This window comes from Anaerofustis butyriciformans, assembly GCF_036289385.1.
Classification (GTDB): Bacteria; Bacillota; Clostridia; order Eubacteriales; family Anaerofustaceae; genus Anaerofustis; species Anaerofustis butyriciformans.
The window spans coordinates 57672-115342 of sequence record NZ_JAYFFH010000001.1; the positions used below are offsets into that span (position 1 = coordinate 57672).

Annotated in this window: 55 protein-coding genes (2 of these 55 cut by a window edge); 35 read left to right on the forward strand and 20 right to left on the reverse strand. The window is 29.7% G+C overall.

The window, feature by feature from the left end:
- Nucleotides 1–165, reverse strand: the start of a protein-coding gene (locus V2W16_RS00330) for an ABC transporter ATP-binding protein (RefSeq protein ID WP_329379682.1). It extends 1611 nt beyond the left edge of the window; only the first 165 of its 1776 coding nucleotides appear in the window; the start codon lies at nt 163–165; the stop codon falls past the left edge of the window.
- 169 nt (nt 166–334) lie between these two features.
- The gene (locus V2W16_RS00335; RefSeq protein WP_138268480.1) at nt 335–970 is read right to left on the reverse strand and encodes a TetR/AcrR family transcriptional regulator; all 636 of its coding nucleotides are present in this window, start codon (nt 968–970) and stop codon (nt 335–337) included.
- A 1677-nt stretch (nt 971–2647) separates the two neighbouring features.
- Here V2W16_RS00335 and mraZ point away from each other — a divergent pair.
- From mraZ to ftsZ, 12 genes are all read left to right on the forward strand, one after another.
- Nucleotides 2648–3085: a division/cell wall cluster transcriptional repressor MraZ gene (gene mraZ, locus V2W16_RS00340; protein WP_329379688.1), complete on the forward strand. Its 438-nt coding sequence runs from the start codon at nt 2648–2650 to the stop codon at nt 3083–3085.
- 1 nt (nt 3086) lies between these two features.
- On the forward strand, nt 3087–4013 hold the full coding sequence (gene rsmH, locus V2W16_RS00345) for a 16S rRNA (cytosine(1402)-N(4))-methyltransferase RsmH (protein ID WP_329379692.1): 927 nt from the start codon (nt 3087–3089) through the stop codon (nt 4011–4013).
- A gap of 44 nt (nt 4014–4057) precedes the next feature.
- A complete protein-coding gene (locus V2W16_RS00350; protein WP_329379695.1) occupies nt 4058–4483 on the forward strand; it encodes a hypothetical protein in 426 nt (141 codons plus the stop codon).
- Nucleotides 4484–4498: 15 nt separating this feature from the next.
- Complete coding sequence (locus tag V2W16_RS00355) at nt 4499–6700, forward strand: penicillin-binding transpeptidase domain-containing protein (protein ID WP_329379698.1); 2202 nt, start codon at nt 4499–4501, stop codon at nt 6698–6700.
- Nucleotides 6701–6784: 84 nt separating this feature from the next.
- Nucleotides 6785–8158 carry a UDP-N-acetylmuramoyl-tripeptide--D-alanyl-D-alanine ligase gene (locus V2W16_RS00360; RefSeq protein WP_329379701.1) on the forward strand — a complete coding sequence of 458 codons (1374 nt, stop codon included), beginning with the start codon at nt 6785–6787 and terminating at the stop codon, nt 8156–8158.
- Nucleotides 8158–9162 carry a phospho-N-acetylmuramoyl-pentapeptide-transferase gene (gene mraY / locus V2W16_RS00365; protein WP_138268474.1) on the forward strand — a complete coding sequence of 335 codons (1005 nt, stop codon included), beginning with the start codon at nt 8158–8160 and terminating at the stop codon, nt 9160–9162. Before V2W16_RS00360 ends, mraY begins: the two co-directional genes overlap by 1 nt.
- A 10-nt stretch (nt 9163–9172) precedes the next feature.
- Nucleotides 9173–10549 (forward strand): UDP-N-acetylmuramoyl-L-alanine--D-glutamate ligase, encoded by a 1377-nt coding sequence (gene murD / locus V2W16_RS00370; RefSeq protein WP_329379706.1) that lies wholly within the window; start codon nt 9173–9175, stop codon nt 10547–10549.
- 4 nt (nt 10550–10553) lie between these two features.
- A complete protein-coding gene (ftsW, locus tag V2W16_RS00375; RefSeq protein ID WP_329379709.1) occupies nt 10554–11654 on the forward strand; it encodes a putative lipid II flippase FtsW in 1101 nt (366 codons plus the stop codon).
- Between the two features lie 149 nt (nt 11655–11803).
- Nucleotides 11804–12922: an undecaprenyldiphospho-muramoylpentapeptide beta-N-acetylglucosaminyltransferase gene (gene murG / locus V2W16_RS00380; RefSeq protein ID WP_329379712.1), complete on the forward strand. Its 1119-nt coding sequence runs from the start codon at nt 11804–11806 to the stop codon at nt 12920–12922.
- Nucleotides 12923–13005: 83 nt separating this feature from the next.
- Complete coding sequence (murA, locus tag V2W16_RS00385; RefSeq protein ID WP_329379715.1) at nt 13006–14262, forward strand: UDP-N-acetylglucosamine 1-carboxyvinyltransferase; 1257 nt, start codon at nt 13006–13008, stop codon at nt 14260–14262.
- A gap of 2 nt (nt 14263–14264) precedes the next feature.
- Entirely contained in the window at nt 14265–15044 is a 780-nt protein-coding gene (locus V2W16_RS00390) for a cell division protein FtsQ/DivIB (protein WP_329379718.1), read from the forward strand.
- Between the two features lie 107 nt (nt 15045–15151).
- The gene (gene ftsZ / locus V2W16_RS00395; protein ID WP_329379722.1) at nt 15152–16267 is read left to right on the forward strand and encodes a cell division protein FtsZ; all 1116 of its coding nucleotides are present in this window, start codon (nt 15152–15154) and stop codon (nt 16265–16267) included.
- A gap of 106 nt (nt 16268–16373) precedes the next feature.
- Here ftsZ and V2W16_RS00400 read toward each other — a convergent pair whose 3' ends face one another.
- Both V2W16_RS00400 and V2W16_RS00405 read right to left on the reverse strand, forming a co-directional pair.
- On the reverse strand, nt 16374–16595 hold the full coding sequence (locus tag V2W16_RS00400; RefSeq protein WP_329379725.1) for a PspC domain-containing protein: 222 nt from the start codon (nt 16593–16595) through the stop codon (nt 16374–16376).
- A 14-nt stretch (nt 16596–16609) separates the two neighbouring features.
- Nucleotides 16610–16834, reverse strand: coding sequence for a PspC domain-containing protein (locus tag V2W16_RS00405; protein WP_329379727.1), 225 nt, complete (start codon nt 16832–16834; stop codon nt 16610–16612).
- Between the two features lie 194 nt (nt 16835–17028).
- Between V2W16_RS00405 and V2W16_RS00410 the strand changes: the two genes are divergently transcribed.
- On the forward strand, nt 17029–17790 hold the full coding sequence (locus tag V2W16_RS00410) for a phosphatase (protein WP_329379730.1): 762 nt from the start codon (nt 17029–17031) through the stop codon (nt 17788–17790).
- A 24-nt stretch (nt 17791–17814) separates the two neighbouring features.
- Here V2W16_RS00410 and V2W16_RS00415 read toward each other — a convergent pair whose 3' ends face one another.
- Entirely contained in the window at nt 17815–18228 is a 414-nt protein-coding gene (locus tag V2W16_RS00415) for a hypothetical protein (protein WP_329379733.1), read from the reverse strand.
- Nucleotides 18229–18514: 286 nt separating this feature from the next.
- Here V2W16_RS00415 and leuS point away from each other — a divergent pair, with 286 nt between their 5' ends.
- Nucleotides 18515–20920: a leucine--tRNA ligase gene (leuS, locus tag V2W16_RS00420; protein ID WP_329379736.1), complete on the forward strand. Its 2406-nt coding sequence runs from the start codon at nt 18515–18517 to the stop codon at nt 20918–20920.
- Between the two features lie 189 nt (nt 20921–21109).
- Here the strand turns inward: leuS and V2W16_RS11155 are convergent, their stop codons facing one another.
- Nucleotides 21110–21466 (reverse strand): DUF2752 domain-containing protein, encoded by a 357-nt coding sequence (locus tag V2W16_RS11155; protein WP_425353929.1) that lies wholly within the window; start codon nt 21464–21466, stop codon nt 21110–21112.
- 181 nt (nt 21467–21647) lie between these two features.
- Between V2W16_RS11155 and V2W16_RS00425 the strand changes: the two genes are divergently transcribed.
- Nucleotides 21648–22076, forward strand: a complete 429-nt coding sequence (locus V2W16_RS00425; RefSeq protein ID WP_329379739.1) for a TM2 domain-containing protein — start codon at nt 21648–21650, stop codon at nt 22074–22076.
- A gap of 16 nt (nt 22077–22092) precedes the next feature.
- Here the strand turns inward: V2W16_RS00425 and V2W16_RS00430 are convergent, their stop codons facing one another.
- On the reverse strand, nt 22093–22965 hold the full coding sequence (locus V2W16_RS00430; protein ID WP_329379742.1) for an Rgg family transcriptional regulator: 873 nt from the start codon (nt 22963–22965) through the stop codon (nt 22093–22095).
- Nucleotides 22966–23084: 119 nt separating this feature from the next.
- On the opposite strand from V2W16_RS00430, the gene V2W16_RS00435 reads away from it, so the two are divergent.
- Nucleotides 23085–23246, forward strand: a complete 162-nt coding sequence (locus V2W16_RS00435; protein ID WP_329379745.1) for a hypothetical protein — start codon at nt 23085–23087, stop codon at nt 23244–23246.
- Nucleotides 23247–23342: 96 nt separating this feature from the next.
- Here V2W16_RS00435 and V2W16_RS00440 read toward each other — a convergent pair whose 3' ends face one another.
- Both V2W16_RS00440 and pdaA read right to left on the reverse strand, forming a co-directional pair.
- Nucleotides 23343–23507 (reverse strand): DUF1540 domain-containing protein, encoded by a 165-nt coding sequence (locus V2W16_RS00440; protein WP_138268460.1) that lies wholly within the window; start codon nt 23505–23507, stop codon nt 23343–23345.
- A 78-nt stretch (nt 23508–23585) separates the two neighbouring features.
- Entirely contained in the window at nt 23586–24380 is a 795-nt protein-coding gene (pdaA, locus tag V2W16_RS00445) for a delta-lactam-biosynthetic de-N-acetylase (protein WP_329379750.1), read from the reverse strand.
- Between the two features lie 441 nt (nt 24381–24821).
- Here pdaA and typA point away from each other — a divergent pair, with 441 nt between their 5' ends.
- The 4 genes from typA to V2W16_RS00465 all read left to right on the forward strand — a co-directional run bounded on the left by typA (nt 24822) and on the right by V2W16_RS00465 (nt 29359).
- Nucleotides 24822–26660 carry a translational GTPase TypA gene (gene typA, locus V2W16_RS00450; RefSeq protein WP_329379753.1) on the forward strand — a complete coding sequence of 613 codons (1839 nt, stop codon included), beginning with the start codon at nt 24822–24824 and terminating at the stop codon, nt 26658–26660.
- A 119-nt stretch (nt 26661–26779) separates the two neighbouring features.
- Nucleotides 26780–27295: a YgjV family protein gene (locus tag V2W16_RS00455; protein ID WP_329379756.1), complete on the forward strand. Its 516-nt coding sequence runs from the start codon at nt 26780–26782 to the stop codon at nt 27293–27295.
- A 33-nt stretch (nt 27296–27328) separates the two neighbouring features.
- Nucleotides 27329–27856, forward strand: a complete 528-nt coding sequence (locus V2W16_RS00460; protein ID WP_329379759.1) for a YgjV family protein — start codon at nt 27329–27331, stop codon at nt 27854–27856.
- A gap of 75 nt (nt 27857–27931) precedes the next feature.
- Nucleotides 27932–29359 carry a M50 family metallopeptidase gene (locus V2W16_RS00465; RefSeq protein ID WP_329379762.1) on the forward strand — a complete coding sequence of 476 codons (1428 nt, stop codon included), beginning with the start codon at nt 27932–27934 and terminating at the stop codon, nt 29357–29359.
- Nucleotides 29360–29387: 28 nt separating this feature from the next.
- Here V2W16_RS00465 and V2W16_RS00470 read toward each other — a convergent pair whose 3' ends face one another.
- Complete coding sequence (locus tag V2W16_RS00470) at nt 29388–29945, reverse strand: DUF2179 domain-containing protein (protein WP_138269295.1); 558 nt, start codon at nt 29943–29945, stop codon at nt 29388–29390.
- Nucleotides 29946–30073: 128 nt separating this feature from the next.
- On the opposite strand from V2W16_RS00470, the gene V2W16_RS00475 reads away from it, so the two are divergent.
- Together V2W16_RS00475 and V2W16_RS00480 are read left to right on the forward strand one after the other, a co-directional pair.
- Nucleotides 30074–30760 (forward strand): 5'-methylthioadenosine/adenosylhomocysteine nucleosidase, encoded by a 687-nt coding sequence (locus V2W16_RS00475; RefSeq protein ID WP_329379765.1) that lies wholly within the window; start codon nt 30074–30076, stop codon nt 30758–30760.
- 15 nt (nt 30761–30775) lie between these two features.
- Entirely contained in the window at nt 30776–31573 is a 798-nt protein-coding gene (locus tag V2W16_RS00480; protein ID WP_329379768.1) for a RecX family transcriptional regulator, read from the forward strand.
- 25 nt (nt 31574–31598) lie between these two features.
- On the opposite strand, the gene rbr is transcribed toward V2W16_RS00480, so the two are convergent.
- A complete protein-coding gene (gene rbr, locus V2W16_RS00485) occupies nt 31599–32183 on the reverse strand; it encodes a rubrerythrin (protein WP_329379770.1) in 585 nt (194 codons plus the stop codon).
- 198 nt (nt 32184–32381) lie between these two features.
- Here rbr and V2W16_RS00490 point away from each other — a divergent pair, with 198 nt between their 5' ends.
- From V2W16_RS00490 to V2W16_RS00515, 6 genes are all read left to right on the forward strand, one after another.
- Nucleotides 32382–32996 carry a hypothetical protein gene (locus V2W16_RS00490; RefSeq protein WP_329379772.1) on the forward strand — a complete coding sequence of 205 codons (615 nt, stop codon included), beginning with the start codon at nt 32382–32384 and terminating at the stop codon, nt 32994–32996.
- Nucleotides 32989–33636 (forward strand): TVP38/TMEM64 family protein, encoded by a 648-nt coding sequence (locus tag V2W16_RS00495; RefSeq protein WP_329379775.1) that lies wholly within the window; start codon nt 32989–32991, stop codon nt 33634–33636. Before V2W16_RS00490 ends, V2W16_RS00495 begins: the two co-directional genes overlap by 8 nt.
- Before the next feature lie 46 nt (nt 33637–33682).
- A complete protein-coding gene (locus tag V2W16_RS00500; protein ID WP_138269301.1) occupies nt 33683–34390 on the forward strand; it encodes a response regulator transcription factor in 708 nt (235 codons plus the stop codon).
- Nucleotides 34391–34406: 16 nt separating this feature from the next.
- Entirely contained in the window at nt 34407–36503 is a 2097-nt protein-coding gene (locus V2W16_RS00505; RefSeq protein WP_329379781.1) for a sensor histidine kinase, read from the forward strand.
- A gap of 146 nt (nt 36504–36649) precedes the next feature.
- Nucleotides 36650–37204: a chromate transporter gene (locus V2W16_RS00510; RefSeq protein WP_329379785.1), complete on the forward strand. Its 555-nt coding sequence runs from the start codon at nt 36650–36652 to the stop codon at nt 37202–37204.
- Between the two features lies 1 nt (nt 37205).
- Nucleotides 37206–37766 carry a chromate transporter gene (locus tag V2W16_RS00515; RefSeq protein WP_329379788.1) on the forward strand — a complete coding sequence of 187 codons (561 nt, stop codon included), beginning with the start codon at nt 37206–37208 and terminating at the stop codon, nt 37764–37766.
- A 67-nt stretch (nt 37767–37833) separates the two neighbouring features.
- Here the strand turns inward: V2W16_RS00515 and V2W16_RS00520 are convergent, their stop codons facing one another.
- Nucleotides 37834–37986: a hypothetical protein gene (locus V2W16_RS00520; protein WP_329379793.1), complete on the reverse strand. Its 153-nt coding sequence runs from the start codon at nt 37984–37986 to the stop codon at nt 37834–37836.
- Nucleotides 37987–38138: 152 nt separating this feature from the next.
- On the opposite strand from V2W16_RS00520, the gene rapZ reads away from it, so the two are divergent.
- Together rapZ and V2W16_RS00530 are read left to right on the forward strand one after the other, a co-directional pair.
- Nucleotides 38139–39008 (forward strand): RNase adapter RapZ, encoded by an 870-nt coding sequence (gene rapZ / locus V2W16_RS00525; protein WP_329379796.1) that lies wholly within the window; start codon nt 38139–38141, stop codon nt 39006–39008.
- A gap of 21 nt (nt 39009–39029) precedes the next feature.
- A complete protein-coding gene (locus V2W16_RS00530; protein WP_329379799.1) occupies nt 39030–40001 on the forward strand; it encodes a gluconeogenesis factor YvcK family protein in 972 nt (323 codons plus the stop codon).
- A 26-nt stretch (nt 40002–40027) separates the two neighbouring features.
- Here the strand turns inward: V2W16_RS00530 and V2W16_RS00535 are convergent, their stop codons facing one another.
- The 5 genes from V2W16_RS00535 to lon form a co-directional block, all read right to left on the reverse strand.
- Nucleotides 40028–40678, reverse strand: a complete 651-nt coding sequence (locus tag V2W16_RS00535) for a potassium channel family protein (protein WP_329379802.1) — start codon at nt 40676–40678, stop codon at nt 40028–40030.
- 37 nt (nt 40679–40715) lie between these two features.
- The gene (locus V2W16_RS00540; RefSeq protein ID WP_329379805.1) at nt 40716–42062 is read right to left on the reverse strand and encodes a TrkH family potassium uptake protein; all 1347 of its coding nucleotides are present in this window, start codon (nt 42060–42062) and stop codon (nt 40716–40718) included.
- Between the two features lie 222 nt (nt 42063–42284).
- Nucleotides 42285–42809, reverse strand: a complete 525-nt coding sequence (locus tag V2W16_RS00545) for a hypothetical protein (protein WP_329379808.1) — start codon at nt 42807–42809, stop codon at nt 42285–42287.
- A 17-nt stretch (nt 42810–42826) separates the two neighbouring features.
- Nucleotides 42827–43408 (reverse strand): ribosome biogenesis GTP-binding protein YihA/YsxC, encoded by a 582-nt coding sequence (gene yihA, locus V2W16_RS00550; RefSeq protein WP_329379811.1) that lies wholly within the window; start codon nt 43406–43408, stop codon nt 42827–42829.
- The gene (gene lon / locus V2W16_RS00555; protein ID WP_329379814.1) at nt 43408–45765 is read right to left on the reverse strand and encodes an endopeptidase La; all 2358 of its coding nucleotides are present in this window, start codon (nt 45763–45765) and stop codon (nt 43408–43410) included. Before lon ends, yihA begins: the two co-directional genes overlap by 1 nt.
- Nucleotides 45766–46313: 548 nt before the next feature.
- On the opposite strand from lon, the gene V2W16_RS00560 reads away from it, so the two are divergent.
- The 5 genes from V2W16_RS00560 to pheT are packed head-to-tail and all read left to right on the forward strand — an operon-like array spanning nt 46314 to nt 53943.
- Nucleotides 46314–47468, forward strand: a complete 1155-nt coding sequence (locus V2W16_RS00560; RefSeq protein WP_329379818.1) for a molybdopterin molybdotransferase MoeA — start codon at nt 46314–46316, stop codon at nt 47466–47468.
- Nucleotides 47469–47478: 10 nt separating this feature from the next.
- Nucleotides 47479–49314, forward strand: coding sequence for a substrate-binding domain-containing protein (locus V2W16_RS00565; protein ID WP_329379821.1), 1836 nt, complete (start codon nt 47479–47481; stop codon nt 49312–49314).
- A 16-nt stretch (nt 49315–49330) separates the two neighbouring features.
- Nucleotides 49331–50506, forward strand: a complete 1176-nt coding sequence (locus tag V2W16_RS00570; RefSeq protein WP_329379824.1) for an NAD(P)-dependent malic enzyme — start codon at nt 49331–49333, stop codon at nt 50504–50506.
- Between the two features lie 20 nt (nt 50507–50526).
- Nucleotides 50527–51546, forward strand: a complete 1020-nt coding sequence (gene pheS, locus V2W16_RS00575) for a phenylalanine--tRNA ligase subunit alpha (protein ID WP_329379828.1) — start codon at nt 50527–50529, stop codon at nt 51544–51546.
- A gap of 12 nt (nt 51547–51558) precedes the next feature.
- Nucleotides 51559–53943: a phenylalanine--tRNA ligase subunit beta gene (pheT, locus tag V2W16_RS00580; protein ID WP_138269315.1), complete on the forward strand. Its 2385-nt coding sequence runs from the start codon at nt 51559–51561 to the stop codon at nt 53941–53943.
- 24 nt (nt 53944–53967) lie between these two features.
- Here pheT and V2W16_RS00585 read toward each other — a convergent pair whose 3' ends face one another.
- The 3 genes from V2W16_RS00585 to V2W16_RS00595 form a co-directional block, all read right to left on the reverse strand.
- On the reverse strand, nt 53968–54702 hold the full coding sequence (locus V2W16_RS00585) for a hypothetical protein (RefSeq protein ID WP_329379832.1): 735 nt from the start codon (nt 54700–54702) through the stop codon (nt 53968–53970).
- A gap of 99 nt (nt 54703–54801) precedes the next feature.
- Nucleotides 54802–57180 (reverse strand): glucosaminidase domain-containing protein, encoded by a 2379-nt coding sequence (locus V2W16_RS00590; RefSeq protein WP_329379835.1) that lies wholly within the window; start codon nt 57178–57180, stop codon nt 54802–54804.
- Between the two features lie 119 nt (nt 57181–57299).
- A protein-coding gene (locus V2W16_RS00595; RefSeq protein ID WP_138269043.1) for a 5-methyltetrahydropteroyltriglutamate--homocysteine S-methyltransferase crosses the window boundary here: on the reverse strand, nt 57300–57671 show its 3' portion. 741 nt of this gene lie beyond the right edge of the window; the window shows 372 of its 1113 coding nt (coding positions 742–1113); its start codon lies beyond the right edge, outside the window; it ends in the stop codon at nt 57300–57302.

Genomic DNA, 57671 nt, shown 5'->3' on the forward strand with positions numbered 1-57671 from the left:
GTTCGGTGAAACTTCCAGTATGCAGTGAATGATACGCCATATGTACCAAAAAGGTACAAGTGCCAATAATGCGCTTATTACAGACAATACCCAAGAAAGATAAGTTAATATCCTGTATTTTCCGGCATAGTCCATCAATCTTGATAGATTTGACTGTTTTTTCATTATAAAAGCCTCCTTAGAAATTTTTTATGATATAGAATGTTAAATAACCGAATTCGAATATCCTTATTGTGATAATATTATTTTACGAGTTAGTCATTGCTAACTTAAGTGCCAAATATAATGGAAAGTGTACACTTTCCATTATTAACAATTATAGTTTTATTAAAAATTACAGTTTGGATTGTTCTGACTGCCCCATGATTTTCATCCATCCGGCAGTATAAAAAGCTCTCATTTCTTTCAGATAATGCTTTGCTTCTTTAAGGGGCATTTCATGTATAACCAGCTCGAAAAAAGTATTAAACATTCCTGTAATCAAAATATGCTCTAAACGTTTATCGATTGGAGGTGCAGGTTTCCCTAGCTTTTCAAGAACCGTCAAATAATCATGTGTACCTTTTGTTTCTATTTTTACCATTTCATCGATCAGTTTTGAAAAACGAGTTCCCTCCGAACAACAAAGTATGAGCTTAAATTCATTTAAATGTTCATATATGTACAAAAGCATTTCATACATACATTCTCCGGAAACAGAGCTAAGATTGTCGGGCTGTTTTTCTGGTGGTATTTCTGCAAATTCTTTTTGAGCTTTACAGAAACGATTCAATAAAAAATTGTAATGTTCGCCTACCAAAGCTTCAAATAAATCTTCTTTGCTGTTATAGTAACCATAAAACGCACCCGTTGTTACGCCTGCTGTTTTGACAATATTCCTCAAAGAAGCCGACTTATAACCTTTTTCAAGAAATTCCTGCATTGCCGTTGAAAGAATCAGATTTAGTGTTGTTTGTTTGTTTTCACTCATATTCTCATCCTTGTATAACACTGTTATATATCACTGTTATATTATATGATAAATCAAAATATTTGTCAATAGTTAAAAATTTGTAGATTTTATTCCATGTTTATGGCGTTGGTATTTTTTAACTTTTATCATTATTATTAAAAGTAAGAAATATTTTTATAACATTTCTTTCAATACTTCGGCAAAAACACTTTGTATTGTGTTGCAAGCAGAGAGAAAAAAAGTCAGAAGACTTTGGGAATTTCCTATCTAATAAGCAAAGTACAATACATTTTTAGGGAAAGATATTCTTTTTATACTTGCTAAGAAACTTATTTCATTACAAAGTAAAGAACGAATGGAAAAGCTAATGAAATGAAGTGACAGAAAAATAATTGGGGATAGATAAGTAAAGCGATTACCGAACTTAACCGGCGATATTAATGAAGCGATAAGTCATGAAAGATTTTTGTAACTATACGCCGAGTATGAATCGGGGTAAAAGGAATTGACAGAGTCTGCCAATTCTGAACAATACGATGTTTATATTTATGAATAGGGTAGTAGGTATTTTTCCGCTTCTTCAACGTTATTTGTAAGTATATGGAAATGCGGGAATTAACGTCTATTATCATCAATGGGGTTGTAAAAAATCATATTCTATGTATCGGGCAAATTTATAGGGGCTACAGACAAAAAGTTAAAATTACTTTCTTATGGATACACAAGTGTATAATTTCATTCTTTTTTGTTTGTCCTAAAAAATTTGGTATAAAAGATAAAGATTCTTAAGTTTGACGGGTTTTACATATGTATAGGGTTTTTGGAGTGAAGTTCTTATTGTACAATGTGGTTTATGGTAATAAAAAAGACAGGTTAACACCTGTCTTTTTTTAGTGGCAATAACTTAAGTAAACTTTGCGACTTAGGTTTGGTAGGATTTCCCGAAAATATACAAAAACGTCGCCGTAATTGCGGTTTCCCTTTCAATATTTTCCTGCCTCATTGCTGCGGGCAGGACCAAATTACCACTTAGTTCACACTGTAATCCCTAAATTATCTTCTGTTGAAACAGCCTAGGAGCTTTCCTCGGCAGGCTTAAGATGACATAGTTTCTTTTGCAACACAGGTTTCATTGGCAATACTTTCTTATCTTTGAGCTCATATTGATAAAAAGTTGGTTTCCAACTCCCCCTGCATCACTCAAAACAGGCTACGCTATTTCAGTAATAATCACGAGATCCCCCGGATTACCACATCCATAGGTTTCTCCCATAAGAATATTCTTATGAGCCTCCGCGGAAATAGGGTCATCGCCCACATGCCGTTGCAGATCGCCCCATTTCCTTTACTTCCTGAAAGAACCCCTTACTGGGCGTAAGAAGCCCAAACAAGAAACTTCATCGATGTGCCCTTTGACGGATTTTTAGCCCCGCCTTCAATCAAAATAAGTCTGACTAGGATACTGCGCCACTTTGTATATTATATCATACCCAAAATATTCTTACAAGATAAGTGATTTTTATAAATAAATATTTTTATAAGGGTTATTCACAACTTGTCCACAAATTGTTTAGAAAATATGTTCTATAAAGATTAAAATTACCAAAAAAGTTTAAAAATTAAACAAATTTGGTTGCCAAGGGTGGTATCAAGTGGTAAAATGATAACATAAATTGGTATAGAGTGGTAAGAAATATGTTAATAGGAGAATATAATCACACGGTTGACAGTAAAGGAAGAGTTAGTGTACCAGCCAAATTCAGAAATGAACTTGGTGATTCTTTTATTATGTGCAAAGGCCTTGATAAATGTATCTGGGTTTATCCACAAGATGCGTGGAAAGAACTTGCCGCTAAAATCAAAAGCTTACCAACTACCGATAGAAATGCCAGAAGATTTTCAAGATTTATTTTAGGGAGTGCTTGTGAATGTTCTCCTGATAAACAAGGAAGAACAAACGTATCTCAGCCTCTTAGAGAATACGCCGGAATAACAAAAGATATTGTTGTTGTTGGTGTTGAAGATAAAGTTGAAATTTGGGATAAGGCTCAGTGGGATAGCTTCAACGATATGTCTGATGATGATATCAATGATGTAGCTCAAGAAATGTATGAAGCGGGGATAAGTATTTAAAATGAAACATATAAGCGTTTTATATAATGAAACCCTTGATATTTTAAATATAAAACCTGATGGTATTTATGTTGACGGAACAATGGGTGGAGCAGGTCATAGTGAAGGAATATGCAAAAGATTATCTGATAAGGGAACATTTATCGGAATTGACAGAGATGATTTTGTTTTTGACAGAGCAAAAGAAAGATTGTCACCTTATAAATGTAAAAAATATTTTGTAAAAGGTAATTTCCACGATGTAAAAAATATTTTACAGGAGCTTGGAATTGATAAGGTTGATGGAATGATGGTTGACCTTGGAGTGTCTTCTTTCCAAATTGATGATGAAAAACGAGGATTTTCTTTTAGGCATGACGGTCCACTTGATATGAGAATGGATAGAACCAGCGATTTTGATGCAAAGAAGCTTGTTAATACATATTCCTATGAAGATTTAAAAAGAATCATAAGTGAATATGGGGAAGAACAATTTGCAGGAAATATTGCAAAACATATTATAAAAAGGCGTGAAGAGAAGCCGATTGAAACAACTTTTGAACTTGTAGAAATAATAAAAGCTGCAATTCCAAAAAAGTTTCACGCAAAAAAACATCCAGCGAAAAAAACTTTTCAGGCTATTAGGATAGAAGTAAATAACGAAATAGATGCACTTGAAAAATCTGTGGAGGATATGATTGATGTTTTGGATAAAGGAGGAAGGCTTGCGGTAATAACCTTTCATTCCTTAGAAGACAGAATCACAAAGAAAGTGTTTAATGATAAAAAGAAGGGTTGCACCTGCCCTAAGGATTTCCCAGTATGTGTATGCGGAAACAAACCGAAAGTAAAAGTGTTAACGGGTAAACCAATTCTTCCTACAAATGAAGAGATAGAATATAATCCCCGTTCAAGGAGTGCAAAGCTTAGAGCTATAGAGAAACTTTAAGTAATAATAAGAAATTTTTTTAAATATAATTTAAGGAGCAACAAATGACAAGAAGAAATAACAATGTGCAAATGAAAAAAAATGTTAATAAAGAAGAAAAGATTTTTACTATTGATACTGTTTTATTTTTGTTTTTGATTGCTTCGATATGTGTTTCTCTTATCACTTGGCAAAGTTATAGAATAAACAGAACAGATATTGCCATATCTAATCTTGAAAGTGAATTGAAAGAGGTTCAAATGCTAAACGATAGTTTAGAGGGGAAATTGCTTGCAAAAAGAGATTTGAAAGAAGTTCAAAAGATTGCAACAAAAAAATATGGTATGATTAAACCAAGCAGTAACTCTTTTGTTGCAGTTGATGTAACTAACGATACTGATTCAATTTCTTCAACAAAGAGTGCAAGTGCTCAAAATACTGAAGACGAAAGTGCTTTCTCTAAACTTTTTAGTAATTTCGTCAGCAACTAATGAAGGTGGTAACATTTGAAAACTTTTTTAGATTTAAAACGAAAGAAAAGAATATTATTTATATTTTCCTTTGTATGTGTGCTGTTTGTTGCACTAGTTGTAAAACTTGTATACATACAAGGATTTAAAGCAGTTGAATACGGAGATAAACAATCAGCCATGTTGATGCAGCGTCTTCCTATTACGGCAAGTAGGGGAGATATTTATGACAGAAACATGGCTTTACTTGCAAAAGACGCAACTTGTTCGAGTATTTATGTTTCTCCTGCAAGCATAGAAAAAGAAGATAAAGAAGAGGTTGCAAAATACTTAAGTGAAATGCTTGATTTAGATTATGATGATGTTTATAAAAAAGTAAATAACTCTTCTTCAAGTAATGAACTTATAAAAAGCAAAGTTGATAACAGTATAGGTTTAGAGATAAAAAATAAAGGTTATGCCGGTGTTTCCGTAACTGAAGATAAAAAAAGATACTATACAAACGGTACTTTTGCTGCACATCTTCTTGGGTTTACGGGAACAGACCATCAAGGATTATATGGACTGGAAGCAAGTTTTAATGATGTTCTTTCAGGTAAAGACGGAGTCGTTTTATATCAAACAGACGGAAGCGGAAGAAAGATTGCATCTGGAAGTGAAATAAGGCAAGAAGCTACAGATGGAAGTAATCTTGTTCTTACAATAGACAGTGTTATACAAATGTATGCTGAGAATGCTCTTGAAACAGGTATAAAAAAGACAAAAGCGAAAAGAGCTTTGGCTATTGCCATTGATCCATCAACCGGAGAGATACTTGCAATGGCATCAAATCCAAGTTACGATTTAAATGATCCGTGGGAACTTGATAAAGATTTTGAAGAAAACTTTAGTTCTGATTTTTATACAACTGATGATAATGGTAAGAAAAGAAAAATGACAGAAAGTGAAAAGCTTGCTTTAATGTGGGATAACCCAAACATCAGTTTAAACTATGAACCTGGTTCTACGTTTAAACCGATAACTGTTTCTGCAGCACTTGAAGAAGGTGTAATTACTACATCTTCAAGATTTTACTGCTCGGGATATAAAGTAGTTGCGGGAACAAAGATAAGATGTTCCGTTTATCCTAATGCTCATGGAAGCGAATCTTTGGAAGAAACTCTTGTTAACTCGTGTAACCCTGCTATGATGGAAATAGCAATGCGTATGGGACCTGATGTTTTTTATGATTATATATATAATTATGGATTTGGTTCTAAAACGGGAATAGATTTAGGAGGAGAAGAAAGCGGTATTTTATCTCCAAATGAAGATGTAAACATAGTAGATTATGTAACAAAATCTTTCGGTCAAGGTTTATCAACTACACCGATACAGATGTCTATGGCATTAAGCGCTGAAATTAATGGTGGATATCTATTAAAACCTCAACTTGTTAAATACGTAACAGAAGGGGAAGATAATGAAATAACCACAACATATGATAAAGAAGTAGTAAGACAAATTATTTCAAGTGATACTTCCACTACCATGAGGAAATATCTAAGAAGTGTTGTAACAAAGTCAGATGTTTTATCACAATATGATTCAGATGATTTAAAAATGGGTGGTAAAACAGGTACGGCACAAAAGATAATAGATGGTAAATATTCTCACTCAAAATATGTAACAAGCCTTTTTGGATTTGCACCATATGATAATCCTCAAATTGCGGTTATAGTAATTTTGGATGAACCTGTAAACGGAAGTTCCGGAAGTACCACTGCTACTCCGATTGCAGCAGAAATTCTTGAAAATTCACTTAACTATTTGAACACAAAATCAGAATCTGACAATGAAGATGTTAAGACATTAAATGCAAAGGTTGTTGTTCCTGATGTAAGAGGTGAAAGTTTAACCGATGCAAAGAGTCTTCTTGATTCACTAAATATAGATTATGAAATAAAATACAAAACTAAAAATATAAAAGATAATGATGCAATAGTCATAAGTCAGACAAATGTACAAGAAACTTATAGTAAGAAAATTACCATTACTGTTGACAGCTCTTCTTCGACGGAAGTAACTATGCCTGACTTAACGGGTATGAGTGTTCAAAGCGCAAACGAAGCATTAACGAAGTTGGGGCTAACCATAGAAGTAAAAGGCGGTGGTATAGCAACGAAACAGAGCGTTAAAGCCGGTACAAAAGTTAAGAAAGGAACAAAAGTAACGGTAACCTTTGAATATGTTGATTAATTATTTTGTATTTTATATATAAGATATTTTAACAAAAGCCAAAAAGTGATATAATAATGCGGATATTGAAGTTTGAGGTAGAAAATGCATAGTATTGATATATTAAAATTAGAAAAAATGCTTGGCGGCAAAATTATTAAAGAAGGAAATAATAAAATAATAACCGATGTGGTAATAGACAGCAGGCTTGCAAAAGAGGGAAGTGTATTCTTTGCACTTCCCGGAACTGCATTTGACGGACATGATTTCGTTAAAAAAGCAGTCGAGAATAAAGCTTGCTGTTGTGTCGTTACTAAACTTGTCAATGACGCAGACTGTTATCAAATTAAGGTTGAAGATACTCTAAAGGCTCTTTATGATATGGCAAAAAGTTATAAAAGTGAATTTAAGATTCCATTTATAGCTTTAACAGGAAGTGCCGGTAAAACAACCACAAAAGATATGGTTTCAAGTGTTTTATCAAGTAAATATAACACAATGAAAACAATAGGCAATTATAACAGCACAACGGGTGCTCCTCTTACTTTATTTAACTTAAATAAAGAACATGAAATAGCCGTTGTTGAAATGGGAATGAACCACAAAGGTGAAATTGAAAAAATAAGCTCACTTGTTGAACCTGATTTTGGAATAATAACAAATGTAGGGGTAACCCATATTGAAAATTTGGGAAGCAAAGAGAATATTTTTAAAGCAAAAATGGAAATTACAAAAGGACTTAAAAAAGGCGGTACTCTTGTTGTCAACGCAGATAATGAGTTCTTTAAGGATTATAAAAACAATGAATTTAATATTGTAAAAATAGGAATAGAAAACGGAGACTTTAAAGCTTACGATATTGTTTATGATAAAAGCGGTGTGAGTTTTAATGTTAAATATGAAGATAAGGAATATTCTTTTAAATTAAAAACTCCTGCAAAATACAGTGTTTATAACGGACTTGTAGCAATATATACGGGTTTTGCTTTTGGACTTACTTATGAGCAGATACAAAAAGGACTTGAAAGTTTTAAAGCAAGCAAAAACAGAATGGATATAGAAGATTATAATGGAATGACTCTTATAAACGATACTTATAATTCCAACCCTGATGCTTTACGAGAGGCGCTTGGTTTACTTAAGAACATAAGTGGCAATAATAGAAAAGTAGCGGTTCTTGGTGATATGTTTGAACTTGGAGAAAAAAGTGAAAAACTACACTATGAATGTGGAAAAGATATAGTAAAAAACGAAGTTGACTTTCTTATTACTGCGGGAGAACATAGCAGACAAATAGGGGAAGGTGCCGTATATTACGGTTTTGAGAAAAAAAATATAAAACATTTTGATTCAAAAGATGATTTAATGAAACAAATAGAAAAGTTGACATTTAAGGGAGATTATATTTTATTTAAAGCATCCAGAGGAATGGCTTTTGAAGATGTAATTGACAGCCTAAAAAGGGGAGGTAATTTATAATGATATATGTAATTCTTTCAACTCTGATTTCATTTACAATAGTAGTATTATTAACACCTAAATTTATTCCTTTTTTGCAAAGACTAAAAATGGGGCAGACTATAAGGGAGCTTGGTCCGAAGAGTCATTATAAAAAAGCCGGTACTCCTACAATGGGCGGACTTGTAATGATGCTTGGTATTTTAGTTACATGTGCATTATTTTTTACAAAAGCTGACGGAGATTTGATATTTGCTTTATTTGTAACATTGATTTTCGGTCTTATAGGCTTTTTAGATGATTATATAAAAATGGTTCAAAAAAACAGATTAAATTCTGAGGGTGGGGTTCTTGTTCCATATCTTGGAATGCTTCCTATTCAAAAATTGCTTTTACAATTTTCGGCTGCGGGTGCAGTTGCGGTTTATGCAGCATTTCATCCAACAATAGGAACAAGTATTGTAATACCTTTTACCAATATTGTATGGAATATGGGTATATTTTATATTCCGTTTGTTATTATAGCAATAGTTGCTGTCGTTAATGCGGCGAATTTGACAGACGGATTAGACGGACTTGCATGCGGAGTTACCATGATAATATTATTCTTTTTCTTGGTATTTTCTCTTGCAAACGGATTTACTTCTATGAATATATTTACTGCAAGTGTAATAGGAGCATGTCTTGGCTTTTTATGCTATAATGCTCACCCTGCTTCGATTTTTATGGGAGATACAGGTTCAATGGCTCTTGGCGGTGCGGTTGTAATAGTTTCTATTTTTACAAGATCAGAACTTTACATTTTAATCGCAGGAGGAATATATCTTATAGAAGCATTATCGGTTATATTACAAGTTTTCTATTTTAAGAAAACAGGCGGTAAAAGACTTTTCAAAATGGCACCTATACATCACCATTTTGAACTTTTGGGACATCATGAAACAAAAATAGTAACTTGTTTTTGGATTACTACGGCAGTACTTGTTTTAATATCATTGCTGTCACTTCCAATTATGTTTGGTTAAGGAGAAAAAAATGGAATTAAAAAATGGAATATATATGGTTGTAGGTGGAGGCAGAAGCGGTGTTTCCGTTTCAAGATTTCTTTCATCTCAAAATAAGAAAGTATATTTAACAGATACAAAAGAATATGAAGATATAGCAAAGCTTGGATTTGGAATAGACACATTGGTTGATGATGAAAATATTAAATTTATTCTTGGAAGACAACCAAGTGAAGAGGAAATAAAAGAGTGCGAAATGGTTATAGTTTCGCCATCTGTTCCTCCAAAGGCTTTTCCTATTGTTACAGCGAAGAAAAACAATATTCCCGTATACAGTGAATTTGAATTTGCAAACAGCTTTTGTAAAGGTTATAAAGTTGCAATAACAGGTACAAACGGTAAGACAACAACTACTACACTTGTTGGTGAAATATTTAAAAATGCCGGGTATGAAACATATGTAAACGGAAATATCGGAGATGCATTTATTAACGATGCGGCAAAGGGAGATGAAAACAGCGTTTATTCTCTTGAGATAAGTTCATATCAACTTGAAATGACAGATAAGTTTAAACCTAATGTTGCTATAATTACAAATATTACTCCTGATCATTTGGAAAGACACGGAAGCTTTGAAGAATATGTCAGAGTTAAAGGAAACGTATTTTTAAATCAAGACGAAAATAATTATCTTATCGTAAATAAAGAAGATAATGTTGTAATGGAACTTAGCAAAAAAGCTAAAAGCAATGTTTTGACTTTTACTACAAAAGACGATAAAGATGCAAACGCATATTTGGAAAACGAAAATATAATGATTAACTTTAAAGGCGAAGTTTTTGAGCTTATAAACATAAATAAGCTTAAATTATATGGACTTCACAATGTAATGAATGTTATGTGTGCATCTTTGGCAGGAATTGTAAAAGGCGTAAAAAAAGAAAATCTTGTTAATACCTTAGAAAATTTCAAAAGTGTTGAACATAGAATTGAATATGTTGATACGGTTGACGGAATAGAATATATAAACGATTCTAAAGGTACAAATGTAGATGCGACCGTAACGGCAATAAAGGCAATGAAGAAAAAAACGGTTTTAATGCTTGGAGGTTATGACAAACAGACACCTTTCGACGATTTGGCACAAAACCTTAATGATAATATTAAATGTAGTGTTCTTTATGGAGTTGTAAAAAACAAAATAAAGGATACATTTGATAAATACGGATATAAAAATTATGTTGTTGTAGAAGATGATTTCATTAAAGCTTGTGAAGAAGCTACAAAACTTGCAAATGAAGGGGAATGCGTTCTTCTTTCTCCTGCGACTTCAAGTTTTGATATGTTTGATGATTATGAGCAAAGGGGAAGAGTATTTAAAGAATACGTAAACAAACTGAAAGGATAATTATATGAGAGAAGTAAGAAAAAGAAAAGGGACAATGGATTATTGGCTTCTTCTTACAGTAATAGGTTTAACTGTTTTTGGGATAATATCTATTTTTTCTGCAAGTATGTATAATTCGGGTCTTGAAGGGAGTCCTTTTTCCTATTTTACAAAGCAGCTTATATTTGCAATCATAGGAACTATTCTTATGATTACCATTTCAAATATAGATTATAAAGTGGTAAAACATTTTGCGCCAATAGTAATGATAGGTGCAATATTACTTCTTATTTTGGTTTTGTTTATAGGTGTTGACGTTAATGGTGCAAAAAGATGGATTGATATAAAAATCGGTACGATTCAACCAAGTGAATTTACAAAGGTTGCACTTATTTTATATTTGTCTTATTCGATTGAAAAGAAAAAAGAACTTATAGGAACTTTTAAATACGGAATTTTACCTTATATAGGTCTTGCAATGATTGTATGCGGACTTATTGCTTTGGAGCCTAACCTTAGTACTGCAACGATTATTGGTGCACTTATTGTAGGTATGTTAATAATCGGTGGAATGAATTTAAAATGGTTTATTCCAATTGCCGGACTGGGTGTTTCGGGTATTATATTCATGATTATAACTACTCCTTGGAGGATTACCAGAATGCTTACTTTCTTAGATCCATGGGAAGATATACAAGGTTCTGGTTGGCAGATTTGTCAATCTTTAATGGCTCTTGGTTCAGGCGGTTTACTTGGTAGAGGATTTGGAGAAGGAAAAGCAAAACTTCTTTTTATGCCGGAACCTCAAAATGACTTTATTTTTGCTCATATAGGAGAAGAAATGGGGCTTATTTGCGGAATAATACTTATTGCGGTATATTTATTTTTAATATGGAGATGTATCGTTATAGCACTAAATGCTCCGGATTCTTTCTCAATGTTATTTAGTGGGGGAATGGCAGGGTTGCTTGGAATGCAGGTATTTATCAATATCGGTGTTGCAACAGCGCTTTTACCTGTAACAGGTATGCCTCTTCCTTTTGTAAGTGCGGGTGCTTCCTCACTTATTTCTCTGATGTGCGGTATGGGGGTAGTTCTTAATATATCAAAACACTGCCGTATATAAGTAAATTATGGAAAATAATTTTTATATAAAGGATTAATGTTAAAATTAATCCTTTTATAAAATAAAGATATTTAATAGTTTTTTAATTTTAAATTTATCAAAAAATAATTAAGAGTTATATAATATTGTTCTTATAGAGAGGAAAAGAAATGAAAATTTTAATTGCAGGCGGTGGAACAGGCGGACATATTTATCCTGCTGTTGCCATAGCAAATCAGATAAAATATGAACATCCTGATGCTGAAATTGTTTTTGCTGGAAGAAATGACTGCATGGAAGCAGATATAGTTCCAAAGGCAGGTTATGAACTTAATAATATAAGAATATACGGTTTTGAAAGATACTATTCTAAATTAAAAAAATTATCTGTATTTTTCAAAATGTTTAGAGGATATAACGATGCAAGAAAGCTTGTAAATAGTTTTAATCCTGATATTGTTATAGGTACCGGAGGGTTTGTTTCCGGTCCTGTTGTACTGGCAGGAGCTTTAAAAGGTAAACCTACTCTTATACATGAACAAAATGCTATGCCGGGATTTACAACAAGAACACTTTCAAAATGGGCAGACATCGTATGTTCAAGTTTTGAAAATACAAAAGAATATGTAAAACATCCTGAAAGGGTTATTTATACTGGTAATCCAGTAAGAAGAGAGTTTGGGTTATATAACAGAGAAATTGCAAGAAAGACTTTAGGAATAGATTCTGATAAAAAAGTTATAGTATGCTTCGGGGGAAGCCTTGGTGCTAAAAATTTAAATGATGCCATGCTTTCTTTAATTGATGAATATAAAAATGATGATGATATCTATATTTGTCATGTAACCGGTAAAAACGGATATGAAGATTTCCTTGAAAATGCAAAGAAAAGAGGATTGAATTTCGGAGAAATTCATAACGTTGAAATAAAAGACTATGTTTATGATATGCCTGTACTTTTAAATGCTGCTGATCTTGTTATAGCAAGAAGCGGAGCAGGTGCCATTGCAGAAATTACATATGTGGGATTAGCGGGAATATACGTTCCTTATCCGTTGGCTGCCGATGATCATCAAAGAAAAAATGCTGAAGAGGTAGAAAGTGCCGGTGCAGGTATTATGATACTTGATGATGAATTAAACGGAGACAGACTTATTGATGAAGTTAAAAAGATTATATGTAACGAAAGTTATTTTAAACAAATGAGTTATATGTCAAAACTTCTATCAATAAAAGATAGTGCAGAACGTATTGTCGACGAAGTGGAAAAGCTTACTAAAAACAAATAAAAATTATATAACCTTCAAAGCTATGTATTCACAATAATAAAATAATATGAATATTATAAACTAAATGGCTTTGGAGGTAGTTTATGGAAAGTTTCGTTATTGAAGGCGGAAAAAGATTAAGCGGTGAGATTGATTTACAGGGATGCAAAAATGCTGCTTTACCTATTTTGGCAGCATCGGTTTTAAATAAATCGGAAAGTATTATTCATAATGTTCCCGATATAGAAGATGTAAATACTATGATTGAAATGCTTAAGGATTTAGGCTGTTATGTCGAAAAGAAAGGTCATAGTGTAATTGTTAATTCTAAAGATATAAATAAAGTAAAATTAAATGATAAACTTTTAAGGAAAATGCGCTCTTCTCTTATTTTAATGGGAGCTGTATTGTCTCTTGAAAGGGAATGTAGTTTTTCTATGCCTGGTGGTTGTGATATAGGACTTAGACCCATAGATTTACATATTAAGGCTTTAAAACAACTTGGGTGTGTTATGATAGAGGAGAATGGAATAATTACTTTAAAAGGTGAAAAAATTAGAGGAAGAAATATTCAGCTTGATTTTCCAAGTGTCGGCGTAACGGAAAATATTATTCTTGCTTCTGTTTTGGCAGATGGAGTTACGTCAATAGGAAATCCTGCAAAAGAACCTGAGATAATTGATTTGCAAAATTTCCTAAACAGTATGGGAGCTAGAGTTTACGGTGCAGGAGGAAATACTGTATATATAGAAGGGGTTAAAAGTTTAAAAAATACCGAATATACAATAATGAGCGACAGAATAGTATGTGGGACTTTTATGTGTCTTGCAAATATGACCTCTTCAAGTTTCTTTATAAAAAATGCAAAGCTTGATACTATGAAAGCTGTTTATTACAAACTTCTGGAAACAGGTGAAAATTTTAAAATTTACAGTGACGGAATTTTGGTAAGAGGCAGTGATAATATTAAGCCTTTGAAATCTCTTATTACTCTTCCTTATCCCGGATTTCCTACTGATATGCAGTCCCAAATGGGAGCAATGCTATCCATTGCAAAAGGAGTAAGCATAATTAACGAAACGATATTTGAAAACCGATTCAAGTATACTTTGGAACTTATAAGAATGGGCGCAAAAATGAATGTAAAGGGTAGTACTCTTGTGATTGAAGGTGTAGATAGTCTTTACGGTGCACAGGTATATGCTCCGGATTTAAGGGGCGGAGCGAGTCTTATTATTGCTGCTTTGGCGGCGGAGGGGAAAAGTATAGTTAGTGATATACATCATATTGAAAGAGGTTATGAAAATATAGATAATATAATAAATTCTCTTGGAGGAAAAATAAAAAAAATTAAGGTGTAGTTATGAACAGAAGCTATTATGAAGCTAAAACTTATAGACCAAGAAAAAAAAGAAGAAAAAGAAGAAGCAGGTTTTTTAATTCTAAATCACTTCTTATTATTTTTGTACTTTTAATTGTTGTAACAGGGGCTATTTTTGTAACTACATCGGATTTATTTAATATAGAAAGTATTGAAGTTGAAAATAATCAAATTGCTACAAAAGAGGAGATTATTGCAAGAAGCGGTATTTTAGAAGGGGAAAATATATATTCTTTTTCTGCATCAAAAGCCGAAGAAGCAATTGAGCAAATAACTGTTGTAAAAAAAGCAAATATACATAGGAAATATCCTAATACCATCGTTATAGATATTGAAGAAAAATCTCCTTTTTTCATTTTGCAACAAAGTAAAACATATTATGATGTAGATGAAGATGGAAAAGTTATATCTTCTTCAAATACTTTAGTGAGGTATGATGTTCCGATTGTAACCGGTATAGAGGTTAAAGATATTGAAGAAGGAACCAACTTATTTGAAATGGATGATATGAAAATTCAAACACTAAAACAAGTATTTGAATTTTTAAAAGAAAATGAACTGTTAAAAAATGTTTCTCAATTCTATGTAAATAAAGATGGAGAATACAATTTATATTTTACAAACGGAAGCGTTATTCAATTTGCAAGTTATACTGCGTTTTCATATCATGAAGATTTTGTAAAATATTTCATACAAAATATGGATATGAAGCAGAAAGTAGAGCTTATTGAAGGAGTAAACCCAATATATAGTAAAATATAAAATATGGTGTCAGATATGTAGTAAAAATGATAAAAAAGTATTGCATATATTTAAAAATAATATTAAAATAGAATATAATTAGTTTACTATGTTTAGGAGGAGTTATTATGCCATACGAAATGGAAGATATACATATGGGTAATTTTGCTGATATAAGAGTAATCGGCGTTGGCGGAGGTGGAAACAACGCTGTAAATAGAATGATAGAAGGAGGACTTCAAGGCGTAAGATTTGTTGCTGTTAATACTGATGCACAAGCTTTGAGTGAATCTTTAAGTGAAAATAAAGTTCAAATCGGAGAAAGAACAACAGGTGGACTTGGTGCAGGAGCTAACCCACAAGTTGGACAAGAATCTGCAGAAGAAAGCACAGATGATTTAAAGAAAATTGTAGAAGGAGCAGACCTTTTATTCATCACAGCAGGAATGGGTGGTGGTACAGGTACAGGAGCAAGCCATGTAATTGCAAAAATTGCAAAAGACCTTGGTATTTTAACTATTGCTGTTGTAACAAGACCATTTGCATTTGAAGGAAAAGTTAGAGCTTCAAATTCTGATTTGGGTATAAGACTATTAAGAGAACATGTTGATGCATTAGTTGTTATTCCAAATGAAAAATTACTTACACTTGCAGATAAAAATACAACATTTAAAGATGCTTTAAAATTAGCTGATGATGTATTATCACAAGGGGTTAGAGGTATCTGTGACTTAATCGGTATTACAGGTATCGTAAACTTAGACTTCTCTGATGTTAAGACAATCATGAAAGATGCCGGAATGGCTCATATGGGTGTTGGTTATGGTACAGGTGAAGATAAAGCTGTAGAAGCTGTTACTGAAGCTGTTAAATCTCCTCTATTAGAAACAAGTATTAAAGGTGCAACGGGCGTTATCATTAATATTACTGGTGGGGAAGACTTATCATTATTCGAAATTAACAAAGCTGCTGAAATAGCGAGAGAAGAAGCTGACCCTGATGCTAACGTAATCTTTGGTGCAGCTATTGACCCAAGCTTAGAAGATAGTGTTAAAATTACAATTATTGCAACAGGTTTTAACATGAAAGCAAAAAATGGACAACTTGTTGATATAGTTGAAGAAGATACAGAAGATGATAAAGAACAACCTGTTAAAAAGAAAGAAAGTAAGAATGACTGGGGCGATATTCCAGATTTCTTAAAGGATTCTTTATCAAGAAGAGATAGAAATGATTTTGAATAGAAAAAAATGAAGACCGCATGTGCGGTCTTTTTTATTAAAGAAAGAACCTGTGAAAAACTATTTTAAATAAAAAAGGAAAATAAAAAACACATCAAGCTGATGTGTTTTATCTTATTTCATAATCGTCATATCCCAAAGTGTCTTTTTCCGGCATAACCCATGAAAGAACAAAATATAAAATTACAAATGGTATTGTCATTGTTAGTAAGGTAAGCACAACATATATTGTTCTAAGTATTGTAACATCAATGTTAAAATATTCGCTAAATCCTTTTAATACACCACAAAATTTTGCTCCGTATCTTGTTTTATATAATTTCTTTTTCATTGTTTCCTCATTTATTAATTTATATCATAATTTGAATATTCAATCTTTTCTTCACCTGGAATAATAAAAGCTAAAATGATATATAACATTATTGATGGTATACCATAAAAAATTAAACATGAAAGTATAAATATAAAACGTAAGATTATTGTATCAATCCCTATATATTCACAAATTCCGTTTAATACGCCGAAAAACATTGAACCATGTTTCTTCTTATAAAGTTTTTTACTCCGCATATAATACCTTTTCTTTCTTAATATTAAATTGATTTAAATTATTCGCAAAATATTATATCATTAAATTTTATTTTTAGCAAGAAAAATTATATATATGAAAATAATCATATATATTTTACATTATATTTTATTGAAAAAAAGATGTTTGGGTAATATAATTAAAATATATATAAAAGAAAGTTAGGTGATTTAAAGTGAATATTGTAGCAGATTTACACACACATACAAACGTATCTCATCATGCATATTCTACAATTATTGAAATGTGCAAAGGGGCAAAAAAAGCAGGACATATTGCCATAGGCAATACCGATCATGGCCCTGCAATGGAAGATGGAGCTCATCAATGGCATTTTCAATCTCTTCAAATGTTTATTCCAAGAATTCTTGAAGGTGTATATGTTTTAAGAGGTGCTGAAGCAAATATACTTCAACCTGACGGAAGACTTGATATTCCAGATCATGTGCTTGATACTTTGGATTATGTAGTTGCATCAATTCATAATGAAACTTTCCTTGAAAGAGATCCTGACAGAATTACCGAAATAATGCTTAAAGTACTTGAAAATCCAAGAGTAGATATTTTGGGGCATTTAGGTTCTCCTGCGTTCAAATTCGACTATGAAAAAGTTATTTCTAAATGTAATGAATATGACAAAGTTGTCGAAGTAAACAATAACTCTTTTTATGCAAGAAAGGGAAGCAAAGAAAATTGCCTTGAAATAGCCAAGTTATGTAAAAAATATGAAGTGCCTATTTCTGTTAACTCAGATGCTCATTTCTGTCTTGGAGTAGGTAAGATAGACAGAGCAAAAGGAATAATAGAAGCAGCGGGATTCCCTGAAGAGCTTATCATAAATGCAAGTGCAGAGAATTTACAAAATTATTTTATGAGAAAAAAAGGTCTTGATATTTTGGGAGAAATCCAAAAAGGCGAAAATAATACTTTAGAATAAAAAAGAAGCTTATGCTTCTTTTTTTTATTTTTTCAAACTGTCAGGAACAGCTTCTGTTTTTAAATATAAACTTCCCAGTGTATCGTGGGTTATTGTTATTCCGTTTTCTTCTTTTGTTACTGCATAAGTTAACACATCTTTCTCATTTTGTTTTATTACCAAAAGCAGTTGTTTGTCTTCTTCTTTAATTTCATATTTAAAATCACTCTTAACATCTTCAAAGATTATGTTTCCCGTATAATCACTGTTAAAAACATAATAGAAGTTTAAATTTGAATAATCGATTTCTTTTTTGTCTACATTCACTTTTTCAAGTTTATATTCTCCTGTTATATCTACCGGTTTATTATTTTTCATACCTGACATTATCCCAAAAATTGCAAGAATTATAACAAGTAGTATCGTAACGGATATGAATATGATATTTTTTCTATTCATGCAAAACCTCCATAATTTATATATTAAAATATATGGTTAAAAGTTTTTATATATGCATTTATTTTAAGCAATAGTATATAAATTATTTATGGGATAAAACCATATGTTAAAATAATAATTAAGTTTTTATATTAATCAAATTTTATACATATATTAGTTTCATAAAGCTTATTTAATATATAATTTAAGCAGAAATTATTACATTTTAGTTGACTTAAGTGCCATAAATTAACTATAATAAAAATGTTAATGTTAAATCGAAATAGTTATAAATAAGGAGAAATAAATGGACAATTATAACTTTAAAGAAATAGAAAAAAAATGGCAAGATATTTGGGATAAAGAACAATGTTTCCATGCAGTAACAGGACTTGACAAACCTAAATATTATGCTTTGGTTGAATTCCCTTATCCATCAGGACAAGGTCTTCACGTAGGTCATCCAAGACCATACACTGCTCTTGATATAGTTTCAAGAAAAAAGAGAATGCAAGGATATAACGTACTTTTCCCAATGGGATTTGACGCATTTGGTCTTCCAACAGAAAACTATGCAATCAAAACAGGTGTTCATCCTGCAATTGTTACAAAAAACAATATTGCTAACTTCAAAAGACAACTAAAATCTCTTGGTTACTCTTTTGACTGGCAAAGGGAAATTGATACAACAGATCCAAAATATTATAAATGGACACAATGGATTTTCTTACAATTATTTAAAAAAGGACTTGCTTATAAGAAAGAATTCCCAATAAACTTCTGTACAAGCTGTAAAGTTGGTCTTGCAAATGAAGAAGTCGTAAACGGCGTTTGTGAAAGATGTGGGGGAGAAGTTGTAAGAAAAGTTAAAAATCAATGGATGCTTAAAATTACTGAATATGCAGACAGACTTATTGACGATTTAGATGATCTTGACTTTATTGATAGAGTAAAATCAAGTCAAAAGAACTGGATTGGCAGAAGTTATGGTGCTGAAATTAATTTTGAAATTAAAGATAGCGATGAAAAATTAACTGTATATACAACAAGACCTGATACAATTTACGGTGCAACATATATGGTTATATCTCCTGAACATCCTGTAATCGAAACATTAAAAGATAAAATAACAAATTATGATAAAGTAGTTGAATATAAAGAAGAAGCTGCTAAGAAATCTGATTTTGAAAGAACAGAACTTAATAAAGAAAAAACAGGTGTAAAACTTGAAGGCGTAAGTGCTATAAATCCTATTACTGGAAAAGAAATAAGCGTTTTTGCTTCTGATTATGTACTTATGACATACGGAACAGGTGCAATTATGGCTGTACCTGCTCATGATACAAGAGACTATGAATTTGCAAAAGTATTTGATTTACCTATCGTTGAAGTTGTAAGCGGCGGAGATATTGAAAAAGAAGCTTACACAGGAGACGGTAAACTTGTAAATTCTCCATTGATTGATGGTTTAGATATTAAAGAAGCAAAAGAAAAAATGACACAAATCGTTGAAGAAAGAGGAATCGGAAGAAGAAAAACTAACTTCAAACTTCGTGACTGGGTATTCTCTCGTCAAAGATATTGGGGAGAACCTATTCCAATTATAAACTGTCCTCACTGTGGATTCGTTCCGCTTGATGAAAGCGAACTTCCTCTTACACTTCCAGATGTAAAAGATTATAAACCAACTGATGACGGTGAGAGTCCACTTAAAAATATGCCTGAGTGGTATAAGGTTAAATGTCCTAAATGTGGTGCTGATGCTGAAAGAGAAACTGACACAATGCCTCAATGGGCCGGTTCAAGCTGGTATTATTTAAGATATACAGATCCTGATAATGATGAAGCTCTTGCAAGCGAAGAAGCTATTAAATACTGGATGAATGTAGATTGGTATAATGGTGGTATGGAACATACTACACTTCACTTGTTATATTCTCGTTTCTGGCATAAATTCTTATATGATATTGGAGTTGTAAATACAAAAGAACCTTATCAAAAGAGAACAAGTCATGGTATGATTTTAGGTGAAAACCATGAAAAGATGTCTAAATCAAAAGGTAATGTAGTTAATCCTGATGAAGTTGTAGACGAATTCGGTGCTGATACTTTAAGAACATATGAAATGTTTATAGGGGACTTTGAAAAAGTTGCTCCATGGAGTGAAAACGGAGTTAAAGGTTGTAAGAGATTCTTAGACAGAGTTGCCAAAATGGAAGATTTAGTGGTTGACGGAGAAGAATATTCTAAAGAACTTACTACTTTAATGCATCAAACAATTAAGAAAGTAAGTGAAGATTATGAAACTCTTAAATTTAACACTGCAATAGCTCAACTTATGAAATTAACAAATGAAGTTTATGACAAAGGAAAAATAAATAAAGCAGAATTTAGAACATTCCTTATTTTGCTTAACCCTGTTGCTCCTCATCTAACAGAAGAATTATGGCAAAGAGCAGGATTTGAAGGATACTTACATCAAGCTTCTTGGCCTGAATATGATGAAGAAAAAACAATTGCCGATGAAATTGAAATTCCAATTCAAGTTAATGGTAAATTCAAAGGTAAAGTAGTTGTAGACAGAAATGCTTCTGAAGAAGAAGTTAAAGAAACAGTACATGCTCAAAAAGCTGTACAAAATATTCCTGAAGGTAAGAAAATCGTTAAGGAAATTTATGTAAAAGGTAGAATTTACAATATTGTTATAAAATAAATTAAAAGGTTGTGGTTTTAATCACAACCTTTTTTATATGAAAAGAGAGTCTTACAAAAATGTAAGACTCTCTTTTATTCCCTATTTGAAAAGTATGTAATAAAATTTTTTATTATTATATCACAATATTTTCTTATAAACATCAAAAAAACATAAAGTTAATTAATTCTTAATATTTGTAATATTTTATTAAGGAATATAAAAAAATATCATTCTTATAATATATATAGCAATATATAAAATAGCAATAAAAGAAAGAATGCAAGTTCTGGTTTTTCTATTCATTTTAAAAAAATACTTTTCGTTAGAAGTAATAAGCAAAATTAAAAAAGGAATAGACAATATAAACAGAGGATGATAATAAAATGCTTGTTTTATATTACCATTCAAAAAAGAAATTAACGCTCTTGTTGTCCCGCAAAAAGGGCAAGGTAGTCCTAGAATATATCGTATAGGACAGTTTATTTTTGTTATATTTATAATAAAAGCGTATAAGGCTATTACTGTTAAAATTAAAATGTATTTTTTGATATTTTTCTTTTTCATAGATAATATAATCTAATATACTTTCTTTTTTATTTTAATATAATATAAAAAATTTTTTTAGTCAAACTATCCTTTTCCATTTCTTAAGAAAAACTAAATAATAAAGGTTTTTATTGACATAAAACCTTTAACCATTATATACTTAAATTAGGATATACAGGTAGAATGAGAGGAGAAAATTATGGAACAAAATAAAGTAGATATGTTTTTAATATCAAATTCTGAATATTTTCCTGAAGAAAATATGATGTTAATAAGAGAAAGGTTGCAAGCGCTTCCTGATGAATGTTTTGTTCAACTATCAACAATGCAGTTTAAATCACCTGTTGTAATGTTGATTGTTTCTTTATTAGTTGGAGGACTTGGTGTTGATAGAATGATGCTTGGTGAGGGTAGCCTTGGTGTATTGAAACTTCTTACAGCTGGTGGATGTGGTATCTGGACTATAATAGATTGGTTTATGATTATGGGAAATACAAAAGAAAAGAATGTATTGAAATTAATGAATGCTATAAATATGATACAATCTAATCCTTATGGTCAAACAAATTACAACCAATATAATCAAAATAACCAAAATGATAATATTATAGATGTTGACGAACAATAAAAATAAAAAGCAGTTTTTACTGCTTTTTATTTTTTATTACATTAAAACATTCATTCAACATATTAATTATTTCTAATTGATTTGTTAAATATAAAATCTTTTTTGCTTCATTAATTTTGATTATTCCTTTTTCTTCCTTATTTACAATATATAAATATATTCCTTCAAAATACATTGTAAGCACATTCCAATGTAGCATAGTTATATCGTCTGTTATCTCTTTTAATCTTTTTATTACTGATTTTATTATAATGTATTCTTTTTCTATGAATAAATAATATATGTTATTTATAAGTAAATGAGAAAGATTTATTTTAAAATTCGGATAGTTTTTATATTTTTCCATGTTTTCCCATGCTAAAATAAAAAGCTCAGTTCTGTCTTCGTCAAATATAAAATTCATATCTGAAAATATTTTGATTTCTTCCAGTGTCCAACTTTCTGTGGCAAAAAGATAATTTTTTATATATTGTTTTGCCTTTTTGCATTCTTCTTTTTTTAATATGTTTTCTTTTAGATTAATATTTTTAAGTAATGTCAGTTGCATATATTTTAAATTAGTTTTTGTATCATTATAATTAATCGTTTTATTGATATTTTCTAATTCTTTTGTTATATACTTACAACTCGTTTTTAAATTGTTTGTATTTATATTTTCCATAATATTATCAAGTTTTGATAATTTATATTTATTATGTATAAATATCATTTCTTCAGGAGAAACCATTATTCTATTTAATATTTCAAGCATTTTACTAAATTTTATGTCATACATTCCTTTTTCAAAATCAATGGCAAAAGATTTGCTTAATATACCGATGTAAGTTTCTTTTAAAGTGATATTTTTATTTGTTCTTATTTGTTTTATTGTAGGTCCGTATTTTTCCATTTTATTACCTCAAATAAATAATAATATATATTTTATCAATAATTTATTTTAGTTGGAATACTCGTACTTTTTAAAATTTTAATATATTTTAAATATAAAATATATTAAGGAGGTAGATTATGGAGAAAAGAAAATATAAATTTAAAATATGGAAATATGGAATTGGACTATTAAAACAAGAAAATGATTATGATAATACAGATATAATGAATAAGATTGATATGTTGGAAGAGAAAATAAAAAATTTTGAAAATAAACTAAATGATGCTTTTAAATTATAAAAAGGAAGAATAAGCATTCTTCCTTTTTTGTATGATATAAATTTTTTATACCATATAATATTAAGTTTGAGAGGTAATATAATTAGGGAGGGTTTCCTATTTGGCTTTTAATTTAAATGAAAGACAATCAGTACAGTCACATTGTGTTGGATGTGATTCATGTGTACCTACCTTGATTGAATCAAGAGAACAATAGTTGCAGTCATTACAATTATATTCACAGCTTTTAACATCGCATTCGATTGAAGTATTTTTATTCATGTTTTTCCTCCTGTACATTTTAAAGTCGTAACTTTTGGTTACGTATTTAGTATGTGGAGAAAAAATAAAAATATTATTTTATTTTGTTAAATCATCTAAACTTTTAAAGGTATATCCTTCCTTTTTAAGTGTTGTAATTAAATCTTTTAAAACTAAGCTGTTTGTTTTTGATGTTGAATGTAAAAGCATTACACAACCGTTATGCATTCTAGGCATTATTTTTTCAAATACACTGCTGAAACTTTTTTGTTCGTTATTGTTCCAGTCAACATATGCAAGTGACCAAAAAATTGTTTTGTATCCCATGCTGTTTGCAATAGAAAGAGTATGCTCGTTGAACGTTCCTTCCGGAGGCCTTAAATATTTTTTTAATTCTTTACCTGTTGTTTTTTTGTATAAATCTTCCAAATCTGTAAGTTGTTTTTTGAATTCTTCGTCACTTACATATCTTAAATCTTTGTGTGAATATGTATGATTTCCTACTATATGACCTTCATTAATCATTCTTTTTACCAAATCGGGATTTTTTTCTATGTAATTACCTACCAGAAAAAAGGCGGCAGGGACTTTTTCTTCTTTTAAGGTGTCGAGTATTTTAGATGTATATCCATTTTCATAACCTGCATCAAATGTAAGATAAATAACTTTTTGATTTTCATCTCCCACATAGTACGCATTATATTTTTCTAATGTTTCTTTATCTGCATTTCCTACAGGTTGTTTGTTTTCTTTATAATTTCCAAGTCCCCACTGAGTTTTATCAATACCTGCATTGATATTATGTAAAAATAGGATAAATATTGTAATTAAAAAAATAATGAATACTAAAATAGAAAAAAACATTTTAATTTTTTTACCGTTTAAATTAATCATAAAAAGCCTCCTAATAGATTATATTTACAAACTTCAGTTTTATGATTAATTATAGTATTGGTTTATAAAAAGAAAAAAACACCTTGCGGTGTTTTTTCACTAAAACAAAACAATATCAATTTCAAAGGGTAAAAATATATTATATAAAATTTGGAAACATTAATTTTATATTTCTATATTTTACATTGTTATTATAAATAATAAATATTAAATTAAAATGATAAAAAAATTAATAATTAATAAATTTTATTTTTTTATTATTGCCTTATATAAAAAATTTATTCAAAAATTTTAAAAAAGAGGCTATATTAAGGTTATAAAAGGATTTATTGGTGCTTAAAATTGACATTGATTTTATATAGTGATATAATTTTTTAGTTAATGAATATTAGCGTGCTTATGCACATTTTATAAAATAAAAAAAGTTAGAAGGATGAATTAATGAAGAAAGAAAATATAAGAAATATTGCAATCATTGCTCATGTAGACCACGGTAAAACTACATTAATAGATGCAATGCTTAAACAAAGCGGTACATTCAGAGAAAATGAAGATGTAAATGAAAGAGTAATGGACTCAAATGATCTTGAAAGAGAAAGAGGAATTACTATTTTAGCTAAAAATACATCAGTATACTATGATGATATTAAAATCAACATTGTAGACACACCTGGACATGCTGACTTCGGGGGAGAAGTTGAAAGAAGTCTTTCTCTTGTAAATGGAGTTATTCTTCTTGCTGATGCTTTTGAAGGTTGTATGCCTCAAACAAGATTTGTTCTTAAAAAAGCATTGGAACAAAACTTACCTGTAATAATAGTTATAAACAAAGTAGATAGAGAAAATTCAACACCTGAAAAAATTGCCGATGATGTATTGGAATTATTTATAGATCTTGAAGCTGATGAAAGCTATCTTGATTCAAAAGTTCTTTTTGCTTCTGCAAAACAAGGCTGGGCAAGTGAAACACCTGTAAAAAAAGATGATAACCTTGAAGTATTATTTAAGGCTATAAAAGAAAATATTCCTTGTCCTACAGGAGATGAAGAAAAGCCTTTCCAATTCCTTGTATCAAACATTGAATATGATGAATACACAGGAAGACTTGCAATCGGTAAAATTGAAAGAGGTCATGTTCAAGCAAATGACATGGTAAGTATTGCAAGAAAAGAAGGAAATGTTACAAAAGGTAAAATTTCTCAACTTTATACTTATGAAGGACTTAAAAAAGTTCCTTGTCAAAAGGCAAGCGCCGGAGAAATCGTATGTATAGCAGGTATTGCAGATATTAACATAGGAGAAACAATCGGAGCTGTTGACAATGTAGAGGCTGTTCCTTTTGTTGAAATAGATAAACCTGTACTTTCAATGAACTTTTCCGTAAACACTTCACCACTAGCCGGAATGGACGGAAAATATGTAACAAGCAGACATCTTAGAAATAGATTATTCAGAGAACTTCTATCAAATATTTCTCTAGAAGTAAAACCTACTGACAGTGCAGATACTTACAAAGTATCAGGAAGAGGAGAACTTCATCTTTCAATTCTTATAGAAAATATGAGAAGAGAAGGTTATGAATTTATGGTATCAAAACCAACTGTTATAACAAAAGAAATAGACGGCGTTTTATGTGAACCTTTTGAAAGACTTGTTGTTGATGTTGATGATGAATATACAGGAACAGTTATAGAAAGCTGTGCAACAAGAAAAGGTGAACTTTTAAATATGGATAAATCAAGTGATAAATATACAAGACTTGAATTTATGATTCCTTCAAGAGGACTAATCGGATACAGAAGTGAACTTATGACAGCTACAAAAGGTACTGCTGTTGTAAACTCAAACTTTGAAAAATATATGCCATATAAAGGAGATCTTGAAGGCAGAAGCAGAGGTTCTTTAATTGCTAGTGAACCTGGAGAAAGTATTACTTACGGTTTATACAATGCACAAGAAAGAGGTACATTGTTTATCGGACCAAATACTACTGTTTATGAAGGAATGGTTGTAGGGGAAAACTCAAGACCTGACGATATGACTGTAAATGTATGTAAGAGAAAACAAGTTACAAATATGCGTGCTGCGGGAAGTGATGAAGCATTAAGACTTACACCTCACAGACAATTAAGTTTGGAACAATATCTTGAATTTATAAATGACGATGAACTTTTGGAAGTAACACCAAATCATCTAAGAGTAAGAAAAGAAATCCTTGATAAACAACTTAGAATTAAAGCTGAAAACAGAAAAAGACAACAACAAAAAATGGGTAACTAAAAAGAGCCATAAAGGCTCTTTTTTTATAAAATAATTTTTTAATTTTTTAAAATATTTTAAAGAATTATATAAAATAATGTGATATAATTCTCTTTGATTTTGTTATTTTTAGAGGTAGTATGAATATAATAATAGGCAATATAATTTCTTTTATAGCAGCATTATTTATGATACTAAGTTGCATGGTAAATAACAGAAGCAGGGTTTTTATGTTTCAGTTTATAAATGCTTTGTTGCTTGCGGTAGCATCTATATTTTTTGTTTCCTATGCAGGCGTAGCATCTCTTATTTTATCTGCAATAAGAAATTTTATTGTTTCAAAAGATAAATTTACAAAAAATATAATGATTGTTTTTATGATACTGTCTTTTATTATTGGTATTATTGTAAACAATAGGGGATTTATAGGTTTTCTTCCGATTCTTGCAACACTGCAATATACATTTTGCAGTTATTACATTAAAGATGTACAGGGAACAAGGTACAGTATTTGGATTAACTTATTTATGTGGGTTATATATTCCTTTAGTATTTTAGATTTTTCTACGGGAATATCCGATTTTACAACTCTTGTAATTAATACAGTATCAATTTTTAAATATAAAAAAGAAAATAAAGAAATACAGGTAAATTAAAATATTACAAAATACAAAATTGAGAGGGAATAAATGAACATAATAATAGGAAATGTAATATCTTTAATTGCTACTTGTTTTATGATAAGCAGTAGTTTAGTTGATAAAAGAAAAACACTTTTTATTCTTCAAACAATAAATGCTCTTTTACTTATTATTTCATCTTTATTTTTGGGAGCATATTCAGGAATAATTGCATTGATTGCAACAGCAGTAAGAAATTATGCTATATCCATAGATAAATACTCTAAAAAATTAATGATAATTTGTACTGTTTTTACCATTGTTTTTGGGTTAATATCAAATAACAGAGGTATTATAGGATTTCTGCCAATAATAGCAACATGTGAATATTCAATATGCAGTTTTTACTTTAAAGGCATAAGGGAAACAAAAATGAGTTTATGTATAAATTTATTTTTATGGGTTATGTATTCAATAAGTATTTTAGATATATCTACTGCTCTTACGGATTCTACTACATTTGTTATAACATCAATTTATTTAATAAAGAATTCTAAGAAGAAAAATAATATATTACCAAATGAAGATACTCTTTAGGGGTATCTTTTATTATTTGTAAATAAATCGTTTATATGGTAATATATTTAAAAATTAAATTTATTGGTGAAAAGTATGGACGAAAATAAAAACAGAGAAGAAGCAAAGACTTTTGACGATTATTTGATGACTTATTTAACTGATGATAAGAATATTTTAGATGAAAAAGACAGTGTCGAAAAAGATAAAATGCTTCTTGAGAAAGAAAATTACGATATAAGTATTCAAAAAAAATATTTTGAACAGTTAGAGGATGAAAAGAAAAAGGAAAACAACCTTTACGAAGATGATAATAAGTCTTTTATAGAAGAAAATAACGAAGATAAAGAAATTCAAAATAACATTTATCAAAAAGATAATAAAAATTCAAATGCAGATTTCCTTCCAGATTTAGCAATGATTCTTTGTCTTGCTTTAGTTGTGGGAATGGTTATGATAAAAGGCATTGGAGTTTTTCATGGGCTTGAAAGTCTGCTTTTCTTAATGCTTTGGGCAAGTGTACTGGTTTATGTTTCAATTATCATTCATGAAGGCGGACATTTTGTTTTTGGACTACTATCGGGATATAAGTTTGCTTCTTTTAGAATAGCAAATATGATGTTTATAAAAAGTGGAAAAAGGCTTACATATAAAAAATATCATATACCGGGAACAGGTGGACAATGTTTAATGATTCCTCCTGATATAAAAAGTGATGATTATGATTTCCCTTATGTTTTATATAGCTTTGGTGGTGTGATTTTCAATTTATTATTTGGAATAATCTGTTTTTTATTATATATTTCTCTTCCTTATATTATAGTTCTTTCGGAAGGTTTTATAGTTGCAAGTGCATTAAGTTTGTATTTTGCAATGTTAAACGGAATCCCAAGACGTGTTGGAGGGATAGCCAATGATGGTGCAAATGCTCTTTATCTTGATGAAGATTTGAATACAAAAAAGGCTTTTTATGCTCAGCTTAAAATTAATGGTCTTCTTACAAAAGGCATAAGATATAAGGATATGGATGAAAGGCTTTTTGAAGTTGACGAAAAAGCGAATTGTAAAAATCCTTTGGTTAGCGCAATGTTTAATTTTAGAGTATGTTATCTAATTGATAAAAGAGAATTTGATAAAGCAAGAGAGCTTATAGAATATTCTTTAGATAACATTGATGATATGTTAAGTGTTCATAAAAGTGAAATAAAAAGCGAATTATTCTTTTTGGAACTTATTGGTGATTGCAGGGATGAAAAAATTACACAGATATACGATGAAGATTTAAAAAGATATATAGCTGTAACACAGAATTATTATATTTCAAGAAGAAGACAGCTTTATGCATACGAACTTTTATATAATAAAGATGAAGAAAAAGCAAGAGAACAACTTGATGCATTTAAGGTTATTGGAAAGAATTATCCTTATGAAGTAGAAATTGATGGAGAGATAGAACTTTTACATCTTGTCCATGATAAAGCTTTGGAAAGAGGAATAATAGAAGAAGATAATAAAGAAGATTAAAAAAAAGAAACCATTATGGTTTCTTTTTTTATCTACGTCTTCTTACTCCATACATATATCCGCCTTCCATTGTTACAATATCGTTTATTGTAATTACACAGTCGGGAACGTTTTGATAGGCAATATTCATGGCTTCTTCAACTCTTTTTCTGTTTACATGAAGTTTTAAAATATATCTTGTATGATTAAAACCTTCACCTTTCATTATTGTTACGCCGAATTTATTATCTCTAAGTGTCTTAGCAAGGTCTTCACCTGTAACACCTCTTACGTTTATTTCCATGCTTACATATCCAAGAGCGATTTTCTTTTCAATTACTATTCCAACATAAATACCCACTGCATATCCTAAAGCATAGAATAGAGCTTTCCATAAATCTTCTTGAAGTGTAGATAAAACACTTGATGCAACAAATATCCATAGAATGATAACAACAAAACCAACCAGACTGCCAAGTTCTTTTTGACCTTTATTTATTAAAACGATTCTTATTGTATCAAGCGATATTTCAAGAACTTTAAGGCAGAAAATCGTCATATAAACGATTGGACCTGACTGCGTTAAAAAATTAATTAAAAAATCCATTTTTCACCTCTAAGATATTTTCTTACTTGTAGTATACTATTTTATGTAACAAAGTAAAGAAAAATAATTTGTTTTTAATATTGATTTATTTTATAATGTTAAGGAATTATTAAAGGAGAGTGAATAGTATGATAGGAATAATTGCTTCAATGGAAGAAGAACTTAATTACATAAAAGAAAGTATGGAAGACGTTAAAATAAAAAATATTAATAATACGGATTATGTTATTGGAAATTTACATGGTAAAGACGTTGTAGTTGTAAGATGTTTTACAGGTAAGGTATACATGGCTTTAACAGCACAAAAACTTATTGATAACTTTGATTTGGATTTGATTATTAATTGCGGAGTTGCAGGAGGATTAAAAGACGGAATGCATATAGGAGATGTTGTCCTTGCAACAAATGCTATCCAGTCTGATATGGATGTAAGGGGGCTTGGTTATGAAATTGGACAAGTACCTGACATTGATATAAAAGATTTTAAACAATATGAAAAAATAAACGAAACAGCAAAAGAATTGGTTCAAAATTATGATTTTAAAGTTTACTTTGGAAATATAATGACTGCCGATAAATTTGTTTCTTCAAAGGAAGATAAAGAATATTTAATTGAAAATTTTGATGGATACTGTACAGATATGGAAACAGCTTCTCTTGGTGAAGTTTGTTATGTAAACAAAATAAACTTTGCAGGGATTAGAGGAATAAGTGACAGTGCGGACGAAGGTGCAAATACTGATTTTAGAGAAAACTTGAAAAAAGCAAGTGATAACTGCGCAATTCTTCTTTGCGATATAATAAAAGCAATGTAGTATGACAGGTAGATTATGGATGTAGTAACAAATATATCTAAAACAAAAAGGGAATATAACGTAACATTAAATGATGAAATAATTTTAAGGCTTGACAAAAAAGTAATAGACAAATTAGCTGTTATGGATGAAGTGGAGATGGAAGAGCTTGTAAAAGAAAGCTATGATTATTTATATGAAAGCGGACTTAACTTAAGTCTTAATTATCTTTCTTATGCCATAAGATGTGAAATGGAGATTATTACTTATTTAGAAAAAAAACATTTTCCTGAAATTGTCATTAATGATATTTTAAACAGGTTACTTGAGCTTAAATATGTAAATGACTATGATTATTCTCAAAGTTTCATAAGAACAAAAGTATCATCACTTACGGGTAGAAACAAAATAAAAAATGACCTTATTAATAAAGGGATAAAGCCTGATATTGTATATTCTTCTTTAAATGTGCATTTTAGCGAAGAGGAAGAAAGAGAAAATTTAATTGAATTTATTACAAAACAAAATAACAAACACAAAGAGCTTTTCTTAAGAGAAAAGAAAGATAAGATAATAAATTCTGCTATAAGAAAAGGATATGATTATAAACTTGTAAATTCTCTTATTGATGAATATATTTCTGAAGAAGATTCCTTAGTAGAAAATGAAAAAATAAAAGAGAAAATAAGAAAAAGATTTTATAAATATTTAAACAAAGGTGAAGATATAAAATCCGTTAAATATAAAGTATATTCATTTTTTTATAATAAAGGGTACAATGAAGAGATTTTAAACAGTGTATATGAAGAAATTGAAAGTCAAATAGAAGAATAAAAAAAGTGCTTTTAAAGCACTTTTTTTAATTATTACAATTTAAAATAGGTTTGAAATATGCTTGTTCATGGGAACATATAGGGCAGACTTTAGGAGAAGTTTTTCCTTGATATCTATGTCCGCATTTTAAGCAAACCCATGTTGTATCATCTTCTCTTGTAAAGAATCCATTTTCAACTTCGTTTTTAAGCTTTTCAAATCTTTCATGGTGAAATTTTTCAACGTTTGCTATAAGTTCATAGTAAGCAGCTACATCATTAAAACCTTCTTCTTTTGCTGTTTTTGCAAAAGAAGGATAAATTTCCGTTGCTTCTTCGTGTTCGCCTTTTGCTGCAAACTGTAAATTTTCAAGAGTTGTTCCAAGAAATACCGGATAGTCGCTTTCGCTTATTCTTATTTTTGCTCCCGGTAGTTCTTTATTTATTAGCATCATAAATCTTTTTGCGTGATATAGTTCATTCATGGCGGTTTCGTTAAATATATCTTCTATATATTTAAAGCCGTCATCTTTTGCTCTTTTGGCATAATATGAATATCTTTGGTAAACGCCGCTTTCACCTATAAAAGAACTCATTAAATTTTTAACTGTTTTAGAATTTTTAAATTCCATTTCAACCTCCTTTTGTTTTATTTTTTCTTAAAAATAGTTTTAATATTCAAATAAAAATGATATGTAAATTATTGTTTAAAATTTTATTGTTTAAATTTAAAAACTTTGATTATAAAAATATTTAAGAAAATTTTAATAAAATTGACAAGTTTTTTATAAGAAATAATTTTTATAATATCCGTGTAAAGAGGTGATATTATGAGAATTTTTGAAAAAAATTATAAAGTTTATTTAATGTTTTCAAGATCAAATACTTTGCTTTCAAAAGCAATATATCAAAGGACAAAAGAGCCTTATACACATGTTGCGATTTCGACTGATGAAAACTTTAGGGAATTTTATTCTTTTGGGAGAAGATATACAAATTTTATGCTTCCCGCAGGATTTGCAAAGGAATCACCTTTTGATGGTTTATATAAAAGAAATCAAGATATAAAAATAAAAATTGTATCAATTAATATAAATAAACATCAATTTGACAAAATTAATAATACTATTGAAATGATGTATAAAAACAGATTTAAATATAAATATGATATTTTAGGATTAATGTTTTGTAATAAAAATATTACTTTAAACAGACAAAATTATAAATTTTGTTCTCAGTTTGTAAGTGAAATTTTAAATATGAATGAAATTATAGATTTTGAAAAAGGCAGTAAGCATATCAGACCAAGTGAAATTGCATTTAGAGATGAGTTTGAAACGGTTTTTGAAGGAAGTGTTTACGAACTCAACAATTTATATAATACACAAAGGGTTTGGAATTATTCTTTTGAAGATAATCTAAATTGGGTATACAACTATGAATAAAAAGAAAATAGCTTTAATTTCTATAATTTCAATTGCGGTTTTGGTTTTGATTGGTATTTTTTTTACGTTAGATATAAATAAGATTTTAGAATATGCGAAGTCAATGCCTCATGGAATAAAAGAATTGTTTATGATTTTAATTGTAACTCTTCAAATATTCATTGCTTTTATTCCTGGAGAACCTATTGAACTTGCGGCAGGATATATGTTTGGCTCCGTATGGGGAACTATAATATGCTTGGTTGGTTCATTTTTAGGGACAATAGTTGTATATTATCTTGTTAAAACTTTTGGAAGTAAAGTAATAAACCTTATGTTTAAAAAAGAACAAATAAAAAAGGTTGAAGGACTTTTCGAAAAAAAGAAAAATTTAATGTGGATTTTCATTTTATTTTTAATTCCGGGAACACCAAAGGACGTTATGACCTACCTTGTTTCTTTAACCAATATTAAACTTTACAGATGGCTTATTGTTACTACTATCGGAAGAATTCCAAGTATTATAACATCTACTTTTATAACAGGTTCTATTAGAGAGCAAAATTATTTAATGGCGATTATTGTAGGTGTTATTACCGTTTTTTTAGTAGTTTTTGGATTTTTTTATTATAAAAAATTAAATAATACTTCAAAAAGTTGATTATGTTGTATAAAATATAATTATAAAAAATAAAAGGGGAAGAGAAATGGAACATAATATTTTAATTGTTGAAGATGAAAAAGGTATAAGAGACGCCATAATAATATATTTGAAAAATCAAGGGTATAATGTATTTGAAGCAGAAAATGGAAAAGAAGGTCTTGAAATAATACAAAACAATGACATCCATTTAGCAATAGTAGATATAATGATGCCTGTTATGGATGGTATTACCATGGTTATGAAAGTAAGAGAAAAATATGATTTCCCTGTAATATTCTTAAGTGCAAAATCTGAAGATATTGATAAAATTACAGGATTAAACATAGGTGCCGATGATTATGTTACAAAACCATTTGCTTCAATGGAATTAATTGCAAGAGTAAATTCGCAAATTAGAAGATATGAACAAATTTTAAATTTAAAAAATAATGCTCCAAAAGAAGAAGAAAGCAATAAATATATTGTCGGTGGACTTGAACTTGACGACTACACAAAAGAGGTTTTTGCTAACGGTAAAAAGGTTAAATTAACTGTTAAAGAATATGAAATATTAAAACTTCTTATAAAAAATCCAGGAAGAGTTTATTCTGCAGAACAGATATATGAACTTGTATGGAATGAAAAAGCAATCAGTACTGAAACCATAATGGTACATATTAGAAGACTTAGAGAAAAAATAGAAGTTAATCCTAAAAAACCACAATACATTAAAGTAGTTTGGGGTGTAGGATATAAAATCGAAAAATTATAATTATGGGTGATATTTAATGAAAAAAAAATATATTTTTATATCGTTGTTAACGGTATTGATTGTTTTTTTAAGTAGTATAGCCATTGGATTATATGATAATGTTGAAGGAAAAATAACAGATAAATCTTATGTAATCAATTCATATTTAGTAGAGGATATGAAATATTTTACTTTGGCTAAAACAATGGAATTAGATCCTGATTTTAAGGTTTTTTCTTTTGGTAAAGATGTTCCTGAAAATGTGCAAAACAGTATATATGAACGTTTTGAAGATAATATGACAAGCAGTGTTTCACTACTTGAAAATGACAGTAATTTTATATATTATGTAAAAAATAAGGAAAACAAAAATTATGTAAAAAGTGATATTGATGCGAGTAAAGAAAATGATAATATTTATTATGTGTCATTTTCATATGACAGTAAAGGTAATTTGAAAAGCGATTCAAATTATTCTGCTTCATATTTTTCAAAGTATCCTGCTTATAATTATATTTCTTCAATGTATGGAGATTCTGCTTTTATTGTTGAAGATGGAGTTGAATATTACTATATTGATGGATACATAATACCGTATGATCAAATTAAAATGAATATTCCTAAGAATATGAGTTTTACATATGCAATTCCAAAGGTTCTTTCTGATAATGGAGGAGCAATATCCTATTATATTAATTCATGGGAAAATTATAATCCATTTACCGGAGTATGTCTTCTTATAGGAAGTGCTATAATAGCAATATTTATTTTATTTGCTCCTACAAAGATAGTAAAAGAGGTTAAACCTTTTAAAACATTTATAAGTTTTAAAGGAGAGGTAAATTTATTTTTAATTTCATTTATTATTACTATGTGCTGTATGGCTTGTTTGGTTTGTGCTGGATATTCAATTAACGGAATGTTTTTAAGCCTTATGAATAAAATAGGACTTAGATATCCTAATTTTATGGTTCTGGTTTCAAATATTCTTGTATGGGTAGTTACATTTTTATCTATTGCAATAGGATGTTTCGATATAAAATATATATTTGTTGAAGGTATATGGAGATTTATAAAAGAAGATACTTTGATTTCTCTTCTTGTTAGAAAAGTTAAAGAGGTATTAAACAATTTAATAAGTATTGATTTAAGGGATCCTGTAAATAAAAAGTTAATGAAATTTTTATTTATGAATATGCTAATAATAATTTTCTTAACTTTCTTATGGGGATTTGGTTCTATACTTGCAATAATTTATTCTGTTTTCTTATTCTTCATGCTTAAAAAGAAGACAGATGAGATTCATAATAATTATAATACTCTTTTAAGTTCAACTCATGAACTTGCAAAAGGCAATTTTAATGACGAAATGAATGAAGATATGGGAGTATTTAATTCATTAAGAGATGAATTTAAAAATATTGAAGAGGGTTTTAAAGAAGCTGTTAAAGAAGAAACAAAATCCCAGAACATGAAAACAGAACTTATAAGTAATGTAAGTCATGATTTAAAAACACCTTTAACGGGAATTAAAAATTATGTTGAACTTATGGGGCAGGAGGGTATTCCAAATGAACAAAAAGAAGAATATCTTAAAATGCTAAACCAATATATTGACAGATTAAGCAATTTAATAGAAGATTTATTTGAAGTAAGTAAAGTAAATAGCGGAGATATAAAGCTTGATTTAATGGAACTTAACATAGTATCTTTAATAGAGCAGACAAAGAGTGAGTGTAGTGATTTATTTGAAAGCAGAAATCTCGATGTAATAATGAATACTTATGATATGAATATAAATCTTTTACTTGATGGTAACAAAACTTACAGGGTGTTTGAGAATTTATTTAATAATATATCAAAATACACCATGGAAGGAACAAGGGTATATATTGATATAACTGAAGAAGATGACAAGGTTATAATTTCTCTTAAAAATATTTCTGCAGCCCAAATGAATTTTACAAGTGATGAAATTGTAGAGAGATTTGTCAGAGGTGATAAATCAAGACATGAAAGTGGAAGCGGGCTTGGGCTTGCAATAGTAAAAAGCTTTGTTGAAGCTCAAGGCGGAAGTTTTTCTATAGATATTGACGGAGATTTATTTAAGGCTGTGGTTATTTTTAATAAATAATTAAAGGATGAATGTTTAGACATTCATCCTTTTTATTATGTAAAAAGTTTGTATAAAGAAAAATAAATATATATATCTATGTTATAATATATAAGCTGAAATTCGTTTAAACTATTTCTCATAATATTTTTCTAAAGGAGTTTAAATTGAAAAACAAAAAATTGGAGTTATTTTTGGCTTTTGCAAATGTAGGAGCCTTTACTTTTGGGGGAGGATATGCAATGATTCCTCTTTTACAAAAGGAAGTAGTTGAAAATAAAAAATGGATTAGTGAAAAAGAAATGCTTGATATAACGGCAATTTCACAAAGTACTCCAGGGCCTCTTGCCATAAATTGTGCCACTTTTGTTGGTTATAAAATAGAGGGAGTGATTGGCTCCGTAGTTGCCACTTTGGGTGTTGTGTTACCGTCTTTTTTTGTTATTATTGTAGTTTCCGTTTTGTTTAACATGTTCAGAGACAATGTTATAGTAAACAATATTTTCTCAGGTATACAAGCCGGGGTTATAGTTCTTATTTTGGAAGCAGCAATAAAGCTTTCAAAGCAGATAAAAAACAATTGGTTTAATCTTACGTTATTGATAGTTTCGTTTTTAATAACCGCTTTTACTGGGATAAACGTAATTTATGTACTTATTGCATGTGCTTTGCTTGGTGTTTTGGTGCATGGATTAAACATCGTAAAAGGAGGGATTGAATAAAATGATAGCACAGCTTTTTACGGTGTTTTTTAAAATAGGTTTGTTTACTTTTGGAGGGGGGTATGCGATGATTCCTCTTATAAAAGCAGAAGTTATATCTCATAATTGGGCAACCGTTTCGGATATAATTGATTTTATAGGAATAAGCGAGTCTACTCCGGGACCATTTGCTATAAACATTGCAACATTTATAGGTTTTAACAAGGAAGGAATTTTAGGAGCAGCTGCCGCAACACTTGGAGTTGTTCTGCCATCTCTAATAATAATACTTATAATAAGTAAATTTTTCTTTGATTTTCAAGATAATAAATATGTAAAAGCAGTTCTTGCGGGACTTAGACCAGCAGTGGTTGGAACAATTGCCTCTTCTGCTTTCACTATTTTTGCGTCAATATTTATTACAAACGGTAAAGTTACAAATTATATAGGAATAATTATTTTAATAATAATTTTAATGTTAAAATTTAAATTCAAGAAAATGCATCCTATTATGCTTATTGTATTATCAGGTGTTATGGGGTATTTGTTTTACGGACCTCTTCATTTTCTTTTTCCATTTTAAAAATCCATAACAAAAGTTATGGCTTCTTTTTAGTTATTATGTAAAAAAGACAAAAAAATATACTAACTTATTTTAAGCTTGCAATATAAGTTTTTATTAATTTTATTATTAAGATTATTGTAATTATTATAATAAGTATTACAATAATATCTTCGTAGATATGTGTTAAATCAAATCCTTCTAAAATTTCACCAAAAAAATTCTTTATATATTCTTCCATTTTATGCCTTTTAATACAATTTATTTATTATACATTAACATTTATAAGTTAAAATGCAGTGAAAAAAAATTAAAATTTATATTAAATATTTATTTTAAAGTTTACTTTGATACGTAATTAATTATATAATAAAATACAAAGGGAGGTATGAAATGAGAATAATAGTTGTTGCGGGAATGTTGGCGGCAGGAAAGAGTGTTGCTCTAAGATTTTTTCAAGATAGAGCATTTTATTGTGTAGATAATCTTCCTCCGAAACTTATAGATACATTTATAGAGCTACTGGATAAAAGCGAGCCTAAAATAGAAAATATAGCTATTGTACTTGATGTAAGAGGAAGTGCTTTTTTCGATGATATAGGTCTTATTTTAGATAATTTAAAAGAAGAAAGAAATGCGGAAATTTTATTTATTGATGCTGATGATGATGTACTTATTTCAAGATATAAAAAGAACAGAAGAAAACATTTGATTTCCGGAAATGACAGAATAGAAGTTGCCATAAAAAAAGAAAGGAAATCAATGGAAGAGGTTAGAAGAAGGGCTGACCTTATAATTGATACTTCTAAGCTTAAAGAAAGAGATTTTGAAAAGATACTTCATGATTGTTACAGCAGATTTGATGATGTTCCTTCTGTTTTTACCATTAATGTTAGTTCTTTTGGGTTTAAATATGGAATACTTCATGATGCAGATATAGTTTTTGACGTAAGATTTCTTCCAAATCCTTTTTATGAAAAAGATTTGAAGCCTTTAACAGGGAAGAATAAAGAAGTTGCGGATTATGTTTTTGGTTTTGAACAGACAAAAGAATTTATGGATAAACTATATGATATTATTTCATTTACCATTCCTTATTACATAAAGGAAGGTAAGGCTCAACTTGTCATTGGAATAGGATGTACGGGAGGACGACACCGTTCTGTTGCCATTGCAAGTGAGTTAGCTAGAAGATTATCCGAAGATAATTACATGGTGACAGAAGAGCATAGAGACATAAGTAAGGATAATTACCAATATTAATATTTATAAGAAGGTGATTATATGAAATTTAAGGATAAAAATATTGTTATAATAGGCGGAGGGACTGGGAACAGTGTTTTATTAAAGGAATTTAAAAAACATACAGATAATATCAGTGCCATTGTAACAGTTTTTGATGACGGCGGAAGTACCGGTAAATTAAGAAGGGATCTTGGTATTTTAGCAGTAGGGGATATAAGAAACTGCATTACCGCTCTTGCAGAAGATGAATCCACTATGACAAAACTTATGGAATATAGATTTACAAAAGGGGCATTGAAAAAACATTCTTTTGGTAATTTATTTCTTGCAGCTTTAAATGAAATAAGCGAAAGTTTCCCTAAAGCCATAAAGGATATAAGCGATGTTCTCGCTATTAAAGGTGAGGTAGTTGCTGTTACAAAGAATGATAATGTAACTTTATGTGCTCTTCTTGAAAATACAGCTGTTGTAAGCGGAGAATCAAAGATACCTAAGCAGGCAATAAAAATGAAAGCAAAAGTAAAAAGGGTATTTTTATCTCCAACCAGTGCAAAGGTAAATGATTATGCAGTTGAAAAGATAAATAATGCGGATATTATAATTTTAAGTCCGGGAAGTTTGTATACATCAATTATTCCAAATCTTCTTATTACTGATATACCTTATGCTATAAGCAAAAACAGAAAAGCTAAAAAATATTTTGTAGCAAACATAATGACTCAGCATGGTGAAACCGATGGGTTTGATGTTACAAAACATGTAACAGAGGTTGAAAGACATATTCCGTCAGATCTTAGAATTTTTGATGAAGTTATATATAATACGGGAAGTATTGATGATGAAGTATTAAAGAAATACAAAAAGAAACATTCTAAAGTTGTTGAAGCTAATTTAAGCGATGAAATGAAAAAGAAATATAAATTTACAGGACTTGATCTTGTAACTTATATGGATGGAGTGGTAAGGCATAACAGTAAGGCATTAATAGAATATTTAAAAACACAGGATTAAAAAAGACTCTTTTTTAAGAGTCTTTTTTAAGTTAACGATGTAAGTTTGAAAACATCTGATGATTTTCCTATAACAATTATATGATCTCCTTCTTTGAAAGTGTATAAAGGACTTGGAACAGGATCTAAAGAGTTTGCATTTTTCACTGCAATGATGTTTACTTTGTATTTTCTTCTTATAGCAAGCTCGATAATTGTTTTTCCAATCCATGAGTTAATAATTGGAATTTCATATATTGAATATTCATCTGTTAATTGAATATAATCGAAAATATTTTTTGCATTTGATCTTATTGCCAATTTTTCTGCCGTATCTCTTTCAGGGTATACAACTTCATCTGCACCTATTCTTAAAAGAAGTTTCTTTTGTATATCACTGCTTGCCTTTGTTACAACCCATTTTGCATTTAAGTCTTTAAGAAGTGCTGTTATTTCCAAAGATGATTGGAAGTCTTCTCCAATGGCAACAAAGCAAATATCAAAGTTATTTACTCCTATTGATTTTAAAACTCCTTCTACTCTACAATCTCCGATTTGAGAGTCTGTAAATTCTGATGCAAATTCTGAAACTCTTTCCTCGTCTTTGTCGATTATCATTACATCATTTCCTAGTTCTTGCATTTTTCTTGAAAGATGTTTTCCAAATCTTCCCATTCCTATTACTAAAACTGATTTCATTTTTTATCCCTTTCTTTAAAATAATATATGTAGATTTTTAACCTATTAATATTTTTTCAGTCGGTCTTTCTATAGGTGCTGATTTTTTCTTGGCGTTTAATGCTATCATTAATGTTAAAATGCCTACTCTTCCAGCGTACATCAATGAAATTATTACTATTTTCGAAATCGGACATAATCCAGCCGTAATACCCATTGATGAACCTACGGTTCCGATTGCTGAAGAAACTTCAAACATTATTGCCAAAGCCGAACTGTTTTCAAAATAACAAAGAATCATACATCCCAATAAAAATCCGAATATATATAATGTTGAAACGGCACTTGCTTGTTTTACCGTTTCATTTTCTAATTTCCTTTTGAAAATGGTAATGCCGTTTTGTTGTCTTGAAGATGTAACGGCACTCATTATAAGAACAACTAAAGTTGTGGTTTTCATACCACCTGCGGTTGAGCCGGGACTCCCTCCGACCAACATTAGAAATACCGTAAACAACGCAGTTCCCTGATGAATGTCTACCCAGTTTATCGTATTAAATCCGGCAGTTCTCGGTGTAACCGATTGGAAAAAAGAAACTAATATTTTTTCTTTTACCGAACTGTCTGCAATTACTCCGTTTGAGTTTTCAAATATAAAGAAAATTAATGCTCCGCCTATAATCAGACAAGTTGTTGCAATTAATACAATTTTTGAATGTAATTCATATCTGCTAAATTTTAATTTGTGTTTTAATATATCACTCCAAACTACAAATCCTATACCGCCTATGACGATAAGTGACATTATAGTTACGTTTACGATTATATCGTCTGAATATGTTGTTAATGATGAGAATTGCCCGAATTTCCCCATTAAATCGAATCCTGCATTACAAAACGCCGATATTGAATGAAATACGGCATTGTAAATTCCCTCTGCAATTCCCATATCTGGAATAAATCTTGTTGCCAGTAAAATGGCGCCTATTCCTTCGAATAAAATAGTTCCTTTAACTATTCTTAAAATTAGAGCAACTACGCCACCGATTTGATTGCTTCCCGCAGACTGCATCAAAAGTTTTCTTTCATTCAAACCTATTTTTCTTTTAAAAAAAATAGATAACATTGTTATTATCGTCATAAATCCAATACCGCCTATTTGAATAAGGCTTATGATTACTATTTGCCCGAATACAGACCAATGTGTGAATGTATCATACACTACAAGTCCCGTTACGCATGTGGCAGATGTTGCCGTGAAAAGAGCATTTAAAAAAGGAGTAAATTCCCCGGTTCTTGACGATATCGGCAAAGAAAGAAGAGTCCCTCCCGTAAATATTATTAATAAAAATCCTAATGCTATAATTTGTGTGTAACTGATTTTTTTCCCTAAAATGCTGTTCATCCTTATTATCCCTTATAAGTCTCTATTTTACCAATTAAATTAAATATATATGGATTTTAATCTTTATTATATAAAATTGCAATACAAAACATATATTTTATATAAATTTTACATATACTTTACTTTTTGTTTTTTTTATAATGTGTATTATAGAAATTCCTTTAATATTTAACAGTATATTTTGAATTTAACTAAAAAAGTCCATGTAAATAATGGACTTTTTTAATTTAAATTATAATTATCTAAAAATTGTTCGTATTGCTGTTGTTTCAAATCTTCTATTTTATTTTTTTGAATATTGTTTAAAACAGCCATTGGAATGCTCGTAACAATGAGTATTATAATTCCTCCTATAATCATCATGGCGAAAAATTTAATATATGACTTCAATGTGCTTTTTAATATTTTATCCTGAACTTCGTTTAAATTTAATATTTGGGCGTATTCCAGTTTGTTACATTCAGGGCAAAAGAACTTTTTTGAATAATAGCTGTATTTGGGATTATTTACAAGAACAGGTCCCATTGCCTGTGTTTTTGTGGTACTTCTTGATTTGGAAAAAAATGTTTTCATAAGTTCTTTTGATTCTGCTTCATATTCCATGCCACATTTTTCACATTTTAAGTGTAATTTAAAATCAGAATTTTCTATTATTTTTTTGTTACGCTTTAGGCATAGTATAAAACAAAATATTACCCATCCTAAAAGCAAAATTCCCATTATGATTAATATGATACTTGCACTCATTGTTTTCCCTCATATTTTTAAATAAATTCGTTTATAAATTCCAAGGTTTCATCTCTTCCAAGATTTTCTTCGGTAGAATATATGATTATTTTGTCATCATCGTCTAATTCTAATGTCTGTTTTATTACATCTATATTCTTTTTTCTTTTGTTTTTGCTGATTTTATCTGCTTTTGTAAGAACAATTACAGGATAAATATCATTTGATAAAATATCGTTATACATTTTTATGTCGTTATTTGTTGGTTTATGTCTTATATCAACAAGGAAAAAAACTATAAAATCCGTATTTCTTTTTTGTAAATAGTCGAATATTATTTTGCTGAATTGTGCTTTTTCGCTTTTGGATACTTTTGCATATCCGTATCCCGGCATATCCACAATATAAAATTCGTTGTTTATGTTATAGTAGTTTGCTGTTCTGGTTTTTCCAGGTACAGAACTTGTTCTTGCAAGAGATTTTCTTCCAAGAAGATTATTTATAAAGCTGGATTTGCCTACGTTTGATTTTCCGATTAAAACTATTTCAAGTTTTTCTTCCGGTGGCAGCTGATTAAATTTTGCTGCACTGGTTACTATTTCGGCACTTTTTATAATCATTATTTTTCCTCTTCAAAAATTATTTTATATACTTCTTTCATGTGTTTTACAGGAGTTATTTCAAGGTGTTTTTTGATGTCTTCACTTATTTCTTCAAGGTCTTTTACATTTTCTTTAGGAATTAAGACTTTTTTTACTCTTGCTCTTGCTGCTGCAAGAAGTTTTTCTCTTAGTCCTCCTATTGGAAGAACATCACCTGATAGAGTTATTTCACCGGTCATTGCGATGTCTTCTGCAACTTTCATATTTGTTAGGGCAGATATTATTGCAGTCGCAAGAGTTATCCCTGCACTTGGACCGTCTTTTGGAGTTGCGCCTTCTGGAACATGGATATGAATGTCTTTCTTTTCATAGAAATCTTTATCGGCGTTTAACTTATCGGCTATTGTTCTAACGTAAGTTAGTGCAGTTTTTGCCGATTCCTGCATAACATCTCCAAGATTTCCGGTAAGTTCAATTCTTCCTTTGCCTTCTGTAAGAACGGCTTCTATTTTTAATGTGTCACCACCGTAACTTGTATAAGCAAGTCCGGTAACTTTTCCTACGTATTTTTTATTGCTTTGTTTGTTGAATGTTATTAATTCTTTTCCTAAATATTCGTGTAGATTTTTTACTGTAACTTCTATTTTTTCATCTTCGTTTAACACGATTTTCTTTGCACATTTTCTGCATATTTTAGCTATTAATCTTTCAAGTTGTCTTACACCTGATTCCAAAGTATAGTCTGACACTATTTTATCCAAAGCGGCAGGAGTAAATTTAAGGTTATCCTTAGTAAGTCCATGTGCTTCAAGTTCTTTTTTGATTAAGTGTTTTTTTGCAATTTCAACTTTTTCTTTTGGCATATAGCCAGGTATTTCTATTACTTCCATTCTGTCTAAAAGAGCAGGAGGAATTGTTGCTGCCGTATTTGCTGTTGCAACAAATAATACATTTGAAAGATCAAAAGGAATTTCAAGGTAGTGGTCAGAGAAGTTTGAGTTTTGTTCAGGGTCTAATACTTCAAGAAGTGCGCTTGCAGGGTCTCCTTTAAAATCAGAACCGATTTTATCTATTTCATCAAGAAGGAATAGGGGAGAATTTGTTTTTGCTTGTTTGATTCCCGCAATAATTCTTCCCGGCATTGCGCCTATATAAGTTCTTCTGTGACCAGTTATTTCTGCTTCGTCTCTCGTTCCACCAACTGATAGACGAACGAATTTTCTTTTTGATGCTTTTGCGATTGCTTTTGCTATTGATGTTTTACCAACCCCCGGAGGTCCAACCAAACAAACGATAGGTCCTTTTAGAGAGTTAGTAAGTTTTAATACTGATAAGTATTCTATTATTCTTTCCTTAACTTCTTTTAAACCGTAGTGGTCTTCATCTAAAGTTTTTTGTGCTTCTTTTAAATCAATATCTGGTTTTTCTTCTTTCTCCCAAGGTAAATCAAGGATTGTTTCAATATAGGTTTGAATTACTCCTGCTTCACTTGAGCCAACCGGTATTGTATTTAGTCTGTCTATTTCTTTTTGTATTTTTTCTTTGTATTCTTCAGGAATAGGAAGTTTTTCTAATTTTTTTGTATAGTCGCTTCCGCTTGCACTTCCGTCGGCATTATGAAGTCTGTCTTGTAAAACTTCAATTTTTTCTCTCAAATAAACTTCTTTTTGAAGTTTTTCCATTTTTTCTTTAACTTCTTTTTCTATTTCATTTTCAAGAGATAAAACAGAAATTCTTTTTTCCAAAACCTTATATACTTCTTTATATCTTTGTTTTGTGTCCGTCATACAAAGTATATCTTGAAAAGTATCGTAATCAAGATTTAAAGGCGGTAAAATAAGGTCTATAAGTTCGTTTGGATTTTTGATTGAAGAAAGAAATGAAGAAAGTTCAAATTCTGCCGTAGACATTTTATATGCAGAATATTTGTTGAATTTTTCTTTTAATATATTTGTCATTGCAATTTCTTCTTCGGTTAATTCTTCCTCAGAATAATTTATTATATCCGCATTTGCCAAAATATAAGGACTTGCTTGTATATATTCCTTTATTTTTACTCTGTTTAAAATTTTAACTGAAACTTTTATTGCGTTATAAGGAAGTCTTATAAGGTTTGTAATTTTAGCCAAAACCCCAACTTCACGTAGGTTTTCAAGGCTGATTTCTTCCTTATCGGCATCTATTTGAGCAATTAAATAGATTAGGCTGTCTTCTTTAACGCTTTCTTCCAAAGCCACTAATGATTCGCTTCTTGAAACGTCAAAGTTTGCATTCATTCCGGTAATTAAAGATAAATCTCTTATTGAAATTGCCGGCAGAGTCATATTTCCCATATTGCTTGTGTATGTATTCATAATGTTTTGTATATTTGCCAATTTTAAAACCTCTTTATCTAAATATTTAATATATGTTTTGATTAATTTTATTTTATAAGAAAAGAAAATTAATTTGAAAAAGTTTTATTTATTTTACTTTTTTTCTTATAAAATTTCATAAATCAAGATTATATCATTTAAAAGTGATTAATTCAAAGTATTTTTTATAATTAATCAAATTTTTACTTTAAAATACTTATAATTTTTATATTTTTTTATTTTTATTATATTCTAATATATATTACATATTTTATAAATACGTTTTTAATATGTTTTTTTGTTTTTTTATTACAAATTATGTCTTTTTATGGCAAATTATTTTCTTTTTCTGCAATTTTCGACAAATTAAGGTATAAAATATTTAATTTCTTCTTAAATAAAATGAATGTAAATTAATGAAAAAAATATAATATTATCGTTGTTTTTTTATTAATTTTATTTAGCTTTTTGTTTATCCCCTTATAAGCCTTTTCCTTGTATTTGATAGGGGATTGTGTTATAATTTTTTGTATGAATTTTGTTGAAAATACTTATTTTGGGAGAAAAAAATGCTTAACTCTTATACAAAAAACGAAGTATTGAAAATGCTTAAAGATGACTGTGAAAATATTAAAATAAAAAGTCACGTTATAATGATTGAAGATTGTTTAAATCATGTTCTTGCAAAAGACGTAATATCAAAAGTAAATATTCCTGAAAGTGATATAGCACAAATTGACGGTTATGCCATAAATCATGAAGGTTTATACGGTGTTGATTATTATGAACCTATACGTTTTGATATTGTAAATGAAAATGAAATAAATTTAACACAAATAAAGAAAGTTTCAAAAGGTGATAAACTTCCTCTTGGAGCAGACAGTGTTATTGATATAAAGTATGTTAAAGAATACGGAAGTTATGTAACAATAAATAGACCCATAAACAAAAATAGCGGGGTTTGTCTTAAAGGAAGCACAGTAAAAGAAAATGATGTGGTGCTACGAAAAAATACACTTTTAAACAGTTTTCATATAGGACTTCTTGCGAGTTTAAATGAATTTATGGTTGAAGTTTATAAAAAGGTTAAGGTAGGAATTATCTCTACGGGAAATAACATTATTAAAGTAAGAGATAAAGACATAAACAAAGATATAGACATATGCTCTTATATTTTGCTTTCGGAACTTGAAAAGAAAAGATGTGTTGGAATTTCTTATGGAATATATAAAAATGCTGATAAGGAAGTTCTTGATAAAGCTACAAAAGAATGTGATATTGTAATTATACTTAATTACGATAAAAATAAATTTTTCTTAGAAAGTGGAAAATGCTATTTTGAAGATATTTTGATTTCTCCTTCAAAAAATGCTTTGATATACAATATAAATTCCACTTTTGTTTACGTATTTGACTCAATGCCTAAAGATGTACTTATAGGATTTAGGGAGCTTGTAAATCCTGTAATGAATTATATGCTTGATATTAAAGACAGTGAAGGTTATATAGATGCAATAAGCCTTTATAATATTCCTGCAAGAAAGGGAATTAACGAGTATGTTTTTGTTAAAATAATGGAAGAAAAAGACGAAACATATTTTGAAGCCATTGACTTTGATGCATCTTACAGCGAGGTAATGCGAGATGCAAATGGATATATAGAAATATCTAAAAACAAAGATAAAATTGAAAAGGACGAAACCGTAAAGGTTACGCTTTTATAGAGGTATAAGTATGGATTGTTATAAAGATATTTCTTTTGAACAGATGAAAGAGGTTTTCCTTGGGTTATTAAAAGAAACAAAGCATCTTCAAAGTGAGTATGTAGATGTATATGATTCTTTTAACAGAGTTTTATTTGATAATGTTTATGCAAAGGAAGATGTGCCAAGTTATTCTTATTCTTTATATGACGGTGTAGCGGTAAACATAAAAGATATAGAAAAGAAAGAAAACCTATATAAAATAAGCGAATACAAAAAAGTAAACAAAGGTGATTTTGTTGATGATAAATATAATATTGTAATAGATAAGCACGACATTATATATAAAGGAAATCTTATTTATGTAAATTATATGCCTAACCTTTTTTATGGTATAAAGTTTAAAGGTCAGGAAAGACAAAAGGGCAGTTATTTATATGCAAAAGACACTCTTTTAGACAGTGAAAAAATAGGGGTTCTTTTGGAAGCTAGAGTTGATAAGGTAAGTGTTTATAAAAAACTTAAAATAGGATTTGTGCTTACTTTAAATGAAGAAAAGTACAAACATGAAAAAAGAAAACACAATCCTGAAACCATCTTTATGGTTTTAAAAAATAAAATACAAAACGAAAGAGTACAAATAAATTTATATCCTCATGAAAGAGAAGACAAAAGAGATTTTGAAAAGAGGGTAAAGGAAGCTTCTTTAAAAAATGATTTGGTTATTGTAATCGGAAGAACCGGAGAAGGAAGCAATGACCATACTTATGAAGTTATAGATAAACTGGGAAGTGTATATATAAAAGGAATGAATACAATACCCGCTACTAACTTTATGTATGGAAAAGTTTTGGGATGTGATGTGTTTGCTTTCCCTGGAGATATATTCTCAAACATATTCCTTTATAATATGTTTATAAAAAAATACATATCTTTGCTTACAAGGGTAGGAGAAGAAAAAGAAAATACCATTATGGCAAAGCTTATGGAAGATGTGGATTCAAGTTTTTATTATAAAGAATTTGTATATGTAAATTTATTTAACAATTCCGACGGTTTTAAAGCTCTTCCTCTTCAAGTAAAAAATGCTTCAATGTATGACTTTTTTGGTGCAGACGGATATTTTGTGATAAACGAAAATGTAAAAAACATCAAAAAAGGAGAGGACATAAAGGTTCATTTATTTAAGCCTTTAAAGGATACGGATAATAACGTGTTGTTTGTGGGAAGAAAGAATTTAATAAATTCTAAAATAATAGAATATTCTTCTTTTGACAAAATGAATATAATTCAAAGTTCAAATGTAAATGAATTAAAGGGCAGTATTACATCAAATGAATATGTGCTTGGAGAATTTGAAGGAAAAAGCGAGCATTTTAAAGATGAGCTTATAAAAGGAAAAGTTATAATTCAAGGTGTAAGGGAAAGATATGGTTTTGCCATAAACAAAAAATACCTTGAAATAACCGATGTTGAAGATTTGGCTAAAAAGAATATAGTTTTTGGAAATCTTCCGAGAAATGATTTTTCTAGAAAAATACTTGAAACCTTACTTAAAAACAAAAAAATAAACTATAAGGATATAAAGGGTTTTGAGGATAATATATATAAAAATGAAACGGTATTGTTGTCAGCTTTGTTATCAGACAGGTTTGATGTGTGCTTTATAAGTGAGACAGCTGCAAAAAATAATAAAATAAAATTTGTTCCAATAATAACAAAAGAAAATGATTTTGTGATAAATACCGTGGATGAAGAATTAGTCAAAAGAATAGCTTTTGTATTTTCAAATCCGACTTTGAAAGAAGAGCTTGGGGAAGATTATAATACAGAAAATTTTGGCAGTATATTAAGAAAAAAGAAATAACGGAAGAAGGAAAATTATGGATGTAAAAGAAAAATCTCTTAAACTTCATGAACAGTTAAACGGAAAACTTGAAGTTATAAGCAAAAAAGAAGTAAAAACAAACGAAGATTTATCACTTTTATATACACCGGGCGTTGCTCAGCCTTGTGTAAAGATACATGAAAATGAAGATGACGTATATAAATATACGGTTAAGAAAAATCTTGTAGGTGTCGTAAGTGACGGAACAGCGGTTTTAGGGCTTGGTGATATAGGTGCTAAAGCAGCAATTCCCGTAATGGAGGGAAAGGCCATCTTATTTAAAGAGTTTGGCGGTGTTGATGCTTTCCCTATTTGTGTGGATTCAAAAGATGTTGATGAAATAGTAAAAACCGTAAAACTTATTTCTCCTGTTTTTGGGGGAATTAACCTTGAAGATATATCAGCTCCAAGATGTGTTGAAATAGAAAACAGATTAAAAGAAGAACTTGATATTCCTGTATTTCATGATGACCAACACGGAACAGCTATTGTAGTTGGAGCAGGAATAACAAATGCTTTAAAAATAGTAAAAAAAGATATTGATAAAATAAAAATTGTTGTAAACGGAGACGGTTCGGCGGGATATGCCATAACAAAAATGCTTATAAATTTAGGTGCAAAAAATGTTGTGGTATGCGGTATTAACGGTGCTTTAAAAGAAGGCAGAGATGACAATTATGTTCAAAGAGAACTTTTAAAAATAACAAATCCAAATAAAGACGAGGGACTTTTAAAAGACGTTATAAAGAATGCAGATGTCTTTATAGGCGTTTCAAAGGGAAATCTTGTTGATGAAGAAATGGTAAGAAGCATGAATGAAGATGCAATTATTTTTGCCATGGCAAATCCTGTGCCTGAAATTATGCCTGACGTGGCAAAAAAAGGCGGAGCAAGAGTTGTTGGAACGGGAAGAAGCGATTTTGAAAATCAAGTAAATAACGTTCTTGCATTCCCTGGAATATTTAAAGGTGCTCTTAGTGCATATGCAACAAAGATTACAGAAGGTATGAAAGTTGAAGCTACATATGCCATTGCAAACTTTATAAAAGAAGATGAGTTAAACGAACATAATATACTTCCTAGCGCACTTGATAAAAATGTTGCTGATGCAGTTGCAAAAGCGGTATACGATCAAGCAATCAAAGAGGGAGTAGTTAAAAATATCAAATAAAAACTATTGTGGAGGATAAAGTGAAAGATCAGTTACTAAATATACAAAAAGAAGCAAAAGAAAAAATACAAAATCTTCATTCATTGGAAGATTTAGAAAAATTCAGAATTGAATTTATGGGTAAAAAAGGTAAGCTTACATCAATCCTTAGAGGAATGGGTGGGCTTAGCAAAGAAGAAAGACCTATAATAGGTAAACTTGCAAACGAAGTAAGAGAAGCCATAGAATCAGAGCTTGGAAAAATGAAAACAAGCATTGAAGAAAAAATCTTACTTGAAAAACTTGAAAAAGATAAAATAGATATTACTCTTCCTGGTAAGGAAGTAGAAGTAGGACATCATCATCCTCTATATAATATCATAGGAGAACTTGAAGAAATCTTTGCATCTCTTGGTTTTTCTGTTGCGGAAGGTCCTGAAATAGAACTTGTAAGATATAACTTTGATAACTTAAACGTTCCTCTTGATCATTCATCAAGAGATAAAAGCGATACTTTCTATATAAATGATGATATTTGCCTTAGAACACAAACTTCACCTGTTCAAATTAGAGCAATGAAAGCAAAAGATGTTCCAATCAAGGTTATTGCTCCCGGAAAAGTTTATAGAACAGATGAAATTGATGCGACACATTCACCTTTATTCCACCAAATAGAAGGTTTAATTGTAGATAAAGGAATTACAATGGCAGACCTTAAAGGAACACTTGAATATGTTGTAAAAAGACTTTACGGCGAAGAAACAAAAACAAGATTCAGACCACATCAATTTTACTTTACGGAACCAAGTGCCGAAATGGACGCAACTTGCATAGCTTGTCACGGAAAGGGATGTAATGTTTGCAAAGGTTCAGGATTTATTGAAATTTTAGGCTGCGGAATGGTTCATCCAAACGTACTAAAAGCCTGTGGAATAGACCCTGATGTATATACCGGTTTTGCTTTCGGAATGGGACTTGACAGAATGACTATGCTTAAATACGGTATTAAAGATTTAAGATTATTATTTGCAAACGATACTGAGTTATTAACTCAATTTTAAGGAGGACTTGGAATGTTATTACCTATAAACTGGTTAAAAGAATATGTAAATGTAGATAAAGATATAAATGAATTTGCCGAAATGATGACTGTAAGCGGTTCTATGGTTGAAACCGTAACTTATCTTGGAGAAGGAATTGAAGGTGTTATAACAGCGAAAATTAAAGATATTAAACCACATGAAGATGCGGAAAAATTAGTTATATGCACAATGTTTGACGGAAGCGAAGAATATCAAGTTGTTACAGGGGCTAAAAATGTAAAAGTCGGAGATATTGTTCCTTATGCAAAAGTTGGTGCAAAACTTCCAAATGGAATGACTCTTAAAAAAGCAAAATTAAGAGGAGTTGAATCTTACGGTATGCTTTGTTCAGGTGCTGAACTTGGCATGAGTTCAAGCATTGTTCCAAAACATTTGGAAGATGGGATTTATATTTTCTCTGAAGACGTACCTTTAGGAGAAGATGCAAAAAAAGTATTGGGTCTTGATGAATATGTAATTGATTTTGAACTTACAAATAACAGACAAGATTGTAACAGTATTTTAGGTATGGCTTATGAAGCAGGTGCAACACTTGGTAAAAAATTTGTTATGCCTGATTTTAAAATCGAAGATAAAGCTAATGATATTAATGATAAATTAAGCGTTGAAGTAAAAAATACAGACTTATGTAAAAGATACTGTGCAAGAATGCTTAAAGTAAAAAAAGTTGAACAATCACCACTTTGGATGCAACAAAGATTAATGGCTTGTGGTATTAGACCTATATCAAATATTGTTGACGTTTCTAACTATGTTATGTTAGAACTTGGTCAACCACTTCATATGTTTGATTATGATAAATTAGAAGGACATAAAATCATTGTTGACACTGCAAAAAATGGTGAAAAAATGGTTACTCTTGACAACATAGAAAGAGATCTTGATGATAAAATGCTACTTATCAATGATGCAAAAAAAGGTGTTTGTGTAGCAGGGGTTATGGGTGCTTTAAACTCAGTTGTAGATGATGATACAAAAAATATCGTAATAGAATCTGCAAACTTCAACAAAAACTCAATAAGAAGAACATCAAGAGTATTTGGACTTAGAAGTGAAGCTTCAGCACATTATGAAAAGGGAATTAATCCTTTGATTACAAGATATGCAATAGACAGAGCAGCATCATTACTTGTTGAAATCGGTGCTTGTGAACTTGTAGAAGGCTTAATTGATGAAAACTTCTATGAAAAAGAACCTGTAAAAATGGATATTGATTCAAAAGATGTTAACAGAATTTTAGGAAGCGATATTTCAGTAGAAGAACAAGCAAGACTTCTTGATTTACTAAACTTTGAACCAAAAGTAAACGGGGATATAATAAGCATTACAGCTCCTATTTTAAGAGATGACATAAACATAAAAGAAGATGTTGTTGAAGAAATCGCAAGAATGTATGGATACAACAATATTCCAAGTACACTTATGGAAACATCAAATTATATAAGTGAAAAAAATGTTTATTACAGTGATAAAAACAAAATTAAGGAAGCATTAATTGCAATAGGAGGACTTGAAACTCTTACTTATACATTTACATCAAAAGAAAAACTTGATGAACTTGGATTTGAAGATAAAGATATTAGAAGCAAATATGTAAAAGTAATAAATCCTCTTGGGGAAGATACAGGATACATGAGAACTTCTATGATGATTAGCATGCTTGAGTCATTATCATTTAACTACAGCAGAAAGAATAAAGAAAGAGTTTTATTTGAAATAGGTAATGTATTCTTTGATGCTAAATATGATGAATTAGGACTACCTCTACAAGAAGAAAAACTTGTTATTGGTAAATACAATACAGATTATTTTGAAATTAAAGGAATTGTTGAATATATTTTCAACAAATTTAGAATTAAAAACGTTAAATTCACAAAAGCAGAAGAAAAGATGCTTCACCCTACAAGAAGCGCTTACATTTCAGTAAATGATAAAGTAATCGGTTATGTAGGAAACGTTCATCCTCTTTTACTTAAGAAATACAACTTAAAAGAAGATGTTGTTGTTGCTGAAATTGACGTAAAAACAATCACAGAAAATTACGACAAAGAAATCGAATTTAAACAACTTGCAAAATTCCCATCTCTTCAAAGAGATATTGCAGTTGTAGTTGATGAAGATATTTATGCAGGTGAAATCCTTGATGAAATTAAGAAAGCAGGCGGAGAATATCTTGTATCAAGTGAAGTATTTGACGTATTTACAGGAAAACAAGTAGGCGAAGGTAAAAAATCCGTAGCTGTGAGCCTTGAATTTAGAGCTGAAGACAGAACATTAACAGATGAAGAAATAGACGTAAGATTTGATAATATTGTAAAAGCTCTATCAGAAACATTAAATGCAAAATTAAGATAAAAAAAGCACTTTAAAAGTGCTTTTTTATTTTTCTTTTAAGATGAAACCTTTTGGAGCTTTTTTAGTTGTTTCTTTTGAGTAAATGTTTAGATATATTTTTTTATATTCTTTATTGTCTTTTGTATATGTAATAAATTCGTCTATTAAGTAGTCACTTGATTCTATTTCAAAACTTCCTGTTCTTTTATAATAAAGTTCCATATTAGAATCGGTTTTAAGTCTGTCTAAATAATCATATGCTTCATTTATTCCTTTACATGGAATAGGGGAATTTACATTTAAACCAAAATTTTCATCTTCTTGATTATAATTTTCATAATCTCCGCCATTCATGGATTCTTCTAAAATTTCAGGTATTGCACTTATAATCTTTAAATCTTTGTTTGTATCAATAAAAAAAGTGTTATCCATTGTATTTAATATACAATAATTAACTACCATTTCCATTTGTATTTCTTTGTTTTCAAAATATGATGAATATTTTTCCTTAATAAATATTTTTAAATCAGCATATTCATAGTTTAAATTTTCTTTCAACTCATATATATCAGCATAAATATTTAATAAATTAAAGTATTCTTTTTCATCCAAATTAAAAAGACTTAAATTTAAGAGTTTTCCTATTGAAACTATTATTTTGTCGGCTTGTTTTTCTCCTATTTTAAAAATTTTATGGCTATTTTCCATAATAGATAAACATTTTGATATTTTTTCTTTATGTTTTTTTTGACCATCATATAAGTCTATTAGTGTTCCCATACTTTTTTCCTTTTTGGTAGTATATTATAAGATACTAATATTATACACGATTTATAGTAGGATATAAAGAAGCAATTTAAAAATTGCTTCTTTATAGATTTATTTAAGTGTAATTGTTTTTGGATAAGTATAAGTATAATCTCCATGGGTGAATTTAACTTTGTATTTTCCTTTTGGAAGAAGTTTTTTGTTATTCTTATCATAATTTCCGTATCCTTTAAAAGTTACGGAGTTTTTTGTATTTGCCTTTTTGTAGTAAAATACTTGTTTAAAAACCAGCCTGTTTTTACTGTCGTAGATTCTTACCATGCTTGTTCCAGGTCTGTTTGGAGTCATATATAATGTTGTTGAATACTTTCTTTTTATTGATGTTTTTGTTATTCCCGTAGAAAGCTTGGTAGCTTTTGAGTAAACCTTAATGGTATAATCTTTTGTTTTTGTGCTTTTTCCTGAAACAGATAATATGACTCTAATAGTATAATTAGTTCCTTTTGAACTTCTATTTACATAGCTTCCGGTCTTATATCCTGCTTTGTTATCCTTTGTTGCTTTTCCGTCCCAGTAAATTTTTTCTGTTGTTGTTCCTGTTTTTGATTTTGTTAAACTTTTCTTTGCAACAAGCTGTTTTTTTGAATTATAAACTTGAAGTTCTACTTTTGCGTTTTTTATATTTGAATATGCACTTATATCAACTCTTAAGTTATTTGCATATCCCGGAGTAAAACCGTAGCTTAAGGCAGGGTATATCTTAATTGAGGATATTGATATTTTAGGTGTTGTGGTATTATCTTGAGTTATGCTTGTTTTTCCTTTTCTTACAATATCAACATCGCTTTTTTTGATGTATCCAACTGAAGAAGTATAGTCATATAAATTTTCATAGTGAACAGAAGAGTTTACAACTCCCATGTCATTTTGTATTTTATAATAATCACCTTTTTCTCCGATTATAACAACAGGCATTCCAGTAGGTGTACTGGAGTTTTTGTTTGCCATTTTATAGTAAGTTTTGCTGCTACTATCTGCATTTTGATATACGTTTGTGGTTTTGTTGGTTATGGCTATTGTGTATTTTTCATAGTCTTTGCTTCCCATGTTTTTATCTTGAAGATATACGTTACCGCCTATTTTTTCACCATGATATGGGTCTGAGGCATACTTTACGTTTACTCCAATCTTTTTATTGCCGGGAGAAGTTCCATAATATCTAAAGTCAGAGTTTGCGTCAAAATATGCTCTGCTTAAGTGTCTGTAAGCATGTTCTTCTATACACTTTGCGGGGCTTGAAAAGCTATAAGCATTATCGGGATTTTCATCATATGCGGCAATTCCAAAAAGGTTATTTTTTGTTTGTGCGTAAGAGCTTGTTCCGTATCCGCTTTCAAGGTTTGCAAAGCCTAGTTCCATAAGAGCATTTATACCGTATTTATTTTGAACGTTTATTAAGGTTTCACCCATATTTTTAAGTTTTGAATTTGTAGGGTAGGTGTTTATTCTTTTATTTATTTCTGCTGCTGTGTAGCTTGTTTTAGTTCTATATGAAAGATATGTAAAGTAAGGATAATGTGTTCCTGCTTTACTTGATGAAGTAAGGTATTTTGAAGTATAAAAGTTTACTCCGTCCATGCTAAAATACTTAGTGCCGCTTTTCATAAAAGAAGGTGCTTTATCTACAACAAAACTTTGCAGCATAGATTTTTCGCTGTTTTCATATCTTTGTGAATTTACTGCGTCACTTAATACCGATACATAGTGACATAAATCTGAGTTTGAATTTACGCTGTAATAACCCATATTGTATTTTTTTGTATTAGATGAACCTGATACATACAAATCTTCAAATAAGATTTCCGGAACAAATGTAAGATTATCTGAAGATGTATAATTTGTTATTCCGCTTATTCCTATTTTGCATTTTGAAGATGTGTAATTTCCATTATTTTCCGCACCTAAATAAAATACTTCTTGGTTGTTTGTGATATATGGATTGCTTGAGCCGTAAGCATTATCAAGAACGAGCATAGCCGATGGGGCAGAAATATAAGCTCTTCCTGTTTTCATGTCTATTACTTCTTCATCTTCATTTAAAATAACAAGTCCTTTAGCTTTTTTTATGTATTCGCTTGTATTTATATTTATATATTCGTTATAAGTATTATCCATATAATTTTTTGCATTTGTAAAAGTATCAAAGGTTTTTAATTTTTCAAATTTTACAATACTGTTGTATTCATCACTCTGTTTATTCTTTGCAGGGTATGCATATGCAACATAAAAACTATTTGATATTTCTTTTGTTCTTTTTGCATTAGAGTTTAAATACTCTTTTGGTATTTTGTCTGTTTTGTAATATTGTTCATTTTGTGCTTCGTTTTTTACGAAATCGGGTATTTCAATATTATATAAATCCTGTGCTTCTACGTTTAAACTTGGAATCATTAACAAGATAATAAGTAATATAGCTATTCTTTTTTTCATTATGTATAACTCCTTTTATATTTGTAAATTGAATTATACATAAAAAAGTTTTGATTACAACATAAAGATAAAATTGGCAAAATTGGAAAAAAATAAAAAAATCCTCATTTGAGGATTTTTTAAGCATCTTTCCAAACTTCTGTTGCTATTTCTTTTACAAGTTGTAATTTTTTAAATTGGTCTTCTTCTGTTATGTTATTTCCGTCTTCTGTTGAAGAGAAACCACACTGTGGACTTAAACATAATCTTTCAAGAGGAATGTATTTGCTTGCTTCTTTTATTCTTTCTTTTATTACTTCTTTATCTTCCAAAGTTCCTTCTTTACTTGTAATAAGACCAAGTACAAGTTTACCTTCTTTTAATTTCTTTATTGGTTCAAAAGAGCCTGCTCTGTCTGTATCGTATTCAAGGAAAAATCCGTCAAATGGAGCTTTAAATATATAATCTTCAACGAAAGAATAATCTCCTTCATATAACCAGCTGCTTTTGAA

Bases quoted from the DNA above. Each gene is read 5' to 3' on its own strand.
- V2W16_RS00335 (WP_138268480.1), bottom strand. From the start codon at position 970: ATGAGTGAAAACAAACAAACAACACTAAATCTGATTCTTTCAACGGCA.
- mraZ (WP_329379688.1), top strand. From the start codon at position 2,648: ATGTTAATAGGAGAATATAATCACACGGTTGACAGTAAAGGAAGAGTT.
- rsmH (WP_329379692.1), top strand. From the start codon at position 3,087: ATGAAACATATAAGCGTTTTATATAATGAAACCCTTGATATTTTAAAT.
- V2W16_RS00350 (WP_329379695.1), top strand. From the start codon at position 4,058: ATGACAAGAAGAAATAACAATGTGCAAATGAAAAAAAATGTTAATAAA.
- V2W16_RS00360 (WP_329379701.1), top strand. From the start codon at position 6,785: ATGCATAGTATTGATATATTAAAATTAGAAAAAATGCTTGGCGGCAAA.
- mraY (WP_138268474.1), top strand. From the start codon at position 8,158: ATGATATATGTAATTCTTTCAACTCTGATTTCATTTACAATAGTAGTA.
- murD (WP_329379706.1), top strand. From the start codon at position 9,173: ATGGAATTAAAAAATGGAATATATATGGTTGTAGGTGGAGGCAGAAGC.
- ftsW (WP_329379709.1), top strand. From the start codon at position 10,554: ATGAGAGAAGTAAGAAAAAGAAAAGGGACAATGGATTATTGGCTTCTT.
- murG (WP_329379712.1), top strand. From the start codon at position 11,804: ATGAAAATTTTAATTGCAGGCGGTGGAACAGGCGGACATATTTATCCT.
- murA (WP_329379715.1), top strand. From the start codon at position 13,006: ATGGAAAGTTTCGTTATTGAAGGCGGAAAAAGATTAAGCGGTGAGATT.
- V2W16_RS00390 (WP_329379718.1), top strand. From the start codon at position 14,265: ATGAACAGAAGCTATTATGAAGCTAAAACTTATAGACCAAGAAAAAAA.
- ftsZ (WP_329379722.1), top strand. From the start codon at position 15,152: ATGCCATACGAAATGGAAGATATACATATGGGTAATTTTGCTGATATA.
- V2W16_RS00400 (WP_329379725.1), bottom strand. From the start codon at position 16,595: ATGAAAAAGAAATTATATAAAACAAGATACGGAGCAAAATTTTGTGGT.
- V2W16_RS00405 (WP_329379727.1), bottom strand. From the start codon at position 16,834: ATGCGGAGTAAAAAACTTTATAAGAAGAAACATGGTTCAATGTTTTTC.
- V2W16_RS00415 (WP_329379733.1), bottom strand. From the start codon at position 18,228: ATGAATAGAAAAAATATCATATTCATATCCGTTACGATACTACTTGTT.
- leuS (WP_329379736.1), top strand. From the start codon at position 18,515: ATGGACAATTATAACTTTAAAGAAATAGAAAAAAAATGGCAAGATATT.
- V2W16_RS11155 (WP_425353929.1), bottom strand. From the start codon at position 21,466: ATGAAAAAGAAAAATATCAAAAAATACATTTTAATTTTAACAGTAATA.
- V2W16_RS00425 (WP_329379739.1), top strand. From the start codon at position 21,648: ATGGAACAAAATAAAGTAGATATGTTTTTAATATCAAATTCTGAATAT.
- V2W16_RS00430 (WP_329379742.1), bottom strand. From the start codon at position 22,965: ATGGAAAAATACGGACCTACAATAAAACAAATAAGAACAAATAAAAAT.
- V2W16_RS00435 (WP_329379745.1), top strand. From the start codon at position 23,085: ATGGAGAAAAGAAAATATAAATTTAAAATATGGAAATATGGAATTGGA.
- V2W16_RS00440 (WP_138268460.1), bottom strand. From the start codon at position 23,507: ATGAATAAAAATACTTCAATCGAATGCGATGTTAAAAGCTGTGAATAT.
- pdaA (WP_329379750.1), bottom strand. From the start codon at position 24,380: ATGATTAATTTAAACGGTAAAAAAATTAAAATGTTTTTTTCTATTTTA.
- typA (WP_329379753.1), top strand. From the start codon at position 24,822: ATGAAGAAAGAAAATATAAGAAATATTGCAATCATTGCTCATGTAGAC.
- V2W16_RS00455 (WP_329379756.1), top strand. From the start codon at position 26,780: ATGAATATAATAATAGGCAATATAATTTCTTTTATAGCAGCATTATTT.
- V2W16_RS00460 (WP_329379759.1), top strand. From the start codon at position 27,329: ATGAACATAATAATAGGAAATGTAATATCTTTAATTGCTACTTGTTTT.
- V2W16_RS00465 (WP_329379762.1), top strand. From the start codon at position 27,932: ATGGACGAAAATAAAAACAGAGAAGAAGCAAAGACTTTTGACGATTAT.
- V2W16_RS00470 (WP_138269295.1), bottom strand. From the start codon at position 29,945: ATGGATTTTTTAATTAATTTTTTAACGCAGTCAGGTCCAATCGTTTAT.
- V2W16_RS00475 (WP_329379765.1), top strand. From the start codon at position 30,074: ATGATAGGAATAATTGCTTCAATGGAAGAAGAACTTAATTACATAAAA.
- V2W16_RS00480 (WP_329379768.1), top strand. From the start codon at position 30,776: ATGGATGTAGTAACAAATATATCTAAAACAAAAAGGGAATATAACGTA.
- rbr (WP_329379770.1), bottom strand. From the start codon at position 32,183: ATGGAATTTAAAAATTCTAAAACAGTTAAAAATTTAATGAGTTCTTTT.
- V2W16_RS00490 (WP_329379772.1), top strand. From the start codon at position 32,382: ATGAGAATTTTTGAAAAAAATTATAAAGTTTATTTAATGTTTTCAAGA.
- V2W16_RS00495 (WP_329379775.1), top strand. From the start codon at position 32,989: ATGAATAAAAAGAAAATAGCTTTAATTTCTATAATTTCAATTGCGGTT.
- V2W16_RS00500 (WP_138269301.1), top strand. From the start codon at position 33,683: ATGGAACATAATATTTTAATTGTTGAAGATGAAAAAGGTATAAGAGAC.
- V2W16_RS00505 (WP_329379781.1), top strand. From the start codon at position 34,407: ATGAAAAAAAAATATATTTTTATATCGTTGTTAACGGTATTGATTGTT.
- V2W16_RS00515 (WP_329379788.1), top strand. From the start codon at position 37,206: ATGATAGCACAGCTTTTTACGGTGTTTTTTAAAATAGGTTTGTTTACT.
- V2W16_RS00520 (WP_329379793.1), bottom strand. From the start codon at position 37,986: ATGGAAGAATATATAAAGAATTTTTTTGGTGAAATTTTAGAAGGATTT.
- rapZ (WP_329379796.1), top strand. From the start codon at position 38,139: ATGAGAATAATAGTTGTTGCGGGAATGTTGGCGGCAGGAAAGAGTGTT.
- V2W16_RS00530 (WP_329379799.1), top strand. From the start codon at position 39,030: ATGAAATTTAAGGATAAAAATATTGTTATAATAGGCGGAGGGACTGGG.
- V2W16_RS00535 (WP_329379802.1), bottom strand. From the start codon at position 40,678: ATGAAATCAGTTTTAGTAATAGGAATGGGAAGATTTGGAAAACATCTT.
- V2W16_RS00540 (WP_329379805.1), bottom strand. From the start codon at position 42,062: ATGAACAGCATTTTAGGGAAAAAAATCAGTTACACACAAATTATAGCA.
- V2W16_RS00545 (WP_329379808.1), bottom strand. From the start codon at position 42,809: ATGAGTGCAAGTATCATATTAATCATAATGGGAATTTTGCTTTTAGGA.
- yihA (WP_329379811.1), bottom strand. From the start codon at position 43,408: ATGATTATAAAAAGTGCCGAAATAGTAACCAGTGCAGCAAAATTTAAT.
- V2W16_RS00560 (WP_329379818.1), top strand. From the start codon at position 46,314: ATGCTTAACTCTTATACAAAAAACGAAGTATTGAAAATGCTTAAAGAT.
- V2W16_RS00565 (WP_329379821.1), top strand. From the start codon at position 47,479: ATGGATTGTTATAAAGATATTTCTTTTGAACAGATGAAAGAGGTTTTC.
- V2W16_RS00570 (WP_329379824.1), top strand. From the start codon at position 49,331: ATGGATGTAAAAGAAAAATCTCTTAAACTTCATGAACAGTTAAACGGA.
- pheT (WP_138269315.1), top strand. From the start codon at position 51,559: ATGTTATTACCTATAAACTGGTTAAAAGAATATGTAAATGTAGATAAA.
- V2W16_RS00585 (WP_329379832.1), bottom strand. From the start codon at position 54,702: ATGGGAACACTAATAGACTTATATGATGGTCAAAAAAAACATAAAGAA.
- V2W16_RS00590 (WP_329379835.1), bottom strand. From the start codon at position 57,180: ATGAAAAAAAGAATAGCTATATTACTTATTATCTTGTTAATGATTCCA.